The sequence below is a fragment of the Neisseria maigaei genome (assembly GCF_958267405.1).
GTDB lineage: Bacteria > Pseudomonadota > Gammaproteobacteria > Burkholderiales > Neisseriaceae > Neisseria > Neisseria bergeri.
The window spans coordinates 1-57,671 of record NZ_CATQFT010000055.1 but is presented as its reverse complement, the minus strand read 5'-3'; the positions used below and the strand labels follow the sequence as shown (position 1 = coordinate 57,671).

The 57,671-nt window shown below is 45.2% G+C and carries 37 protein-coding genes and 9 pseudogenes (1 of these 46 running past the window's edge); 16 read left to right on the top strand and 30 right to left on the bottom strand.

All coding sequences use genetic code 11. The features are described 5' to 3' along the window. From Q3O06_RS09990 to tnpA, 10 genes and pseudogenes are all read right to left on the bottom strand, one after another. A protein-coding gene (locus Q3O06_RS09990) for an EndoU domain-containing protein (protein WP_308446896.1) crosses the window boundary here: on the bottom strand, positions 1–2,160 show its 5' portion. 168 nt of this gene lie to the left of the window's left edge; only the first 2,160 of its 2,328 coding nucleotides appear in the window; the start codon lies at positions 2,158–2,160; its stop codon lies off the left edge, out of view. 69 nt (positions 2,161–2,229) lie between these two features. After that, positions 2,230–2,418 (bottom strand): annotated as a pseudogene (locus Q3O06_RS09985) (hemagglutinin repeat-containing protein); the annotation flags it as partial. 233 nt (positions 2,419–2,651) lie between these two features. Next, positions 2,652–2,960, bottom strand: a complete 309-nt coding sequence (locus Q3O06_RS09980) for a hypothetical protein (RefSeq protein WP_308446897.1) — start codon at positions 2,958–2,960, stop codon at positions 2,652–2,654. 151 nt (positions 2,961–3,111) lie between these two features. After that, positions 3,112–5,355 (bottom strand): annotated as a pseudogene (locus Q3O06_RS09975) (hemagglutinin repeat-containing protein); the annotation flags it as partial. An 89-nt stretch (positions 5,356–5,444) separates the two neighbouring features. Then, entirely contained in the window at positions 5,445–5,936 is a 492-nt protein-coding gene (locus Q3O06_RS09970) for a contact-dependent growth inhibition system immunity protein (RefSeq protein WP_301818702.1), read from the bottom strand. 49 nt (positions 5,937–5,985) lie between these two features. After that, entirely contained in the window at positions 5,986–6,162 is a 177-nt protein-coding gene (locus Q3O06_RS09965) for a hypothetical protein (protein ID WP_301818700.1), read from the bottom strand. Next, the gene (locus Q3O06_RS09960) at positions 6,156–6,542 is read right to left on the bottom strand and encodes a hypothetical protein (RefSeq protein WP_170316285.1); all 387 of its coding nucleotides are present in this window, start codon (positions 6,540–6,542) and stop codon (positions 6,156–6,158) included. The genes Q3O06_RS09965 and Q3O06_RS09960 overlap by 7 nt, the downstream gene beginning before the upstream one ends. A 23-nt stretch (positions 6,543–6,565) precedes the next feature. Next, positions 6,566–11,881, bottom strand: a complete 5,316-nt coding sequence (locus Q3O06_RS11225; protein ID WP_441338294.1) for a hemagglutinin repeat-containing protein — start codon at positions 11,879–11,881, stop codon at positions 6,566–6,568. Between the two features lie 453 nt (positions 11,882–12,334). Continuing rightward, positions 12,335–13,789, bottom strand: a pseudogene (locus tag Q3O06_RS11220) (two-partner secretion domain-containing protein); the annotation flags it as partial. Positions 13,790–13,925: 136 nt separating this feature from the next. After that, entirely contained in the window at positions 13,926–14,345 is a 420-nt protein-coding gene (gene tnpA, locus Q3O06_RS09950) for an IS200/IS605 family transposase (protein WP_301818698.1), read from the bottom strand. 13 nt (positions 14,346–14,358) lie between these two features. On the opposite strand from tnpA, the gene Q3O06_RS09945 reads away from it, so the two are divergent. From Q3O06_RS09945 to Q3O06_RS09935, 3 genes and pseudogenes are all read left to right on the top strand, one after another. After that, on the top strand, positions 14,359–15,348 hold the full coding sequence (locus Q3O06_RS09945) for an RNA-guided endonuclease InsQ/TnpB family protein (RefSeq protein WP_301818696.1): 990 nt from the start codon (positions 14,359–14,361) through the stop codon (positions 15,346–15,348). 12 nt (positions 15,349–15,360) lie between these two features. Beyond that, a pseudogene (locus Q3O06_RS09940) lies at positions 15,361–15,498 on the top strand (zinc ribbon domain-containing protein); the annotation flags it as partial. A 213-nt stretch (positions 15,499–15,711) separates the two neighbouring features. Further along, positions 15,712–15,810: pseudogene (locus tag Q3O06_RS09935) on the top strand (IS1595 family transposase); the annotation flags it as partial. 181 nt (positions 15,811–15,991) lie between these two features. Here Q3O06_RS09935 and repM read toward each other — a convergent pair. The 4 genes and pseudogenes from repM to Q3O06_RS09910 form a co-directional block, all read right to left on the bottom strand. After that, positions 15,992–17,101, bottom strand: a complete 1,110-nt coding sequence (gene repM / locus Q3O06_RS09925; RefSeq protein WP_301818694.1) for a replication initiation protein RepM — start codon at positions 17,099–17,101, stop codon at positions 15,992–15,994. Between the two features lie 1,483 nt (positions 17,102–18,584). Beyond that, a complete protein-coding gene (locus Q3O06_RS09920) occupies positions 18,585–18,845 on the bottom strand; it encodes a hypothetical protein (protein ID WP_025457413.1) in 261 nt (86 codons plus the stop codon). After that, a complete protein-coding gene (gene parA / locus Q3O06_RS09915; RefSeq protein WP_301818692.1) occupies positions 18,846–19,493 on the bottom strand; it encodes a ParA family partition ATPase in 648 nt (215 codons plus the stop codon). A gap of 198 nt (positions 19,494–19,691) precedes the next feature. After that, positions 19,692–20,620 (bottom strand): annotated as a pseudogene (locus tag Q3O06_RS09910) (IS5 family transposase). A 123-nt stretch (positions 20,621–20,743) separates the two neighbouring features. On the opposite strand from Q3O06_RS09910, the gene hrpB reads away from it, so the two are divergent. The 5 genes and pseudogenes from hrpB (at position 20,744) to Q3O06_RS09885 (ending at position 30,313) form a co-directional block, all read left to right on the top strand. Continuing rightward, positions 20,744–22,486 carry a two-partner secretion system transporter HrpB gene (gene hrpB, locus Q3O06_RS09905; RefSeq protein WP_301818691.1) on the top strand — a complete coding sequence of 581 codons (1,743 nt, stop codon included), beginning with the start codon at positions 20,744–20,746 and terminating at the stop codon, positions 22,484–22,486. A 107-nt stretch (positions 22,487–22,593) separates the two neighbouring features. After that, complete coding sequence (locus tag Q3O06_RS09900; RefSeq protein ID WP_301818689.1) at positions 22,594–28,557, top strand: two-partner secretion domain-containing protein; 5,964 nt, start codon at positions 22,594–22,596, stop codon at positions 28,555–28,557. Beyond that, on the top strand, positions 28,554–29,042 hold the full coding sequence (locus Q3O06_RS09895; protein WP_301818687.1) for a hypothetical protein: 489 nt from the start codon (positions 28,554–28,556) through the stop codon (positions 29,040–29,042). The genes Q3O06_RS09900 and Q3O06_RS09895 overlap by 4 nt, the downstream gene beginning before the upstream one ends. 186 nt (positions 29,043–29,228) lie before the next feature. Next, positions 29,229–29,414: pseudogene (locus Q3O06_RS09890) on the top strand (hypothetical protein); the annotation flags it as partial. 176 nt (positions 29,415–29,590) lie between these two features. Continuing rightward, positions 29,591–30,313, top strand: a complete 723-nt coding sequence (locus Q3O06_RS09885; RefSeq protein WP_301818685.1) for a Fic family protein — start codon at positions 29,591–29,593, stop codon at positions 30,311–30,313. Positions 30,314–30,398: 85 nt separating this feature from the next. Here Q3O06_RS09885 and Q3O06_RS09880 read toward each other — a convergent pair whose 3' ends face one another. Then, the gene (locus tag Q3O06_RS09880; protein ID WP_301818684.1) at positions 30,399–30,956 is read right to left on the bottom strand and encodes a hypothetical protein; all 558 of its coding nucleotides are present in this window, start codon (positions 30,954–30,956) and stop codon (positions 30,399–30,401) included. 847 nt (positions 30,957–31,803) lie between these two features. Between Q3O06_RS09880 and Q3O06_RS09875 the strand changes: the two genes are divergently transcribed. Further along, positions 31,804–31,965: a hypothetical protein gene (locus Q3O06_RS09875; protein ID WP_159068594.1), complete on the top strand. Its 162-nt coding sequence runs from the start codon at positions 31,804–31,806 to the stop codon at positions 31,963–31,965. 192 nt (positions 31,966–32,157) lie between these two features. On the opposite strand, the gene abiEi is transcribed toward Q3O06_RS09875, so the two are convergent. After that, positions 32,158–32,700 carry a type IV toxin-antitoxin system AbiEi family antitoxin gene (abiEi, locus tag Q3O06_RS09870; RefSeq protein WP_196429092.1) on the bottom strand — a complete coding sequence of 181 codons (543 nt, stop codon included), beginning with the start codon at positions 32,698–32,700 and terminating at the stop codon, positions 32,158–32,160. 221 nt (positions 32,701–32,921) lie between these two features. Between abiEi and Q3O06_RS09865 the strand changes: the two genes are divergently transcribed. Then, on the top strand, positions 32,922–33,725 hold the full coding sequence (locus Q3O06_RS09865) for a Fic family protein (protein WP_301818682.1): 804 nt from the start codon (positions 32,922–32,924) through the stop codon (positions 33,723–33,725). A gap of 498 nt (positions 33,726–34,223) precedes the next feature. Here the strand turns inward: Q3O06_RS09865 and Q3O06_RS09860 are convergent, their stop codons facing one another. Then, a complete protein-coding gene (locus Q3O06_RS09860) occupies positions 34,224–34,862 on the bottom strand; it encodes a hypothetical protein (protein ID WP_025458207.1) in 639 nt (212 codons plus the stop codon). Between Q3O06_RS09860 and Q3O06_RS11125 the strand changes: the two genes are divergently transcribed. Further along, positions 34,794–35,195 carry a type II toxin-antitoxin system YafQ family toxin gene (locus Q3O06_RS11125; protein ID WP_308446895.1) on the top strand — a complete coding sequence of 134 codons (402 nt, stop codon included), beginning with the start codon at positions 34,794–34,796 and terminating at the stop codon, positions 35,193–35,195. The genes Q3O06_RS09860 and Q3O06_RS11125 overlap by 69 nt on opposite strands. A 652-nt stretch (positions 35,196–35,847) precedes the next feature. Next, positions 35,848–36,387: a hypothetical protein gene (locus Q3O06_RS09850; RefSeq protein ID WP_301818680.1), complete on the top strand. Its 540-nt coding sequence runs from the start codon at positions 35,848–35,850 to the stop codon at positions 36,385–36,387. A gap of 652 nt (positions 36,388–37,039) precedes the next feature. On the opposite strand, the gene Q3O06_RS09845 is transcribed toward Q3O06_RS09850, so the two are convergent. The 12 genes and pseudogenes from Q3O06_RS09845 to Q3O06_RS09790 form a co-directional block, all read right to left on the bottom strand. Next, on the bottom strand, positions 37,040–38,290 hold the full coding sequence (locus Q3O06_RS09845) for a Y-family DNA polymerase (protein WP_301818677.1): 1,251 nt from the start codon (positions 38,288–38,290) through the stop codon (positions 37,040–37,042). A 1-nt stretch (position 38,291) separates the two neighbouring features. Then, positions 38,292–38,873: a LexA family protein gene (locus Q3O06_RS09840; RefSeq protein WP_301818675.1), complete on the bottom strand. Its 582-nt coding sequence runs from the start codon at positions 38,871–38,873 to the stop codon at positions 38,292–38,294. Between the two features lie 187 nt (positions 38,874–39,060). After that, positions 39,061–39,540: pseudogene (locus tag Q3O06_RS09835) on the bottom strand (restriction endonuclease subunit S); the annotation flags it as partial. A gap of 35 nt (positions 39,541–39,575) precedes the next feature. Further along, a complete protein-coding gene (locus tag Q3O06_RS09830; RefSeq protein WP_301818674.1) occupies positions 39,576–40,682 on the bottom strand; it encodes a restriction endonuclease subunit S in 1,107 nt (368 codons plus the stop codon). Further along, positions 40,675–42,588: an HsdM family class I SAM-dependent methyltransferase gene (locus Q3O06_RS09825; RefSeq protein WP_301818672.1), complete on the bottom strand. Its 1,914-nt coding sequence runs from the start codon at positions 42,586–42,588 to the stop codon at positions 40,675–40,677. Before Q3O06_RS09825 ends, Q3O06_RS09830 begins: the two co-directional genes overlap by 8 nt. 209 nt (positions 42,589–42,797) lie before the next feature. Beyond that, positions 42,798–43,424 (bottom strand): recombinase family protein, encoded by a 627-nt coding sequence (locus Q3O06_RS09820; protein ID WP_196429050.1) that lies wholly within the window; start codon positions 43,422–43,424, stop codon positions 42,798–42,800. An 8-nt stretch (positions 43,425–43,432) separates the two neighbouring features. Continuing rightward, complete coding sequence (locus Q3O06_RS09815; RefSeq protein ID WP_301818671.1) at positions 43,433–44,107, bottom strand: Fic family protein; 675 nt, start codon at positions 44,105–44,107, stop codon at positions 43,433–43,435. Between the two features lie 838 nt (positions 44,108–44,945). Then, positions 44,946–46,010, bottom strand: a complete 1,065-nt coding sequence (locus Q3O06_RS09810) for a relaxase/mobilization nuclease domain-containing protein (RefSeq protein WP_301818670.1) — start codon at positions 46,008–46,010, stop codon at positions 44,946–44,948. 10 nt (positions 46,011–46,020) lie between these two features. After that, entirely contained in the window at positions 46,021–46,566 is a 546-nt protein-coding gene (locus tag Q3O06_RS09805) for a plasmid mobilization protein (RefSeq protein ID WP_301818668.1), read from the bottom strand. A gap of 73 nt (positions 46,567–46,639) precedes the next feature. Then, a complete protein-coding gene (locus Q3O06_RS09800) occupies positions 46,640–47,500 on the bottom strand; it encodes an ArdC family protein (protein WP_301818666.1) in 861 nt (286 codons plus the stop codon). 866 nt (positions 47,501–48,366) lie between these two features. Beyond that, positions 48,367–48,804, bottom strand: coding sequence for a VapD (locus Q3O06_RS09795; protein ID WP_301818665.1), 438 nt, complete (start codon positions 48,802–48,804; stop codon positions 48,367–48,369). A gap of 1,457 nt (positions 48,805–50,261) precedes the next feature. Next, positions 50,262–50,465 (bottom strand): zinc ribbon domain-containing protein, encoded by a 204-nt coding sequence (locus Q3O06_RS09790; protein WP_228777366.1) that lies wholly within the window; start codon positions 50,463–50,465, stop codon positions 50,262–50,264. Positions 50,466–51,043: 578 nt separating this feature from the next. Between Q3O06_RS09790 and Q3O06_RS09785 the strand changes: the two genes are divergently transcribed. The 3 genes and pseudogenes from Q3O06_RS09785 to Q3O06_RS09775 form a co-directional block, all read left to right on the top strand. Continuing rightward, a complete protein-coding gene (locus Q3O06_RS09785; protein WP_118814228.1) occupies positions 51,044–52,408 on the top strand; it encodes a Fic family protein in 1,365 nt (454 codons plus the stop codon). Positions 52,409–52,809: 401 nt separating this feature from the next. Beyond that, entirely contained in the window at positions 52,810–53,274 is a 465-nt protein-coding gene (locus tag Q3O06_RS09780) for a hypothetical protein (protein WP_301818662.1), read from the top strand. 126 nt (positions 53,275–53,400) lie between these two features. Next, positions 53,401–53,889: pseudogene (locus Q3O06_RS09775) on the top strand (HipA N-terminal domain-containing protein); the annotation flags it as partial. A 30-nt stretch (positions 53,890–53,919) separates the two neighbouring features. Here the strand turns inward: Q3O06_RS09775 and Q3O06_RS09770 are convergent. Then, entirely contained in the window at positions 53,920–56,805 is a 2,886-nt protein-coding gene (locus tag Q3O06_RS09770; protein WP_301818661.1) for a Tn3 family transposase, read from the bottom strand. A 125-nt stretch (positions 56,806–56,930) separates the two neighbouring features. Here Q3O06_RS09770 and Q3O06_RS09765 point away from each other — a divergent pair, with 125 nt between their 5' ends. Continuing rightward, a complete protein-coding gene (locus Q3O06_RS09765; protein ID WP_000904906.1) occupies positions 56,931–57,545 on the top strand; it encodes a recombinase family protein in 615 nt (204 codons plus the stop codon). The last annotated feature ends 126 nt before the right edge of the window (positions 57,546–57,671 follow it).

Genomic DNA, 57,671 nt, shown 5'->3' with positions numbered 1-57,671 from the left:
GAACATAGAATGATTTGTCATAGGCTTTCCACTCCTTCCTTTTTTCATTTCCCAACTTCCATCAGGCTTTTTAATTTCCACTGTCGCTTGATAAACCCCATGTTTATCAGGTGCCGAGGTTTGTTGTATCACCCGTACATCACCACGGGTTAGACTATGCCCTCCTGTTACTGTGCCTTTCTTATTGATATCACCACCTATAAAATGATTAAAATCTAACCCTGTTTTATTTTCCCATTCTCGTTGCGCATGGGCTTTAAACTGACTACTCTGACTCCTTCTTCTCGTTTCCTGAATATTTCTATTCACAAGTTCACGAGTTGCCAACCTATTGCCGCCCCCGTATTCAATATTATTTGTTTGTTTCCTTGGCTTATTCCCCCCCGCCATCTCCCCGTCGAGGACGGACATCTCCCCGGTCTTTTGCCCGGCACTGGTTTTGCCGTTTTTATTCCATGCCCCCCTTCCTGATGAGACAGCACCGGCCTTAATACCGGTCAGTATACCCGCCGCTCTGTCAAATTTGTCAGTAGCCCAAGCACCTACCTCTTCTTCGACAGGGTTGTCGTATTCCATGATCAATGGGACATATGGTGCTTCCTTACCGACCGGTTTGCCGATAGTGCCGTTATATAGACCGATGAAGCCATTTATATAGGACGACGGCAGGTTGGCTATGCCTTTACCTATTCCTGCTGTAGCAGTATCAAAAGTTTTGTTCCGAATCTGCCGGCTTCTCTCCGTATAACTTGAAACCGCATTTCTTTTCAACTGCTCCCTCGTTTCCCTATAGCCCTGCTGTTCGGCAAATTTACCGCTGTCTCTGTAATACTTCATTGGGGCAAAATCCAGGAACGTTTCCCCGTCGGCTTTGAAACTTCCCGCTATGCTGCGCAGGAATTGTTCCGCCGCCGTGTCGGTGTCGGCATGTTTGGCATAATAAGCCGCATCGACCTGACGCATAGCTTGTGCCACCAGCCGCTCTTCTGCCTGCCGTTGGGAAATGCCGGGATGGAGTTTGGCAAATTTAGCGGCATTATCTTTAATTTTTCTGATCTCGCTGTCGTGCAGCTGCCTATTGTTCCAATCGACATTCGCCCCTACTGCTGCCGTACCGACATTCCCACCCGCCGCATAGCCGATGGCCGCCCCGCCCAGTACGTTGACCGCCGCTTTGCCCGCCGTACCGAGGTTTTCCGCCGCTTTGTCCAAATACGGTGCAGCAAGGGAAGTGCCGCCGCCGGCCAGTATGCCGCCGAGGCTGCCGGTCGTCAGTCCGCCTGCCGCCCCGTGCAGTATGCTCCTGCCTATGCCGCCTTCTTTCCAGGTGTCGTAGCGGCTTTGGTTTTCGGCAAGATAGGCGTTTACTTGGCCGAGGGATGCGCGGATGGCGGCTTTTTCGGCTTCGCTGTCCGTGTTTTGCAGTTCGGCCTCCAGCAGGGTTCGGGCTTCCTGATACCGTTCGTAACTTTGGGTATTGCCGAGTTTGTCGGCAACGGCCGCTACGGCTTGGGCGGCGTTTCTGCCGAACTCCTTCGTTACTTCCCTTTGCAGGTTGATCTCTTTGGCGACCGCGTCTTTGTCGAAGCTGTTTTTCAGACGGCCTGTGTGTTGATCCGCAGTTTCGGTGTCGATGCCGGTGTAGATACGCGCTTCGGTTTCTTTTGCAGTCCTGCCTGTTCGGGCAAGTTGTCCCGCTTCGTCGGTGATGTGTATGTTGCGGGTGTTGATGCCGCTTTTCGTGATGCTGCTTTGACTGTCGCTGTCGCTGCCATAACCCACTGATGAACTTGCGCCGTTTTTATCGGCCACGCTTGTCAGGTGTTTGTTTTGAGGTTTATTTTGTGCTCCCTGTCCCAGTGTTTTGCCGCTTATGGACGCACTTGCGCCCAATCCAAAACTTTCGCCTTTGTATTGGCTGTGGTTTTGAATGTCGCTGGTAGTAAGGGTGGCCGTCTGAAACCGGTTTTTACCCTTGTCTTCTGCGCTTTGGCTGCTGGTGATGATGCCGCCTTTGAGGTCTGTATGGTTTCCGATCTTGATTTGATAGCCGTCTTCTCCGGCATAAATACCGCTTTGCTCGGTTACTGAAGCATGGTCGGCTCGGATTTTGCTTTGACTGTAATCGCCACTGGCACTGAAGCCATAACCTACGGTCACTTGTGCACTGGCGTTTTGTTGTTTGCTTTGATAGGTTTCAGTATCTTGAACACTTTCTATATGCAGGTTGCGCGTATCTGCCTGTATGCCTTTGCCGATGAGCTGCGCACCTTTGAGGGTGGTATCCCCGCCGCTTCGAATGGTAGTTTTACCGGTTGTGCTGCCGACATGGGTGTGGCGGTGGGTTGCTTTTGTCTGATTGCTGTGGTGGCTTGTTGAAAGAAAGGCTGTCTGAAACGTATTTGTTGTTTCAGACAGCCTCCTGGCTCAAACCTTGAAAACTACATATGTGCGTTCCGCACATCCTACGTATTGAGTTTAGGTTTCACATGAGCTACGGCTTGCTATGCCGTCTTTTTTCCAGGTGTGGCCGCGGCTTTGGTTTTCGGCAAGGTAGGCGTTTACTTGGTCAGATGGCGGATTTTTTGTTCGTCGTAGATGATGGAGACGCTGATACCGGAGTAAGCGTAGATTGGGTCTTGACCTCAAACCTACACTTGTTTTACATAAAATTTCGTGTCTCTATTTGAAAAATCTAAATAACAACATTCTACTTTACCTATTGAATTGATTATAGTTGAAACAGGAATATTAAGAAGCCTAATACCCAAATCATCAATTTCAAAATCATTAATTCCACTCTTATAAAGATAGTTTATTATTTCATCATTAATTTTCCCAAGCCAATTAAAAGAAATATCTTCTAAAAAAAACTTATTTGGTTCAAATATCTCTATCGCTTCAAGCTGATTTTTATCATCATAAAAACAATGGATATTCAATTCGGGAAAAACATCCATAGGAACCCGAGAGTATGATGACTTATAAATTTCTTGTACATCAGAACTAAATATTGCACGAACTTGTTTTCGATTCAGATTTGATGAGATAATGTTTACACAATTTTCTATTTTTTTTGAACTAAAATAAAAAATTTTCATAATTTTTTGCCTATTTTTTAGTTTTAAAAGAATTTGGGTCTAGTTTTCCCGAATACTCAAGCATCTCCTCGATTGCCTTATCATATTTGGATCCGAACTTAGATCTGATATCCCTCACATCCATTTCAATAGCCTCTTTCAATTTACCTTGTTCCAGTAACTCTTTTTGCTTAGCCCTATATTGGATAGCATAAGGAGAGCGTCCATAACTTTCAGTAAGCCGATGATCCTTCGGATCCATCTTAATAGCAGGACCTTGTTCACTACTAATGGGGGCTCCTTTATAGCAATCTTTCGCAGGACAATGATGCGAATCCAAACCGTCATTGGTCGGTTTTTTGGTTTCCGAATGCGCCCCTCCTTTGTACTTATGTTCCGTCGTTGCCAATGCCGCACCCGGAATCCTGTCCCCCTTCGCAACATTGCCGTTTGCAGGGATACGGATATTCCCCGAACCCGCCAATAAGGGATCGCTGCCGGTAACGGTCGGCTTGATGTTTCCCAGATTACGGATGGCTGCAAGAATCGGGGCTTTTATCCTCGGATTGGGGTTGACAAGGCTCGTCAGTCCGTCGGCAACGTTCAGTGCAAACTCTTCGTTTTTCCGCTCTCCCTGCCTGATTTTGGTGTCTTTCGTCCCGCTGTGCAGCCAGGTCAGGTTGCGGTATTCGGGTTTGTCCTGTCGGCGGTATTCCTCAAACAGCTTCGGATCGTTGTAGGCTTGCGGATTTCTTGCGCCGTAGTTGCGGTAGTCCCAAGTATAACCCAAGGCTTTGTCTTCGCCTTTCATTCCGATAAGGGATATGACGCTTTGGTCGGTATAGCCGTCTTGAGAACCTTTGTCCACCCAACGCAGTATCTGCCTGCGGATTCTCATTGCCGCTTCTTGACTGCTGATTTTTCTGCCTTCACGTTTTTCGACTTCACGCTTGAGGGCTTCGGCATATTTGTCGGCCAACGCCATTTCTTTCGGATGCAGCTGCCTATTGTTCCAATCGACATTCGCCCCTACTGCCGCCGTACCGACATTCCCGCCCGCCGCATAGCCGATGGCCGCCCCGCCCAGTGCGTTGACCGCCGCTTTGCCCGCCGGGCCGAGGTTTTCCGCCGCTTTGTCCAAATACGGTGCAGCAAGGGAAGTACCGCCGCCGGCCAGTATGCCGCCGAGGCTGCCGGTCGTCAGTCCGCCTGCCGCCCCGTGCAGTATGCTCCTGCCTATGCCGCCTTCTTTCCAGGTGTCGTAGCGGCTTTGGTTTTCGGCAAGGTAGGCGTTTACTTGGCCGAGGGATGCGCGGATGGCGGCTTTTTCGGCTTCGCTGTCCATGTTTTGCAGTTCGGCCTCCAGCAGGGTTCGGGCTTCCTGATACCGTTCGTAACTTTGGGTATTGCCGAGTTTGTCGGCAACGGCCGCTACGGCTTGGGCGGCGTTTCTGCCGAACTCCTTCGTTACTTCCCTTTGCAGGTTGATCTCTTTGGCGACCGCGTCTTTGTCGAAGCTGTTTTTCAGACGGCCTGTGTGTTGATCCGCAGTTTCGGTGTCGATGCCGGTGTAGATACGCGCTTCGGTTTCTTTTGCAGTCCTGCCTGTTCGGGCAAGTTGTCCCGCTTCGTCGGTGATGTGTATGTTGCGGGTGTTGATGCCGCTTTTCGTGATGCTGCTTTGACTGTCGCTGTCGCTGCCATAACCCACTGATGAACTTGCGCCGTTTTTATCGGCCACGCTTGTCAGGTGTTTGTTTTGAGGTTTATTTTGTGCGCCCTGTCCCAGTGTTTTGCCGCTTATGGACGCACTTGCGCCCAATCCAAAACTTTCGCCTTTGTATTGGCTGTGGTTTTGAATGTCGCTGGCAGTAAGGGTGGCCGTCTGAAAAAGGTTTTTCCCTTTGTCTTCTGCGCTTTGGCTGCTGGTGATGATGCCGCCTTTGAGGTCTGTATGGTTTCCGACCTTGATTTGATAGCCGTCTTCTCCGGCATAAATACCGCTTTGCTCGGTTACCGAAGCATGGTCGGCTCGGATTTTGCTTTGGCTGTAATCGCCACTGTCACTGAAGCCATAACCTACGGTCACTTGTGCACTGGCGTTTTGTTGTTTACTTTGATAAGTTTCTCTATCTTGTACGCTTTGAATACTTAGGTTTTTGGCATTGACTTGTACGCCTTTGCCGCGTACTTGCGCGCCTTTGAGTGTGGTATCCCCGCCGCTTCGGATGGTGGTTTGTCCAGCCGTACTGCCGATATGGGTGTGGCGGTGGGTTGCTTTTGTCTGATTGCTGTGGTGGCTTGTTGAAAGAAAAGCCGTCTGAAAACGTATTTTTGTTGTTTCAGACGACCTTTTATCAAATATTATCGGCAGCGGCTCAATGCCAACCTTAAACCTGCTCCGATTTCTTCAGGACTGTTATCCAATGATAAAATTACGTCGTCTGCATCAATGGCATCCCACGCTTCCAGCTTGACATGGCGGCTCGGGCTGATTTTCAGGCTGCCGTTGTGCAGCCAAATATCCACACTCATCATGTTTTTAAATAGGGCGCGTCTGGTTTTATAGCCCAAGTTCCCGCATAGCTTGGCAACCCAATCCTCATAGCGTGGTTTAAAATTTTCCTGTTTTAAAAAATCAATACGTTCAGCTTCGTTGTCTAACGTCCTGCTGTTTGCCAACGCTTGCAAGACCGTCGTGCCTAAAGTTTCATTGTCGGTATCCAATGGCAGGATATGGGGGGGATATAGGTGGTCTATTGCCGTTAACCCCAAACCTGAACATGTTTGAACAATCAGAGCTTCTTTATTAGCATCAAAAACTGCCCAATAATTTTGATTCTGTTTAAAAATCATTATTTGATCTCCGTAATTTTGACTGTAATATTTTGACTTTTGCCATACTCTACCACACGTTGCAGATGAGTCCGCCTTTGAGGTCGGTGTGTCCTTTGATGTTGATTTGATAACCATCTTCACCCGCAAATATGCCGCTTTGCTCATTCACAGACGCATAATCCGCATTTACTTTGGGCTTGCTATAACTCGCACTGCCTGAAACGCCGTAACCCATTATTACCATTTTGTTGAATATCCTTTATTATTTTTCATGCATTCTCCAATCTTTCCGTAGCATGTCATGACATCATCTGCATTCTTATAGCCCTTTTTATAATCATCTTTATATTTTCTACGAATAATCTCCCTATAATCTCCATTTTCATCTGGTAGTTGATATTTTTGATAAACTTCTGGACATGCATAAGAAATACAATAGCGTAAATCCGCAATTCTTGTTTCTTTGCTCGTATTATTCTTAACATAATATTCATCGTCGCTATTTATAGGATAGTTTTTTCTAAAAGAATAATCACAAGAAGAAGTTGCAAAAAAGCAAGGATTACAAGAAGTTGTCATTACCATTATAAAAACAATAATGACAACTTTAATATAGCATTTCATAACAACCACCAATATATAGATAATCAATGACCAGTAATTTTCATAATCGCTTGGATAAAATCCTGATCGACTATATCAGCAATAGCAAACGGTGCGGCGACAGGAATGGCGACGGCGGCTGTTACTGATGAACCTATTGCGTCTTTTTTGTTAGTAGTTCTTCGGTCAAGAGTGGTATTACCCTGTTCATAGCCTGCGTCTTTTCCACGATAAAAGCCCCACATTTGACCGCCCATAAAATCGTGAGTGCCGCCAAAACCTTCAACAACAGTATCCCAAAAGAAAGAACCTTTGGGGTATGGGTTGCCAATCATTGTCCCCATTAAACCCTGAACGCCGCCAGTAGCACCATACATACCTTTAGCCGCAGGATTTTTTTCAGGTTTCATTGCGTCATTGAATGTTTTGATTTTTTCCCTATTTTGGTCTTCAACAAATGTATATGTACCATTAGGATTTTTAATGCAACGCTCCGAAGTATCTTCCCCACAAATCGCTTGCACATCAACTCGAACACCGCCCAACTTCACGCCGTCAAAGTAATCGCTATCGTAAGAAACATTGCTTAATAAGACTTTGCCGTTTTTATCGACAATGCCAGGAAATTTGCGTGAATTATCCAAAGTTTCTCGGCGTAATTTTGTAGCAACGCCTTGCAATAAGCCCTGCGTAATCGCCGTATCAGGGTCTAACGCCACAATACCAACAACGGTTTCCAAAATCCGTTTTTGATATTGCAGGTTATAAATTTTGTCATAAAGTTTATCTTGTTCCGCCTGATAAATTTCCCATTCTTTTGAATTAGGGTCAGAAAAGTCTTTTTTCTTCTCCAATTCTTTGATTTCTTCTCGCAATTTCGCTTGCTTGGGTTCATAAACTTGGGCAATCGTGGCTTTGGCGTTTTCGCTGAAATCTTTGGTAACTTCGACTTGAATGTTCAGTTCTTTCAAAACTTTTTCTTTGTCGAAGTTATTTTTCAGGCTGCCTATATGCTCTGCGTAGTTTTCCACAGTTACATCGGTTTTGATTGCACCGATTGTTTCATCGGCAGTTTTGCCTGTGAGTTCTTTTTGCTTATTCTCATCAGCAATCACAATATTGGCGGTGTTAATGCCTGAATGTGTTACTGAATGCTGGCTTTCACTGTCGTGTCCGATACCTGTTTGAGTTTTCAGTGAACCCATAGCAACGGTTTTGCTTTCGCCAGTCGGCGTGCCATCAGGTTCGGTTAGGTCAAAAGTTTTATTGCTACCCAAAGTCATCAGTTTTTGTCCGCCAATTTCTTTGGGCATACTCTCACCGCCGCCCATTGAGCCGCTTAAACCAACGCCAAACGAACTGCCCGAATATTCCGACTTATTCGCCAAGTCTTCAAAGGTGAGCGTACCCGTTGTAAAACGGTTTTTGCCATCGTCTTCCGATTTTTGGGTGGAAGTAATCAAACCGCCTTTCAAATCGGTGTGGTTCTGCACATTGATTTGATAGCCGTCTTCTCCGGCATAAATACCGCTTTGCTCGGTTACCGAAGCATGGTCGGCTCGGATTTTGCTTTGGCTGTAATCGCCACTGGCACTGAAGCCATAACCTACGGTCACTTGTGCACTGGCGTTTTGTTGTTTGCTTTGATAAGTTTCTCTATCTTGTACGCTTTGAATACTTAGGTTTTTGGCATTGACTTGTACGCCTTTGCCGCGTACTTGCGCGCCTTTGAGTGTGGTGCCGCCACCGCTTTGGATAAGGGTTTGGCTGCCTTTGTCGCCAATATGGCTATGGCGGTGGGTGATGCTGTCGCCATTGCCGTAGCCTTTGCCGACATTGCCGCCTGCGGTAACGCCTAATGACCAGCCTCCTTGTCCGAATGATACGGCAGCACCTGCGTTCCAACCTGCCGATTTGTTTTGGCTGCGTTCGGTATTGCTTTGCTCGGCTGATTGGAGTGTGATGTCGTTATCGGCAATCAGGATTGTGCCTGCTTTGCCGGCAACATCTGAGCCTGCGATGTTGATATTGGATTGTTCTGCTGCTCCTGTGGCGATTAATGTGGTTTTACCACCTGCTTGAATTTGACTCGCTTGGGCTTGATTGGCTTGAACTTGGGTGGTTTGTCGGTTTTGCTGTTCGCCGTAGGTTATGGAGATGCTGACTTGTTTGGCATTGGTTGTACCATTGGCTAAGTTTTGTGCACTCTTACCTGTTTGATAGGCTTGCCAGCCTGCATTGGCAGCCGCCATGGCATTAACGCGGTCGTTTTTGCTTTGTCCGACTTGTTTGCTGCTTTGTGCGACGGCAATAGCTTGTTGTGCCAAATCAGTAACGGGCGAACTGAATGCCACCGTTAAGCCTTTTTGTTCATAGGTTTGGGTGGTATTACTGTTTAATTTGTTGTGTGCCGCTTGAATGTCTATGCTTTGGGCATAGATGGTATTGTTGCCTTCCGGGCTGGAAACGGTACTGCCGATTTGTTCGTAGTGTTTGCCTGCAACAATGGTGGTATCGCCTTTCAAGCTGCCTACGGTACTGCCTGTATGTTCGTTGCTTTGGGATTGGTTTTCTTGTGTGTTTGTCTTGCTGCCAATAGTGAAGCCGATACCTGCACTCATCAATCCTGATTTCTGGGTTTGATGATAGGTTTCGCTTTGGCTTTGAGTTTGGGTTGTACCAATGCGAACATGATTGCCTGCTTGAATCCGGGTGCCATTATCGGAAATAACATTGCTGCCAAGGATGTTGGCATCGTTTCCTGCCTGCAATACAACTTGCTTGCCTTCAAAGGTGCTACTTTGGGCGGTTTCGTGATGACTTTGGGCTTTATCGGTAATGACTAATTTATTGCCACCACCGCTTCTGCCTGTGTGTTTGGACGCATCATCAACATGGGCCGTGTTGATGCCTGCGCTGATGTTGATGTCATTTTTGGCAGACACAGCGAGTGTACCGTTTGCGCTGCTGACTTCGGCAGCTTTGGCATTGAGGTTATTCCCTGACAATAGGGTAACATCGCCTTTTGTTTGAATGCTGCTGCCGACTTCGTCCGTTGAACCGCGAATAACATGGTTATCGGCATCAAAATGGGTTGCTTGATATTTGCTGGTTTGTACCGTATCTAGGTTAATGTCGCGCCCTGCTTGCAGCCGGGTTTGCCCTTGCTCTGATTGATTGCTGATTTGACCGGCAATGATGTTGATGTCTTTGCCTGCCTGCGCTGCTAAAACACCTTTTTCTTTGCCTGTGATATAAATACCTGCCATTCGGTCTAGGTAGGTGCTGCTGCCTTGTGTATTTTGACTGCTGGCGGCGGTGCTTTGGCTGTTGATGTTGTTGCCTGCGTTGAGCAATAATGTCTGTTCGGCAGAAAGCATGCCGCCAATATTATTGATGTCTTGTGTGGCCGTAACCGCTGATTTTTGCGCATGAATACGCCCACCGATATTGTCTAGCGTATCGGTATTGATAATAAGCGCATTGCGCCCTGCAATCGTGCCTGAGTTTTTCAGGCTGCCTGAAACATTGATTTGTGTATTGCTGCCTGACAACAATGCACCTTTACCGTCTATGTCGCCATTCTTAACGCGTACATAAACCTGTGGCACCAATACGGTTTGTGTGCCGCCATCAGGAAGTTTAACTTCTTTTTGTACCAACCAAACAATATCGCTGGTCAGTTGCGCTACTTGCTCGGCACTTAATGCAATGCCAACGCTGAGATTCATGGAGCGTGCCGCAGTCGCGCCATTATCCATTAAGGCTTTAAATTGTTCTTCGTCGTTTTGATAACCGTCTAAACGACGATGCCCTGTCAGCTCTGCGATCTGTTCATTGATTAAACGTTGCTCGTAATAACCATCACCCAAACGTTTATGTAAATTGTTTGGGTCTAGTTTGAGGCTGTCCAGCATATAGTCACTACCCAACCATTGACGGTAGTTGGCAAAGCGTGGATCGGTTTCAACAAGATAGCCTTTATTGACAGGATTGATAATGTATAAGCTGCTGCCGGGTAATGGGGTAAAAGAATTGGACGTATAGGGTAGCGAAATACCGTTGCTTTGCGGCAACTCAGTGCCTTGGCTGGGCGCATGATGGCTTAATGCTTTGCGATGCGATTCATAGGCAAATGAACCCAGTGAAATGTTGCGTGTGATTTCCTCCGGCAAAGTGTAATTTTGTTCGCTATGTCCCGTTGAGTCTCGTCCTTTATGTTTCTCACGCCAATAGCTGTGTAATTTGCCATTTTCACTGAATACTTTCTTTTCGCCAAAGGTTTGCTCGTTATGCAAACCGTCTTTTTCTGTTTGCACAAGCAAATCGCCGCCGGCGATGATTTGGCTATCGGTATTAAATACTTCTTTACCATCAATGGTTAAATCATTACCTGAAATGATTTTGGCTGGCGCAGTTTGGGTAACTTGGGTTTTTTGGGTGACTTTTTCATAATCGTATTTATGCCAATTTTCATGCGCCGCTCCATCAGGGGTGCGTAAGTGGTCTGATTCATCGTTATAGACAGACCAGCCTAATTCATGTTGTGTGCCTTCCCGCAATAATTCGTGTCGTCCAAATGCTTCGTAATCAACAATATGCTCGCGCCCTGTTTCTACCAACTGCGTTTTCAAATGCTCATTGGTATTGTGCAGCTTTTCTACACCTAAACGCATTTTGCCGGCGGCTTCAATGGTTGCGCTGGCATTGCGTATGCTTTGGGCTTTGCCTGTGGCTTGGCCATTGGTATCTAATGCGCCGCCAACCGCCATATCGTTACCGCTGTAAATCAGACTGTTTTCACGGTTATTTAATTGTCCAATGCCTAAATTCAGGTTTTCGCGTGCCGCAATGGCGGCACCTGTACCGTTTTCATCTTGATTGTCTAAGCGGGTAGCCGCAATAGCGATATTGTCACCATAAATCCGACCTGTACCGATATTATTCACTTGCCCGGCTTGGATTTTGGTTTGTTGTCCGTCAATCAAGCCTCTATTGGTTAAATTGTGCTGCGTGCCTATGTCTGTCGTACCGCCGGATTGAATGTTGCCTTGTGCTACATTATCAAGGTTATTTGCTTTAATCCGAATGCGTTTTCCTGCTTGCAAGGTATGTGAATTTCTCAGGTTGCCTCGTGTACTGAGCGACAATTCATTGCCCGCGACGATCTTGCGTCCCACATAAAAATCATCTTGTAACGCAATATCCAGTTTATTATCAGCGGCAAGTGTGCCGTTGTTGGATAACGATTTTGCCTGAATAGCAACATCATGACCTGATTGTATCGTGCCGTTCGTATTATCAATGACAGCGGTAGATTGCTGACCATCGTGAATAATCAGTTGTTGATTGGTCGCTATTTCGCCATTTTGATTGTTCAGGCTGCCTGAAACGGCTAAATTCGCTATTTCTGCTGATAATAACTTGCCATGAGCGTTATTCAGTTGACCGGTTTCAATCTCTAACTGTTGGCGTGTTGTGATGTTGCCGTTTTGATTATTCAGGCTGCCGGCTTGAATGTGAACCGCATCACTGATAATTGTTCCATTGTAATTGTCAAACGCCGAACCTTTTGCATTTAACTGATGAATGTCTATTTGTCCTGCATTATTTAAACCTTGTTGCGCACTAACATCTGTTTGACCATTGGCGATAATACTGCCTGAATTATCCAGTGCACCATGAGTGCGAATTGTCCCATCAGCAAAGGTAGGCGCAGTTATGTTTGATATAGAAACGGTTGCAGTACCCGTACCTGTTGCCGTTGTTGGTGTGGTAGTGGATGAATGGGAAGATGCGTTGTAACTATTGCCGATTTGATTGCTTGAACCATTTGGCGCGGTTGGTGTGGTATCTGGCAAACCCATGCGACCACGGTTATCCATTTTGCCTTGTGCATCAATATGGAGTTTTTGTGAACCTGTTTGAGAGAGTTTGCCTTGATTATTAAGTGTGTCGGTGTCAATAGCCAAACGAGCGGCTTCAATGGTGCCTGATGTTTCATTTTTCAGGCTGCCCGAATTGTGAATCAATATTTCGCCTGAGGACAATAATGTGCCAGTGTTTTGAATCGATTGACTGTGAATTTGAGTGCCTTGTTGCGATACCACCGTACCGCTGTTTTCAACGCCTTGACTGCGGATATTGACTTTGTGTTCCGCTGTATTATCCGTATCTTTTGCATTGGCGGCAGCCATCGTGCCACTATTGACTAAACGGCCATTTGCATCAATCGCCACATTACCGGAAGAAGCAAACAACTGCCCTTGATTACGAATGCCTGCTTGTTCGGCCGTACTGATCAAGGTGATTTTGTTGGCATACATACCTCCTAATTTGCCTGTATCAATCGCAAATAAAGGGATATGTGTGCCGTTGTTGGCTGTATTGTTTGACGTATTGGCAGCAGCATTATTGAGAATAGGAGAATGTGCATCACCTGTTGCGGCCACATCGTTTTGTCCCGCGACGACACGAACATCTTGTCCCCATACGGGTGCATCAATTTTGGAATGATAACTGAGAATACGTGTGTAATCGGTATCACGGGCATCCAAACCTTGTCCCGTGATCGCAACATGACCCGAACGAACCTGAAAGCCTGTTAATGCGCCTGTTTGATATTGTGGCTCACCTGTCGTCAAAGTGGCACGGGAAGCATTGATAAAACCACCACCATTGACTGCAATCCCTGCCGGATTGGCAATAACGACTTCTGCACGTCGTCCGCCCACTTCAATATAGCCATTCAGTTGTGAAGAATGGCTGCTGTTGATTTGGTTTACAACCACACGTGCTTCGCCCCTTGCCAACCAAGGATTGCCTTGAATCCAACCGCCTAGTTGTGTTTGGGTGTTGCTGCGACTGTTGTTCAAAATCGCCCCGCGATTACCTATATCAAACTGGGCATATTGATTAACAGAAACCCCTGCCGAAGTAGGGGTTTGAATATTGACTTGCGGTATGCCGTTACCTGTTTGCAGGATGGTAGGCTGTTGCTGTGCAGGTGCGGATTTGTCGGCAACGATACCTTGGGCATTAGCAGAAGAAGAAGTCAGGATAAGGGCAGAACCGAGCAGTAATGAAAGGGAGAATGAGATAACAGAGATAGAATGGATAAAACCCGTAAAGCCCGCAATATCATTTGGCAAAATACCTACAGCTTGGGTGTCGGCTGTGTTTTTGCCCTCGCGTTTGGCATTTTCAGCAACGGCTATCATGCAGTTTCGATGTTTGTTAAATACAACTTTGTACAGAGTGCGGTTCATAGTAAGGGCTTTCTTAATAATATTTTTATCCGAATGCGCCGTAAAACTTCGCCGTTCACGGCGGAGATATCAGGCACGGACTGCAAAGCAGTCCTAAAAACGTTGAATTTCAGTCAGGCGTATTTTGCTGCTCAATTTATTGTCGAATAATGGAAATAGATGCACCACCACAACTACCTGCAAAATAAGACGGCGACCACAACGCACCACCCGAAAGTTTCTCACGAATACCGGGATAATTTTTTTGCCTAATCATACGACTAGATACACCTTTCAAGCTGTTCACGAGTTTTGAAATAGATACTTTGGGTGGATAGTTTACAAGCAAATGAACATGGTCATTTTCACCGTCAAATTCCACTAGTTGTGCCTCAAAATCGGTGCAAACGCTTTCAAAAATTTGTCGCATATCGTCTAAAATTTCTTTTGTGAACACTTTTCGGCGGTATTTTGCGACAAAGACTAAATGAACATGTAAGTTAAAAACAACGTGTCTACCAAGTCTTAAATCAGTTTCTTTTCCATAGACCAAGTGTAGAATAATCAAAAATTCCATTATCTACGAAACCATGCAAATACTCAAAGCGTTCAAATTTGAATTGATGCCAAACGGCGCACAAATCCGCAGACTTAAGCAGTTTTGCGGTTGTTCCCATTTTGTATTCAATCGCGCTTTGGCGTATCGAAATGAACAGTACGAAGCAGATAAATCATTCAAATTCAGTTACAACAAAATCGCGAATTTGTTGCCTGAATGGAAACGTGAATTAACTTGGCTAAAAGATTGCCACAGTCAGGTTTTGCAGCAAGCTTTGAAAGATTTAGAAAGCTCATTCAAAAACTTCTTCGCCAAACGTTCGGACTTTCCAAAATTCAAACGCAAGGGCGAAAAAGACAGTTTCAGATTTCCGCAAGGCTGTAAACTGGAACAACAAAATAACCGCATCTATCTGCCCAAAATCGGTTGGGTACGTTATCGCAACAGCCGCGATGTCGTCGGCGAAATTAAAAACGTAACCGTCAGCCGAAAATGCGGTAAGTGGTATGTTTCCATTCAAACAGAATTTGAGGCGGAAATACCAAAACCCAAAGGCGGAGAAATCGGTATCGATATGGGTATCGTGCGCTTCGCTACGCTATCCAACGGCGAACATTTTGAGCCGATTAACGCATTCAAAAACCTTAAAGGCAAACTGGCAAAACTACAACGCCGACTTAAAAACAAGGTTAAATTTAGCCAAAACTGGCAGAAATTAAAGGCGAAAATCGCCAAATTGCACCACAAAACCGCTCACTGCCGTAAAGACTTCCTGCACCAAACTTCAAGCAAAATCAGCAAAAACCACGCGGTTGTGTACGTTGAAGATTTACAGGTGTCGAATATGTCCAAATCAGCCAGAGGCACAGCGGAAGAACACGGCAAGAATGTGAAACAGAAATCAGGTTTGAACCGGTCGATACTAGACCAATCTCGGTTCGAGTTCGGACGGCAGTTGGATTACAAATTGTTGTGGAATGGCGGACATCTGGTTGCTGTACCGCCGCAAAATACCAGTTGAACCTGTCCTTGTTGCGGACATACCGCGAAAGACAACCGCCAAACGCAGGCTGTATTTGAATGCGTAGAATGCGGCTATACGGAAAATGCGGATGTGGCTGGGGCGATAAATATATTACGACGCGGTCAGGAAATCTTGGCGGCGCAATAAGCAGTCAAATCAGGGCAGGACATGCCCGTAGCGCGTGTGAAGTGAACAATGCGGTAAAGTTGTCGGCAGCACGAACCCACCGAAGCGGTTTGGCAGAACACCGCCGACCGCAGTAGGAATCCCCGCCCTTTAGGCGGGGGAGGATGTCAAAATCGTAAATTAGATTAATTTTTAGGGGCTGACGTAGATTAGCAGTTATGCCAGGCTACGAAAATAAAGATAACCAATTGTAAATTAAACAATAGAGTTCAAAAGAAACTGCTTGAATTTTTCGTACTCCAAGCTACCACCCGTTCCGCTGCCGATATTTTGACTGCTCCGCCTCCATTGAGTGCGGCGGAAGTGATAATGAGCTGATTCCTCCGTCTTCAGACGGCATGGCTGTGTAATCGTTCATGGTACATCCGCCGAAATTGCAATCTTCTATTGTAGCGTAAAGCAGGTTCAATTGGTTTCCGTACCGCAAAACAGGTAGAATACGCGGGCTGACGGGTTAAATACCTTCCTCAACCATCACAGTTAACATAGGAAATAATCTGGCAATCTGAGAATCGGCAATCCACCTGTTTGTCTCTTCTGTCCTAAGCATACCTGAATCTTTAACCCAAATTGTTCCATCCTTATCCTTAAAACGTGTACCATTAGGAATCTTTTCCCATTCGTTTAAAACGACTTTTGCATTTTTGTTTTCAGGATTTTTGGCCCCATTATCTTTAGCCGCATCTACAAATCCCCAACGTTCCTCTACGGCTTTTTTCAGAATATTCAGCCTATGGGCTTTAGTCACGTTCTGACCTTTTGCAATGAGCGAAGCGATATATGCTTCCGCCCTGACCCGTATCGTTCCGGCTTCCAAATCAGTCATTCCGGTAAAAAGTTCCGATTGATTTTCAAGAGGGATGTCTTTCGACCCTATTTTATGTAGGATTGAGAATGTAAAACCTACAATTTTTCGTCCTTCTTTATGCTGCTCGTAGGTAATAGAAATATCCGTTTTATCATTGATCTGCTTGACGGCGAAATCCAAAACCTTACGTTTGAACAGCTCCATTTTTTGATACTCGTCAGGCATCACACCCAAACGTTCGCGCAACTCCATTGTACTGAACATCGGTGTCTTACCGGCTGCACGCCATGAAATAATAATTTCGTAGAGCCGCACCGCGTATTTACTGCTCAACGATGAGACCTGATCAAGCTCGTAGCTTGTGAAGTTTTTTTCTAGCATCGTAATCAAAGGGGCAACATTTGGTGCAAAAACTAACTCTACCGTTGCCTGTTGTTCAATATAGGCGACCTGAGATACCCACCTTGTCCGTACTACCTTTTCCCCTTTTGGTGTTTTCTCGATAAAACTGAATTGGCGTTCAAAAAGGTTGTTACAGGCATCTTTCAAAGCCTTATAAGCCGTATTGCGGTTGGTATGGAAATTATTCATGTAACTGCTGGCTGTAATGGTCAACCTGTCGTTTGCGGTAATCCCCTTTCCCGTAGTCCTAGCCTCAATAATGGACAACAGTATTAACCTCTGCTCCACCAGTTCAAGATTGTAGCTGGCATTGATTAACGCATTGTCTTTAACAACAAGGTTTTTAACAGCCATAACAGATGGTTCCGCTAAATAAAAACAATATGCTACCTTTGTATGATTAGGGTGTCAAATGATCGGTTGATTCTTGAACCTTATGCACGCCAAAAGGTGCGATATACCTGCAAAACGGTGTACTATTTCCCGACAAACGGTGCTGCATTGCACGGTAAACGGTGTCAAATAAAACGACAAAAGGTATGATATTGCCCGATAAACGGTGTGATATATCCTGACTTACAACAGCAATATCTTTGAAATTCAATATATTCTCTTGAAATATAAAGACTGAAAAGAGAAAGGTGTTAAAAGACTAAAATGAAAAACTCACTCTATTTTTTTGTTATTCAAGAGTTAAACCCAAGACTGTTGCACGCCAAACGGTGTTATATAAGTTTTTAAAGGGCAGCACATAAAGCATCATCCTGATTTAGAAAGGAACGAATGTCCAAGCGACGGGTTTCAACCGGTAAGGAATTTTGCACACCAAAAGGTGTTATATTTAGGGTGATTATACAGAATTTATTATAAAAATATATACATATCAATATATTAAAATAGCAGCATAAGTGAATTTTTTAAGCACGAAAAACGGTGTTATATCTTTGGCTGAAATCACATTTGCAAGACAATCAATCCGGAACCTTACATTAAAAGGCACACTGCTATGTGTGCTGCCCTTATTTTTGAGGACATTCATTAACGCCTTCTTACCAGTACTTGGACACTCGTCCTACGTGTTAACGGCCCACCACACCTACAGGTAGGGTTCCAGCTAACAAAAGTTTTTGATGAAATTTAGCACATCGTATGGTGTGATATTGAAGGCAGTATTGCCGATTATTTAGAATAAAATCTATATACATCAATTAATTAAATTAATAACTAGGGGGAATTTTTCAAGCACGATAAATGGTGTTATATCAACGTAAGATATGTTGTTCACAGCTTGTTTTACACGAAAACAGGTGTGATATGTCTATTTTCCCATCTGTTTAGTCTTGCACGCCAAAAGGTGCGATATACCTGCAAAACGGTGTGCTATTTCCTGATAGACGGTGCTGAATTGCACGACAAACGGTGTCAAATAAAACGACAAACGGTGTGATGTTGCCCGATAAACGGTGTGATATATACCATGATGGCAAGATAAATCTATTTAAATACAGAACACTAGACAAATAAAAAGACTGCTAAAAAAGAGAAAAGGTGTTAAAAGACTAAAATTAAAAAATAACCCCTATTCTTTATTTTTTAATATAGGCAAACGAAAAGGAATCATGTATTTCATGATTCCTTCTTAAATCCTGTATCAACCTAATATCAAAACACAGCCAAGGTTAATTTGAAAGATACGCAAAATTTTAAATTTGTCGATAATCCGTTATCGGATTTCCAACTATCGTCTGCAATAGGTTTTCTGGATGCTTACGATGTAATAGAGGGAATGTTGGAGGCTTGATTATTTTCATTAGCCTCCAATACTCGTACTCGGAATTCAGCTTCCGTTTCGTTCCAAATACTCTCTGACGGCTTGAGCAACCATATCGTTTTGGGTGATACCGTGTCTTGCACAATGAATTTTAACCCTGACGTGCATGGAAACTGGGATGGGGACGGTAAGGCGGGCCTGACGCTCTTCCATTGTATTAAAGTTCGGTTTTTCTTCTTGAGGTTGAGGGGATTGTTCCGCCGGTTTTTCATCTTCTGCCGTATTGCCGGACAGCCAAGCAGACATATCTTTTTCTTTAACAGCCATTTATTTGTCCTTTCTTAAAGCAAGAATTTCATTAACAAGGTTTTCTATTTCAGTTACGGCAGGAGAGCGTGGATCGACTTCTCGGACGGACAAACCCCTTGTTCCGGCATCTGCAAAAATAGCTCGGGAAGAGATAAGTGTGTCGAAGAAAGACCAATCTTTCTCTTTAATATCCTTAAAGATGCCCTTTGCAACCTTGGTGTTTTTGGCAAAAGCATTGAAACAGATTGCGGAGATAATAGATGGTTTGAAATTCCGTGCCTCATCTACAAGTTCCTCCATTTCCTTGGTTGCCCATTCGTCGTATCCTGATGCCCGCATAGGCATCACGATAACATCACTGGTGATGATGATGTTTTTAGTCAAGGAAGTCATGCGGGGCGGGCCGTCGATAATAACGAAATCGTAGCCGTTTTCTTCCTGCATTTTGGGAATCTGCTGGGAAATGCTGGTATTGGGCATACCGATAACATTGTAGAGTAGGGGTTTGTCTTCGGGACGTTCACTGGCTCCGCGCATCGCCGTGCCTTGCGGGTCTGCATCTACAAACAGTGTTTTAAAACCACGGTAGGCCAATTCTGCGGCAACATTGGTACTGACGGTCGTTTTACCTGTTCCGCCTTTCTGATTCAGAAAAGAAATAATCATCTTATAGACCTCTGTGTAGGGTGCAGGTAAGTGTACACCTCAAAATTAATTTAAATATATTATTTCATTAAAGCTAGTACATTGCAACTATAAATTTAGCAAAGTTATACGACTGTTAAACTGCACAACTGTTAAAATGTAAAACAGCTAAACTGTGGAGAATATAAAAAAGAGAAGCCTGAAGGATTCTCTTTTAAATTACCTCCACAATTGCCATAATTGCCGCGTCCGTTTTATGAGCGTATAACTAAGGCAAGACACACTTAGCCTGTTGGCGGCTTTCAACAGGTTCAAACACATCACCTTCAGATGGCTTTGTGCGCTCACTTTGAACAGACCAAAATAGGCTGCCCGGGCATAGCAGAATTTACGGTGCAGCGTACCGAAGCTTTGTTCAACCACATAACGGGTTTTCGACAAATATCGGTTACGTTTGGTTTGCGCTTCCGTCAGCGGACGGTTGCGGTGGGCTTTGCGCATAATGCCGTCCAGTAACTGATATTCTTTCAGATGTTGCCGGTTTTCCTTACTGTCGTAGCCTTTGTCGGCATAGACGGTCGTGCCTTCAGCAATGCCTTCCAACAAAGGGGACAGATGGTTGCACTCATGGACATTGGCGGGGGTGATGTGCAGTTTCTCGATATAGCCTTCCTCATCGGTACGGGTATGTTGTTTGTAACCGAGTTTGTAGAGGCCGTTTTTCTTTGTCCAGCGGGCATCGCTGTCTTTACTCGGTGTGGTTTGTCCGCTGACTTGTCCTTCTTCATCAACTTCTATGGCCTGACGCTATTTGCTGCCGGCGGTCTGAATAATGGTGGCATCAATGACGGCGGCGGATGCTTTCTCTACTTTTAGGTTTTTTTCGGCCAGTTGGCAGTTAATCAGTTTGAGTAATTCGGACAGGGTGTCGTCTTGCGCCAGCCAGTTGCGGTAGCGGCATAAGGTGCTGTAATCGGGGATGCTCAGTTCGTCAAAACGGCAAAACAGGTTGAAATCGATGCGGGTTCTTTGACGGTTCAGGTACTGTTCGACCGGCTGCCAATCATCTGATCCAACTTCAATAGTGGGAAACGGTCGATGTGTTTGGCAATCATGGCTTGTGCGGTTTGCCGGAAGAAGGTGCTCATGAGAAATCCCCTAAACGTCTTGGTGGGGATTTTGGGGAATTCTGCAAAGGTCTTATTCTATAACTGTAAATACTTTTAAATTTATGACATAATAGTAAATATTGCTAAAATAATATTCATGTCATGAAATTTTTTCCTGCTCCATGTTTGTTGGTTATCCTGGCTGTCATACCCCTTAAAACCTTAGCTGCCGATGAAAACGATGCAGAACTTATCCGTTCCATGCAGCGTCAGCAGCACATAGATGCTGAATTGTTAACTGATGCAAATGTCCGTTTCGAGCAACCATTGGAGAAGAACAATTATGTCCTGAGTGAAGATGAAACACCGTGTACTCGGGTAAATTACATTAGTTTAGATGATAAGACGGAGCGCACATTTTCTTTTCTTCCTTCTGTGCTCATGAAAGAAACAGCTTTTAAAACTGGGATGTGTTTAGGTTCCAATAATTTGAGCAGGCTACAAAAAGCCGCGCAACAGATACTGATCGTGCGTGGCTACCTCACTTCCCAAGCTATTATCCAACCACAGAATATGGGGTCGGGAATTCTGAAATTACGGGTATCAGCAGGCAAAATAGGGGATATCCGTTATGAAGAAAAACGGGATGGGAAGTCTGCCGAAGGCAGTATTAGTGCATTCAATAACAAATTTCCCTTATATAGGAACAAAATTCTCAATCTGCGCGATGTAGAGCAGGGCTTGGAAAACCTGCGTCGTTTGTCGAGTGTTAAAACAGATATTCAGATTATACCGTCCGAAGAAGAAGGCAAAAGCGATTTACAGATTAAATGGCAGCAGAATAAACCCATACGGTTCAGTATCAGTATAGATGATGCGGGCGGCAAAACGACCGGCAAATATCAAGGGAATGTCGCTTTATCGTTCGATAACCCTTTGGGTTTAAGCGATTTGTTTTATGTTTCATATGGACGCGGTTTGGCGCACAAAACGGACTTGACTGATGCCAGCGGTACGGAAACTGAAAGCGGATCCAGAAGTTACAGCGTGCATTATTCGGTGCCCGTAAAAAAATGGCTGTTTTCTTTTAATCACAATGGACATCGTTACCACGAAGCAACTGAAGGCTATTCCGTCAATTACGATTACAACGGCAAACAATATCAGAGCAGCCTGGCCGCCGAGCGCATGCTTTGGCGTAACAGACTTCATAAAACTTCAGTCGGAATGAAATTATGGACACGCCAAACCTATAAATACATCGACGATGCCGAAATCGAAGTGCAACGCCGCCGCTCTGCAGGCTGGGAAGCCGAATTGCGCCACCGTGCTTACCTCAACAGTTGGCAGCTTGACGGCAAGTTGTCTTACAAACGCGGGACCGGCATGCGCCAAAGTATGCCTGCACCGGAAGAAAACGGCGGCGATATTCTTCCAGGTACATCTCGTATGAAAATCATTACTGCCGGTTTGGACGCGGCCGCCCCATTTATTTTAGGCAAACAGCAGTTTTTCTACACAACCGCCATTCAAGCTCAATGGAACAAAACTCCGTTGGTTGCCCAAGATAAATTGTCAATCGGCAGCCGCTACACCGTTCGCGGATTTGATGGGGAGCAGAGTCTTTCCGGAGAGCGCGGTTTCTACTGGCAGAATACTTTAACTTGGTATTTTCATCCGAACCATCAGTTCTATCTCGGTGCGGACTATGGCCGCGTATCTGGCGAAAGTGCACAATATGTATCGGGCAAGCAGCTGATGGGTGCAGTGGTCGGCTTCAGAGGAGGGCATAAAGTAGGCGGTATGTTTGCTTATGATCTGTTTGCCGGCAAGCCGCTTCATAAACCCAAAGGCTTTCAGACGACCAACACCGTTTACGGCTTCAACTTGAATTACAGTTTCTAACCTGTGTTTTTTTACTGATATTTAGACGGTCTTTCCTTATCCTCAGACCGTCAAACTTTACCTATGTACTTGGCGCGCAGTACGTTCATCTTCAAAAGGGAATAGACATGAATAAAGGTTTACATCGCATTATCTTTAGTAAAAAGCACAGCACCATGGTTGCAGTAGCCGAAACTGCCAACAGTCAGGGCAAAGGTAAACAGGCAGGCAGTTCGGTTTCTGTTTCACCGAAAACTTCAGGCGACCTTTGCGTCAAACTCAAAACCACCCTTAAAACATTGGTCTGCTCTTTGGTTTCCCTGAGTATGGTATTGCCTGCCCATGCCCAAATCACCACCGACAAATCAGCACCTAAAAACCAGCAGGTCGTTATCCTTAAAACCAACACTGGTGCCCCCTTGGTGAATATCCAAACTCCGAATGCACGCGGGTTGAGCCACAACCGCTATACGCAGTTTGATGTTGACAACAAAGGGGCAGTGTTAAACAACGACCGTAACAATAATCCGTTTCTGGTCAAAGGCAGTGCGCAATTGATTTTGAACGAGGTACGCGGTACGGCTAGCAAACTCAACGGCATCGTTACCGTAGGCGGCCAAAAGGCCGACGTGATTATTGCCAACCCCAACGGCATTACCGTTAATGGCGGCGGCTTTAAAAATGTCGGTCGGGGCATCTTAACTACCGGTGCGCCCCAAATCGGCAAAGACGGTGCACTGACAGGATTTGATGTGCGTCAAGGCACATTGACCGTAGGAGCAGCAGGTTGGAATGATAAAGGCGGAGCCGACTACACCGAGGTACTTGCTCGTGCAGTTGCTTTGCAGGGGAAATTACAGGGTAAAAACCTGGCGGTTTCTACCGGTCCCCAGAAAGTAGATTACGCCAGCGGCGAAATCAGTGCAGGTACGGGAGTGGGTACGAAACCGACTATTGCCCTTGATACTGCCGCACTGGGCGGTATGTACGCCGACAGCATCACACTGATTGCCAATGAAAAAGGCGTAGGCGTCAAAAATGCCGGCACACTCGAAGCGGCCAAGCAATTGATTGTGACTTCGTCAGGCCGCATTGAAAACAGCGGCCGCATCGCCACCACTGCCGACGGCACCGAAGCTTCACCGACTTATCTCTCCATCGAAACCACCGAAAAAGGAGCGGCAGGCACATTTATCTCCAATGGTGGTCGGATCGAGAGCAAAGGCTTATTGGTTATTGAGACGGGAGAAGATATCGATTTGCGTAACGGAGCCGTGGTGCAGAATAACGGCAGTCGCCCAGCTACCACGGTATTAAATGCTGGTCATAATTTGGTGATTGAGAGTAAAACTAATGTGAACAATGCCAAAGGCTCGGCTAATCTGTCGGCCGGCGGTCGTACTACGATCAATGATGCTACTATTCAAGCGGGCAGTTCCGTGTACAGCTCCACCAAAGGCGATACTGAATTGGGTGAAAATACCCGTATTATTGCTGAAAACGTAACCGTATTGTCCAACGGCAGTATTGGCAGTGCTGCTGTAATTGAGGCTAAAGACACTGCACACATTGAAGCGGGCAAACCGCTTTCTTTAGAGACTTCAAACGTTGCTTCTAACATCCGTTTGAACAACGGTAGCATTAAAGGCGGAAAGCAGGTGGTATTGATGGCTGATGACGACATTCAGGCAAAAGCCTCCCACCTGAATGCGTCCGGCAATCTGTATATTCATACAGGTAAGGATCTGAATCTGAATGCCGATAAAGACTTATCAGCACAAAGCATCAGCCTGAGGGCAGGCAACACCGCACTCATCAGCAGCAACGGTAACACATTGACTGCAGAAAAGAATCTAGATATTCAGGCAGGTAGCTTGAGTGTGCGTCAAAGTAATCTGCATTCCAGTGGCGGTAATGTGCAGATGAGCGCGACTAAAGGTGACATCAGCTTGAATCAGAGTTGGATAAATGCCAGTCAGAATATTGATACGGCAGCACTTCAAGGCAATATTATTTCAGACGGTCTGACTGCTATTGCCGAAGTTGGACGCGTATCTCTTCTTGCCAACGGCAATGTTGATTTCAACGGTCTAAATGACTTGATTGCGGAAGGAGACATTAATGCTGGTTCAGTCGGTAAAGGCCGTCTGAAAATGGACAATACCGATATTTATGCTTCTGCAGGCGATGTGAAACTGGTTGCAGGAGGTCAATTAGATTTAGGCAATGGCACCGTTAACGGCGGTCATATCAGCTTAGACAGCAATAAAGGCAGCATGGTGGTGCAGAATGTACGCCTGAATGCCCGCGCATCATTGAAAGTGGATGCGGATCAAACTTTAACGATTAATAACAGCAAGCTCAATTCCGGTCACAATACCCAGATTAATACAAATCATGGTCATATGACGCTTAATCAGCTTGATGCTCATTCACGTCGTCATATGAGTATCAGTGCACAGGGTAAAGGCAAAGGAAAAGACAGCGGTCAAATTTTACAAAACGACCAGCAAAACAGTAAAAGTACCTTGGCGGCAGATGGTGTATTGTCATTGAACAGCAGCGCATTACAGGTTTTGGACAATACTACCCTGCGCGGTGGCGCGATAAACATCAAAGCTGGCGGAGGCATCATCAAACGGGGCCATATCGATTGGGAAACCCAAGATACGGCTACTATGCGTTCAGAGGAACTGAAACCACTGTCCGGTATGATGTCGATAGAATCGGGAGGTGATAACCCTTTAACCGTTGAACCCGGTAACCGTATCGTTTCTGCGGGTGATTTGGCCGTGAAGCACAACGGCAAATTCAAAATCAGTGCAGTAGCAGGGAATAATGGCAACCCGAGCGCGCAAACCGCCTCTATTTCCGCCCAAGGCAATATCGGCATCGTAGCGGGCGAAGTAGATATTGAAGCCGCAGACATTTCGGCAGTCAAAGATTTGGCTTTGGTTGCGGACAAAGGGAATGTGGAGGTTGAGAGCGTTCGGAATACGTTTAGCGGTTATGTTTCCCAGAAGGCAGAAGAAGAAATACGTGCAGACTTAAACAAAGTATCTTCAGAATTGACCTCTTATCGGGAGAAGAGAGCGGCTTGGGAAAGAAGTGCAGAGTACAGGAATTTTGAATCTACGCTTTGGGATAACTTAGAGTGGATGGGAGAAGACCCGGGGTATATGCACCCTCTTGATACAGCCGAGATAATTAGGGCTGTTGAAAAATATGGTTTGGCACCGGATGATTGGGGCGCAATTAAAGAAAAAATGCTGACCTACGAAAAGCAGATTGACGCATTGACTGCCAAAAAAGCCGCACTCGAAAAAAGCCTTTCCGTGCTGCAAAATCCCGCGTATGGCCACGAACACAAAACCGCCACCCTCAGAGCTCAAAACATCAAACTCCTCGCCTCAGGCGGAGTCCGTATCCGAGGAGCCAAAATTGCCGCATCCGGACAAACTGACATCCAAGCCGCAGGGCTGTTGCCCGCACCATCCGCCGAAGAGCGACAGGAGGGCAGCAAGCAGGCAGCCATCGACATCAGCGGCGTCTTCGACACCTACGAATATGGGCAGCAGAATAGCGACCGATACGGCTACGCCATCATCAGCAGGCCGTCTGAAATCACAGGCAGCCGCGGCGTTACCCTGTCCGCCCCGAACCCGAACGACAACAGCCGCATCATTTTGAGTGCCGCCGATATAGCCGCAGAAAACGGCAAAATCAAACTGCAATCCTACGGCGACCAATCCTATTACGCCGGACAGGGCGAACTCTATACCTTAGAACGCCGCAGCTACAAAACCGGCAAATGGTACAACCGCAAACACATTACTGAAGTCAAAGAACACAAAAACGCCAAGCCCGACGCAGTAACCCTCAGCGCATCCCAAGGTATCGACATCAAATCTGGTGGCAGCATCGACGCCTACGCCACCGCATTCGATGCCCCCAAAGGCAGCATTAACATCGAAGCCGGGCGGAAATTGACACTCTATGCCGTAGAAGAGCTCAACTACGACAAACTTGACAGCCAAAAAAGGCGCAAGTTTATCGGCATTACCTACGACAAGGTGCATGATACTACGACCCATACCATGAAAACCGCGCTGCCCTCAAGGGTAGTTGCAGAATCTGCCAATCTGCAATCAGGCTGGGACGCCAAACTGCAAGGCACCCAGTTTGAAACCACGCTGGGCGGCGCGGTCATCCGTGCAGGCGTAGGCGACCAGGCACGAGCCGATGCCAAGATTATCCTCGAAGGGATCAAAAGCAGCATCCACACAGAAACCGTGAGCAGCAGCAAATCCGCCCTCTGGCAAAAACAGGCAGGGCGCGGCAGCTATACCGAAACCCTACAGCTTCCAAGTTTCAAAGGACAGACAGCCCCCGTTCTGACCGCCCCCGGCGGCTATATCGCCGACATCCCCCAAGGCAATCTGAAAACCCAAATCGAAACCCTCACCAAACAGCCCGAATATGCCTACCTGAAACAACTTCAGACGGCATCGAACACTGATTGGAACCAAATCAGCCTAGCTTACGACAGATGGAACTACAAACAGGAAGGCATGACACCCGCAGCAGCAGCTGTCGTCGTTATCGTCGTAACCTTATTGACCTACGGCGCACTGTCCGCCCCGGCAGCCGCCGGAACGGCGGGCGCGGCAGGAGCAGGAGCGGGAGGAGCCGCAGCAGGAACGGCAGCCGGAACTGGAGTAGCAGCAGGAACGGCAGCCACAACCGGAGTAGCAGCAGGCACATCAGCCGCAGCCATCACCACAGCCGCAGGCAAAGCCGCACTGGCCAGTCTCGCCAGCCAAGCCGCAGTTTCCCTCATCAACAACAAAGGAGACATAAACCAAACCCTGAAAGAACTGGGCAAAAGCAGCACCGTCAGACAGGCCGCCACCGCCGCCGTAACCGCAGGCGTACTGCAGGGCATAAGCGGGCTGAACACCCAAGCAGCCGAAGCCGTCAGCAAACATTTTCACAGTCCCGCAGCAGGCAAACTGACCGCTAACCTGATCAACAGCACCGCTGCCGCAAGTGTCCATACCGCCATCAACGGCGGCAGCCTCAAAGACAACTTGGGCGATGCCGCACTGGGTGCGATAGTCAGTACCGTACACGGAGAAGTAGCGAGCAAAATCAAATTTAATCTCAGCGAAGACTACATTGCCCACAAGATAGCCCATGCCGTAGCAGGCTGTGCATCGGCGGTAGCAAATAAAGGCAAATGTCGGGACGGCGCAATCGGCGCGGCAGTCGGCGAGATGGTGGGAGAAACCCTGTTGGACGGACGCGATGTAGGCAAACTGTCACTCCAAGAACGCCAAAAAGTCATAGCCTACTCGCAGATTATCGCAGGCAGCGCAGTGGCATTGGTTAAAGGGGATGTGAATACGGCGGCGAATGCGGCTACTGTGGCAGTGGAGAATAATAGTCTTTTAGCTCGCAGGAGGGTAAATATACGTTGGACTCCGCGACAAGAATTGGAACATGAATATGCCATTCTTGAAATCCAGGCCATTACCAATCAAATCCGAAGGCTGGATCCGAAATTTAATGGGATTGCTATTCTGAGGACTCCTGGAGAGCCGTGGACAAGACATGATGTACAAACATACAGGCAATATTATAATCAATTAAGGGAATCCAGAGGCTTTGCTGTTGAACCAATTTATAGAATCAGGATAAACAACGGCAATGAATTTAACCGTATCATGTCATCAAAATACCCTTATAATGAGCTTTATGTAGCCAATCCTAAATCGGCGACGGGGTATTTTAGGGTAGATTCGTATGATCCTGTGACAAGGGAAATTATTTCAAGAAAATTTACCCAATTTTCTCAAATCCAAGAAAGTACGGGGATTGGTTATATCAAGGAGGCTGTTAGAAAATATAGCCCTGGTGCTGTCATTTCCAATGTTCCAAGTACACCTACTACGCTAAGAGGAAGAAAACTTACAGGAAAACTTATTTTAGAAGTTCCTGCTCAGGTCAATCCAATTCCACAATCTGTATTAAGGGCGGCACAAGAAGAAAATGTTATCATTAGAGATACAACAGGAAGGATTTACAAATGAAGAAAGATATTTTTTATTGTGAGCAGTGGTCTTATGGTTATAAGAGACTTCATAAGCCTTTTTCTGAGAAACAAGCTGAGGAAAAACATCTTAAAGGGGAGTTATATACTGCCGTAATAGGTTCGGCGACACAACCTGAATATGTAATTACCTTGCGAGAGGAAGTAGGTTTTTTTTCGGTAGATTTTTTCGATAAATTTGGAAGGGATTATTTAACCCATCAATTTCAAAAATATTCTAATTCGAATTATTATTTTCTTTCTATGGCTGTATGGAGAGATTATATAACTTTGGAATCTCATGACTTAGCAGAAGGATATACTTATTTCTTCAATGAAAATACGGATGATTGCTATGTTTTGAAACAAGATTTTATTAATAATGAGCGATATGAAAAAACAGAATTATATTCCCAAAAAGATAAGGTAATTCTATTTCCAAAGTTTGGCGAATATGATTTGGTGTTAAATCCGGACATTATTTAATTAAGTTTTAAGGCCGTCTGAAAAAATTTCAGACGGCTTTTATTATTGGGTTTGGAATCTGAGGATAAAGCTGATAAAAACCAGGAAATTATCAGATTGCTATATACGTATTGTTGTACAGACTAAAGGCAGCAATCAAATCACTACTGCTTACCCACAAAAATAAATCGATTATATGGAGTAATCATGAATAAGAGAATGAAAATGTGTCCCGCTTGTCAACAAGGCTATCTCTACCATTCAAAACCTAAATATCTTCATGATGAAATTATTCTGTGTGATGAATGCGATGCAGTATGGCTCAAAGGAGTGAATATATTTTATGGAGAATATAAAAAAGATTTTTATTCTTATGTTCCTTTCAGGAAATCTTGGTGGCGCAATAAGCAGTCAAATCAGGGCAGGACATGTCCGCAGCGCGTGTGAAGTGAACAATGCGGTAGGTTGTCAGCAGCACGAACCCGCCGAAGCGGGTTGGCAGAACACCGCCGACCGCAGTAAGAATCCCCGCCCTTTAGGGCAGGGAGGATGTCAATAAAGGAACTCTCGTGGTTACGGACAAATACAAGTTGAGTTTGGAAGAAAATATTTTTCTGGCAAAGAAAGTTTTGGTTGCCCAAATTCACAACCTCAGCCGTTTTGAGAATTGTCAGACGACCTTATTTCAGACCGAGCAAATTATCCATGGCAAAAATGTAGCCTCCGTGTCACTTGAAGACATCCAAACCATCTTGAACCTGAAACGTGCCTATGAATATGTGATTTCGCATATTTCAAATGGCGAACCGGTCAATATTTCACTCCTTAAAAAAATCAACAACATTGTTGCCAAGGACGATTCTTTGGCATCAGGTGATTTCCGTACCGGTTCGGTCGGCGTAACGCTATTGGACGGTTCCCGTCATGCCCCAAATCCGGTGAAGGAAATTGAAGTGGCTCGCGTGTTACAAAATATCGGACTGCAAAGCGGTTCGACGACGGAGGCAGCTGTTCGTTTCATGCTATATTGCATGCGGCAGCAGGTTTTTTGGGACGGCAACAAACGAACGGCAACCTTATTTGCCAACGGCCTGATGATGGCGGGGGGTCGTGGCATCTTGGAAATCTCCGAAATGCAGATGCCGAAATTCAATGAAAAACTGTCCGCATTCTATCGCTCCGGCGACGATACCGATATTTGCAAGTTTGTGTATCAAAATTGTATATCAGGCATAGACTATTTCGGCGCGGACGAAGATATAGATTTCCCCGACTCACCGAACATAGGCTAAAAACCAAGGTGTTTTTCAATACTTAAAAAGTAACCTAAATTATTCAGGAGATGTAATAAAGGTTTGCGGTTTCGTATAAGGAAAATCAGAATTTCACGCCGACACGAACACCGTATTCGTTGATTTTGGTAGGATCGACTCGGATGTTCTCGCCGTCTAAAACGAAGCTGCCGGATGCTTTGAAGTGACGGTGTTTGTAGAACGGGCCGGCTTCGATGCCGACGGTATCGGTAATTTGTTTGCCGATATTCGCACCTACGTCTACGCCCCATCCGCGTGTTTTCGCGTTGATGTTACTTGAAGCACCGGATACGGTTGCGTTGTGTTTCAATTTGGCGTTCAGGTCAACCTTAACCTCTGCCCAAGGATTCAGATACCAGCCGCTGCCCAAATCGGAAGTCAGATCGGCGTGCGCTTTAGTATAGAAGGCTTCGCGCTCGGTGCTGACTGTTCCTTTCTCATTAGCTACCGCATCTTTGTATTTTTCATAGCCCAAACCTAAACCGGTACGCAGTTTGTTGGCCTCACTGAGCTGTTGTGTGTAAGTATAACCGGCATACACATCGGTACGTTTTTCTTTAATGCCTTTGCCGAATGGTTTGTAATGTTTATATGGAGTTGCATTCAGACAAAATGGAGTCATAGTCTATTTTCTGAGGTAGGGCAGAATACAGAAAGTCTCGAATCTCAAGTAGCCTGTTACAATCGGCATTGTGATTTAGATATTCACGGTTATCCAGTGTGCGGCTGATCAGTGCCAGTCTGGAAACTACTATTTCAGTCAATACATCTTTTTCCATTAATGTTGCCATAATGACTGCTCCTTAATTAATATCTGTAAAGAACAAATTAGTATCAACTCTGATTTATAGTATGTCCTACAAGGCGTGGATATTTGGCGCAGTAGAATCAAGAACAGACAGATTTCTGAAAATATAGGAATTTAAAAATGCTGAGTTATTTTGGAAAAAGTGGTGTACAAAAATCTCAAATTCTGGATATATATAAATATATTATATTTATACCTATTTAATAAAGAATAATATTTAATATTTATATAGAAAATGCGTTGCTTTCAAACACACTCAGCCAAAACCGGAACAGTAGGATTCAGTTTCAGTTGTTGATGACTGAAACACACTCAGCCAAAACCGGAACAGTTGGTTTCAGTTTGTTGATGACCGAAACACACTCAGCCAAAACCGGAACAGTTGGTTTCAGTTGTCGATGACTGAAACACACTCAGCCAAAACCGGAACAGTTGGTTTCAGTTTGTTGATGACCGAAACACACTCAGCCAAAACCGGAACAGTTGGTTTCAGTTTGTCGATGACCTAAACACACTCAGCCAAAATAGAAACCGTTGACATCAATTCGTCGATGACTTCCACACACTTCAGCCAAAAACCAAAGTCCCATTTTTATCTCTAAATTTTTCGGAAAGAAAAAAACACTATAATGTTGGGTATTGATATGTGAAGGAATCCACCATGAACCTAAAAGCTTTCGATTTGATGATTAACTTCGCTCTAAAAGGAAACTTTGTTGTGGTTCTGGAAAATACATTGAATACGTTTTGCAAAAAACTTGAAGAGTCCGATGTTGCGGTTAGAGAAGCAGCTGCTACTTTGATAGATGAAACTTTATTTTGAGCCGAAGTTCTGGGTTAAAAACGGACTGATTGTCCGGAAAGACAGCTTGTTCGAAGGTGATTACATTATACCCATTCGCGTTTAAGAACTTTAGAATTTCGTAATGAAGAAGCTCCTTTTCTACGACAGGGGCGAGGTTTCTCGGATACGCGACAACTGCGGCAGCGACTTTTTTCTGGTACGGTATTCCAATCATGACAAGACCTCTTTCAAGCTTTCAATATCAACCAGATGCAAGTTTCGGTTAAGTCGTTTCAATTCCCTGTACGCCAACTCAGCATCCGCGTAAACCAAGCCGTCTTGGGCTTCTTCTAGATGGGGTGACAGATGTTCGACGTCCTTTTTCGTATGGACAAACTCGACAGAGCCCACCTCCGTATCGTACCTGCCGGATGCCCCTGTCGAGGTTATTGTAATAACAAACGGAATTTGCGAAATAATACCGTGTGCAGACAGTACGCTTTCCAGACTGACATAATTGACCGCGCGAGGTCGAAGGGCCTTGACGAGATGGGGAAACATAGCATGGACGGGCGTATCGGTGTTGGCTACACGGTAGATTCCACGATGGATTCGGAGTAACAAGCGTTGTCGGACAGCCTTCTTGACGAAGTATTGAATCCGCCTTCTGCTGCCGTCTTCAAACCATCGGCAAATTTCATCCATCCGGTAGAGGCCGTGTTTGTGTTTACGCTCCTGTTGTTGTAGCGTTTTATAAAAATGATGAAAATCCATAATTAAGGAATATCCTATGTGGGGTCAATCTGCCATGAGTTGCTTAAACAAGATTAGTCCGGCTTCACCCGCGCCACCAAATTGGAAATCGCTTCCTTTAGCCACAGGGCTCTCTAAAAGAGCTGTTCGTCATCTAATATGGCAGATGTAATGGCACGGTGTGCCCTGTCATGTAGGTGGTATTCCCATGTGGTGTAGCTATTCAAACGAAGGAATTTAAAATGTCGACATACAGACCGAATTTTACAAATCAACGGCAGATTTTTTCGTTAACGGAGCAGGAATATTTGTTTGATCTGTCCAGTCGATTACCTCTATCCCTGCTGACTGATTCGTCACGCAATATTGAAGAAATTGGCATCGATTTCATATACAGTTCAGCACAACTGGAAGGTAACACCTACGACCGGCATGATACTCAGGCTTTATTGAAAATCGGTCAAACCGCCGCAGGTAAACCGTATTCGGATGCCGTAATGCTGGTTAATCTGAGGGATAGTTACGGCTTTCTGATGTCTTGCATCGATACGCCGGAACCGTTTGACTGGAAAGTTTTTATTAAAACCACACATTCGTTGATTGCCGACAAATGGCTTAAAAAGGAATCTGTCGGCGTTGTACGTCGTGAAGATGTGAGAATAGGCGGAACCGAATATACGCCTTTATCCAATCCGGAGAATTTAACTGCCGAATTAGACTGGATCATGCAGGTCGCCCGGAAAGTCGAAAATCCTTTCGATCGGGCAGTTTACCTGCATAACAATTTGGCCTACCTGCAATTTTTCAAAGACTGCAACAAACGCACTGCCAGAAACTGTATGGCACTCTCCTTAATGAGGGAGAAAATTTTTCCGTGCGTACTGGATTCGGACAGTTATCTGGATTATTCATCCGCCGTTATTTCCTACTATGAGACAGGTGAATATACGCTGTTTAAAGAATATTTCATTCATGCCTACGAAAATACGGTGAAAAAATACGAACCCAAATCCGATCCGGAAATCATACGGGATTTTTCCATTTGAATCCGCCGGAGGCATGAATGAAACGAACATAGGGTGACATGGGCACAAGCCTGCAGAGATATTGTTATTACAGCCATGAACAGGGGTATACCAACACAACAAGCTATTTGCTTTAAGGGACGAATTACGAACAATTGATTTCTATACTTTGAGCAAAACGGATAAGGTGGCATTCGAGTGTATTGAAAAATCGTTAACGAATTGTATTCAGAATCTTCCCTATATGAATATCTACAACTTCGCTCGTTACAAACAGGAGTATGAGAAAATGAAAAATTGCGGGAAGTTGTCGATTGCAAGATAAATTCGATTTCCCAATGTTCGGTAGATGAGTTAAAAGATATTTTTAATCAATCCGGTAAAATTTCCTATGATGCTATTCTGATTAACTCCGGGCTGCTATTCTTGTATTTGATACCTTTGGCTTTAATCGCAGTCCTTGGTGAGTTTGGTATCAAGTTGGTCAGAGACATGATAGTGACTCCGCCGACTCTAGTTTCATTGGAATATAGCTATTCTCCTACCTGTTAAAAACGACTGCCAATACAAATTGGCGGCCGGTTTTTTATATCTCCCGCCTGCAATTTGACGGCGGGTGGTTTTCATCGGTGTTTTATCCAAGGGAAGGGGGTGAGTCTGATACTTCGACCGTCTCGGAGGAAGCTGTTCGAAATGGTTTGCATCTTCTCCTAGGGTCTTCGTCACCGAGGCAGTCGCTTCTTCCATATCCTCACGGCTGTTTTCATATTGCCCGAATGCACGGCGGTAGTCTCTGTTATCGGTATCGCCATAGCCGAAATCTTCCGTCAGAGACGAATAGCTGTCTTTCCAATCGTTCAGGGCATGATCCATTTTTTCTTTGGCTGTTTTGGCCGCAGGCGAGTTTTCATAGGCTTCGTTGAAAACCTGTGAGATTTCGGACAGATTCATGTCGGTATCTTTGTTGATGCCGGCGATGACATCCTGTTCGGACATCCCGTTTTTCTCGGCGTACTCGCGGATTTTGTCGCGTACCCGGCTCATTTTTTCTTCCCGCCGAAAATGCTCCAGTCCGGCTAGGTAATCCTCTTGGGCAATACGCAGGTTTTCCAGTCGGTACAGCATACTGTCGGGCAGGCTGCTTTCCTCTCGGACCATTTGTATGTCGGCAAGCTCGGTTTTAAATCTGGTTTTTCCTGCTGCACTGCAATTCCAGTTTCGGCAGCTCTGTGCATTGCATTCAGGAGTTTGAAGAATGAGCTTGTTCCAGCCAACCAGTTCAAAAGAGATACAAAAAAGCAGTGGCAAATTTTGCTAGGCAACGACTGGATAACCGTTGCAGGCTGCCTGATAAACGGCGAGCCGATACCTGAGAAGTACAAAGACCATAGCCTTACCGGCAACTATTACGGCTATCGGGAATGCCATATAAGACCTGATATGCTATTGCATACAGACAGGATGGCGATGAAATCTGCCTGCTTAGGCTAGGCATTTCGGATAAGGTATAAAAAGCCCACTGTTGATGCGGTGGGTGGAGGGGAATTGAGAGAATGTTTTGGCGTTACTGGAGTGTACCGTTCAACCGGATTTGCTCGGGTATTACAGGCTTCAGCAAAATATAAATTTAACATAATGTTTATTATGCGAATTAGTGATAATATGCAAGCTACACAGAAAACGCCGTCAGGATTCTTGCTGAAAACCCTAACAAGCTTCATCACCTTGCAATACATTGTTATGCGGGTTCTGAAGGATTCGAAGGCAAGTTGAGATATGAAAGATTGGTTTTAACGCCCTATTCGTCGTTTATGACTTTTTACTTGGAGTTTTTCAATGATTGGACAGGCACTCTCTACGAGATGGATTTGACAGGACAATTCAATGAATTTATTGGAGACACGTTTCCTGTTACTGAACCTTTGTCAAAACTGAAAAAACTGCTCGATTAAGATGATTGATTTAAAACCTACGGCTGCTTAGGCAGCCGTTTTTTTTATCTCTTGCATAGTATAAACTATGTTAAACGGCAATTCTTGAGTTTATCAAGGATATAAACCTTTTGAAACACTTACTAATATTGTAGATTTTGAGCTGTGTTTGGCTTGGGTATGGATGGAAAACGACTAAATAAGGAAAAATAATGCTTTTGCTTCGGCGTGAATATATTGATCGGTTGTTTGATATGTTGATAACAAATCACAGGTTTGAAACCCCATTCCAAATAACAGAATACGATGGTGGGATGAATTTTTTGGGGACCCTTGGTGAAGTTCCGGTGCATGAACTCAAAAACCGATCGGCAACATTGTGCTTTGAATGGATGGGAGAAATCTCTGAACCACGGGATACCTATGATATTGCTGGAATGAAACCAAACATTCTTTATGATTTCAACGGTTCAGGACAGCACTTTGACAACCCCGATCCGCGTTACCTACTCCCGGTAGGTTCTACCGGCTTGATTCTCAAACATGTCGTTATTGATAATGAGGATGAACTACTGCGAATTTGGTGCCTCAGACGTAATATTTACCATAGCAAATACAGACTGTTGAAAAACATTCCTATACTCAAGGATGTTTTGTTACACAGGGCATGGCAGGAAATTTACCAGATTAATGAAGAATGTCGCAAAAACACATTTGCAATTTCGATCTGCCACTGCCCGTGTGAAATATAAACATATAGTAAAGCAGATTATTATTTTTAAATACTCGATTCTTGAAAAAAAATCCTGTCATACCAATATACATGCCGTATCTACAATCTTTACTCAGGGAGCCTAAATATGCCGTTAAGACCTGGACCAAAACCGATTGCAAAATCAACAGGCAAACCCGATCAGCGACGCCGTGATAATAAAAGCACGCCTGGAAATACTCCGTCTTTAAAACCAAGCAAGTCATCCGGCAAACGTTGAGCCTGAACCTCCCACGCCCTCAGCTTATACAGAGGGCGTATTCCGCTATAAATAGAAAAGCCCGGCCACCGCACCAAACAAGTGCGGCGGCCGGGCTTTCCTTCATTGTTCTTTTCTTCTTATTTCTTCCATTTCAACCAAAATGTAATTTAGATAGTATCGACCAAATACCTAAACTTAAAGTTAATCCGAGTAATGATAAAAGCCACCCTATTGTATGGTTGGTATACCAAAAGCCTAATACAAAATAAGCCAAAGAAATGATATTAAAGAGGATGGCCAAGGCAGAAGCATGCAACAACAGATCCAGGCTGTATTAAAGAGTTAAAAAAGGTCGTCTGAAGTTCAGACGACCTTTTTCCTATGGAATATTATCCACATATTTTGTGGATGTTTTGGGGAAATCATATCCTTAGACTACGAGCAAATCCGCGAACCGTGTGGTATAGCACTGACTCAACCTATCTCTGTTCATTTTCCAGTCATCCGCAAGCAGTTCGGAGGCAAGTTTTAGACGGCCTCTACCGTACCGGCGATTGATTTTGTCCCATGCCTCCATAACTGGATTGACGGCTTCCGGCTGCCATAGGTTCGTTTGTACATGTCCGGCTGGTTTCAGCCCATGCAATTCGATCCCGCATTTTTTATAGAAGTAGTCGCCTCGGTAAACGTTCGCCAACAGATTTTGCGCCTCCCGGTTCAGGATGATGGTATCGGCTGACGGCACGGCCAAATTACGGCTCAGGCTCTTATGGTATTGAGGGGCTTCTTCCCGGAAAAAATCCGTGTGTAGGAAAACGGTAACGGCAGAAGCCGCCAGTCCGTCACGACGCAAGGCTTCCGCCCCCGAGCTGATGTGATGTGTAATCGCCGCTTGCAACGCCTCCGGTGTTTCGATACACGTTCCAAAACTGCGGCTGCGGACAAGATTCTGCCTTGTTTGCGGTTCGGGGTGCAAACCATCACAGGCAATACCCTGCATTTCGCGCTGCGTCCGTTCGACTGTCACGCCGTATCGCCGGCGTAGGGTAACAGTATCTGCACGAACGAAGTCTAATGCGGTATAAATTCCTTGTGCTGCCAGTTTGGTCGCCGTTCGTCCTCCGATTCCCCAAATCTCATCAATACCCTGGCTACGTAAGGCACGGAGGCGGACAGACTCATTCCAATCTGACCAAACCACCACTCCTCCAAAGTGATCGGGGTAACGTTTGGCAAGATGGTTGCAAAACTTGGCCAGGGTCTTCGTCGGTGCGATGCCGACGCAGGTCGGTATGCCTACCCACTGCAATACGCGCTGTCTGATTTGACCGCCAAGTTCGGCGAGGTTTTCGATACCGGTCATACTGGCGAAACATTCGTCTATCGAATAGACTTCAACCGCCGGTACACAACCGGCGATAGTTTCCATCATCCTGCGGGACAGGTCGGCATAGAGTTCGTAGTTACTGGAAAAGGCTTTCAGACGGCCTTGTGTTACTAAATGCCTTACTTTGAAATACGGTTCGCCCATCTTGATGCCGAGTGCCTTTGCTTCGGCAGAGCGGGCGACCACGCAACCGTCGTTGTTTGACAGGACGACGACAGGGACGTTCTTCAAGTCTGGCCGGAATACCCGCTCACAGGAACAGTAAAAGCTGTTCCCATCAATAAGGGCAAACATCTTAGCTTCCCTGACGAACATCTTTGATAACAAAGGTAACAACACCAACGACTGTCCAGGTATCACTGTCATTAGGTATAAAGTCAGGGTACTCGCCGGAAGAGTTTTCTGAATGAAGTTCAGGTTTGCGTCCTGGTATTTTATTTAGCCTTTTAATTGTGAACTCGTTACCAACATCCGCCATCACAATATCGCCATGTTTCGGCGTTTTGGATCGGTCAATAATCATAATATCGTCTTTGCTAATCCCAGCGTCTAGCATGGAGTAGCCGCCGGAACGGGCTGCAAAGGTAGCAGATGGGTTGGCAATGAGATATTCGTTGAAATCAAGATAATCGGCAATATACGGCTCCGCCGGAGATGGGAATCCGGCGGGGATTTTCTCGAGAGTATAAGGGACTTTTAGTGTTGTCCGATTGATGGGTATAAGGCTGCCTTGAGGCATGGCTGTAGAAGCAATCATTGCATCAACGGTAGGTATCAGAGATATTGGAATACGCTTTACTGCCGTTGCTTCGCCGGACTTGCTTTTGCGTCCTGCACCGTCTCTACGGCCACCGCGTTTCTTTGGTATTTCGCTCATAGTTCTTATAATTTGATTTTGTAACAAAATCATTTTACCAAAGAATTCTAGTCATTTGGATTTAAATTTCCCATATCCAAACATCCTTTTTTTAGAATACAAAAACACCCCAAAGGGTGTTTTTATCTTTAAAAGAAAAAAGCCGTCTGAAATCAAATATTTAGACGGCTTTTGAATAAATCAATAATTAAGGCTGACTCTTACTTTTTAAGTAACATATTATTTTTTCTAATTCCATCTGTTGCATGAAACGTTCAATATTTATCCAGTCAGGTTGATTACTGGCATTAACAGGAAGCAGAATTTTCTGTTTCGCCATGCGAGTTGCGTTGAATTTATAGCCATATCGATATTTTGATTTCTGCTTCAAAATCATGGTTTTTAAAAACAGATAGGCATATTTCCCAGCATGTTTTGATTTGATTTTCAAGCGTTTTACATCGTCTGAAAACAAGCACTCGTAAGGGTGATAAAAATTCTCTACTACGCTGCCGTTGTAGTTTACGCCTAAAACATCCTTATCCAAGCTGGCATTTTTATTCGCAATAAATGCGGTAATACCGTTATTTGAGTCACTTGACCCAATAAACGGCATTTTCCCTTCCTGCATATCCTGTTTGGTCAGACGCACTCCCGAATGAATCTCGCAAATATCCTGTATTGCAAACGCCGCCCAGCGGTTTTCAGATGGCGTCCAACGTTCTACCCCCCCCGCAAGCTATTGTTATTTAATGAATTATTATAATAACTTAGCACGGCGGCAATTTTGTTTTGTTCGATTTGCTTCATAAAATCTTCCATAAACTGCCAGTCGGGTGAGCCATCTGAGTTGACGGGGAGCAGGATTTTTTGTGCACGTAAGCGGTCATTATTTAACGAATAACCATGACTGAACTTACCCCTTTGATGGGTAATGCTCCTTGCAACAAATAGCAGAGTATGCCTAGATAATTCTATCTTTGGTAATAATGCGGTAACGTGAGTATCTAATGCACTAGCCACAGGTTGGTAATAGGCAATACCTACGCCACCATCTCCATCATTATTCAAAGTTAGGATATGTTTTGGAAAAAGTGATTTATTATTTGGTGCAATAAAATCTTTATAGCCATTATCTACTTTTTTAGCAGAAATTAAGGGGATATAGCCAGCCTTACATTTCGCCATATTATTTTGATTTCCTCGTATAAATTCAAAATAATCACGGATATAAAACTCACGCCACTGTGTATTTTTCAGACTACCCGTTGAAATCATTAACTCTACTGCTTTATCAGAATAGTAATCTTTTAAATCCGCAATCTGTTTCTGTTCTTTTTGTTTGATAAAGTCTTCCATAAACCGCCAGTCGGGCAAGCCGTCTGAATTGACGGGGAGCATTATGCGAGTACGGCTTAATCTACCCAAGGTTGCTCCTGTACTTCCCCATGCAAATTTTTTCATCTGGATTTTTAACAACGGGATAACAAACACCGCAACCCAATAATTCAAATAATCATTGCTTAATACTTGAATATTTTGTCCAGTCCAAAAACTGTTTTTTTGATAAAAAACGGTTTGCGTATCTAAACCGATAGTAATCACATTACCGCCATCTTTTTTATATTTAGGCATTTGTTCATCGGATACAAATAAATTGATGCCGTTATCCATATCGCTACGGGTGATATAGGGCGTTTTGCCGTTTTCAGAAACTTTCAGCTTATTTTTATCAATTCCGCTTTTGGTTGCTTTAATTTGAAAAATGCCTTCTATTCCGCCAATAAAGAAACCTTGCCATTCCCTATCCGTTAATTTCAAATCACTCATCGCAGCTCTCCAATCCAAACAAATACCCTCTACCGTGCGTAATCATATTGACTTCAAAGGTCAGATAATCGGCAATCACTTTCTCAAAATCGGCTTCGGCGGGGATTTCGTCATTGAAGTAGTAAAACGAATGCAGCCATTCGTCATCGGCTTCTACGGTGGTTTCCACGCAGAATTTGCTTTCTGCCTGAATACGTCCGAACCATACGTCCAGCAGATGTTGTTTTTTGTCTTTTGCGCTGATGGTTTCCACTAGGCCGATGTGTTTCTGCACTTCAAAGCCATCATTTTCAAAGTTGATGAATTTGACGGTTTTGTCTTTGTCGTGCGGGATGCCTGTGGAAAAGACGGCAATGCAGGGGTTGGTTCCGACACCGTAAAAGGTGTTTTTGTTCAGGGTAATTACGCCTTCAAGCGTGTGTTTTTTGAGAATATTTTCTTTAATCGCCTGTTCTTCTTTGGTTTTCCCTGTCATGGAAGACTGCGGCACAATCACAATGGCCTTACCATCTTCTGTTAAGGAATCTAGAAGATGTTCGGTAAAGGCGATTTCGTAAAGATTTGGGTTAGCTTTCGAGCCTTGCGAATAGGGCGGATTCATCATGCCGATGTTGCAACCTTTGAGCTGGAGCTGGGCAGGGTTTTGTTTTAAAAAATCTTCCTGCTCCAAGTTACTTTTGCCGTCGCCGCGCAAAATCATATTGGTGGTGGCGATGGTAAACATATAGGGCTGCAGTTCGATACCGTGCAGTTGGTTTTTGCGGATATTGCGTTTTTCAGCTTCTTTATCGGTTTTTTGCAGCATATGGTGCATGGCGGCAATCAGAAAGCCTGCCGTGCCGCAGCAGGGGTCGAATACCGAATCGGTCGGTTTGATGTCAATCAGTTCGCAAAACAGTTCAACAATATGGCGCGGGGTCAGTACGATACCCAGCGTCTGTCCGTCGCCGCCCGAATAGGACATAAATTCGCCGTAAAAGCGTCCCAAATAGTCTTCAGCGGAATGAATGTATTTGATGTTTTTGTAAATGTGGTCGTAGATAAATTGAGTGTAGTGTTTGAGCGGGGTTTTGCCCAATATGGAATTGGTTTCATTGATGGCTTTGGTATCACGAATAACCAAAAACTGGCTGAGCAGTTTGTCTTTTTTCACTTGTGGCTTGACTTGGGCACGCTCTAGGTTTGCCTGAATGGCTTCGTATATCTTTTGCCCGTCGGTTTTCACATCATCGCCATTCAAATTATCAATATTGAAATTTTTATGTTCGATTTCACGCAGGGCAAGCAGAATGCCGGATACAATTAAAGGCTTGTCTTTATCCTGAATGCTGCCGTAGTTGCGTAAATCTTCGTGCAGTTCTTTGGCGTCTTTTAAGATTTCGGCGGAGGTTTTCTCTTCGTCGGTCTGTTCTTTTAAGATGTTTTTGGTGTAATACTCACCAATGTTCTTTTCGTTGAACAGGGTGAATGTTTCCACATCTTCCAGTTCTTTATAGCCGCCACGTTCGTCAATAAAGAGCGGAGAGATTTTGTGGCGTTTTTCATTGCCTGATACGCCGATGGCGATGATTTTCTTATAGCTGGTATTTTTTGCTAAATGGATACCATAATGCAACGCACCGTTTACGGCAAAATCTTTGACGCTTGCGGCGGCCTGGCAAATTAAGTCGTTTTCGTCACGTTTAATGTGGTCGGCCGTATCAGCTTTATCTTCAATGACAATAACAAAATCTTCTACAACACCACAGTATTCAGGATAGCCAGCCTTGCCGGTTTGAGCTTTAGAAGCAGTTTTTAATGCTTTTTCCAGTTCGTTAATATCGCTACCTTGTGGGCATAAATCAAGTTCTGCTTCTTTAAGTAGATCATAAACCCAAAGGTCAGTTTTAATTTCTTTTTTAGCCATATTTATAAGATTCCTAATGCTTCTCGTATTTTAAATAGTTTTTGATTTTGGTATTTCAACAAACCCGTACTAACTCCATCATCCCCTCAAATGAATATAAATGCCGACTTCCTTCCGCTGGCTTCTTCGGTGTTCATCAAAATATCCACTGATATAATAATGTGGCGAACTAATGGCTTTTGCCTGCTAGAGCATTAAAGTAGCCATTTTTATTCCTTTTCTGAAATTAGGGATTGTTTATGTTGTCGCATTACCAGTTTCACCAGGGATACGCTACACCCGGCCAACTTGGCTGTTTCTTGAAGGGTATGATGTGAGCGCAGGCTGATAATCAATTTATGTTTTTGAGTATCTGCCTGACGACCTTTGAATCGTCCTTGTTTTTTTGCTTCAGCAATTCCGGCTGCTTGGCGTTTCTTACGTTGTTCGTAGTCATCTCTAGCCATTTGTAGGGCAATTTTAAGCAGCATGGTTTGTATGCTGTCTAAGACGATTTTGGCAATATCGGAGTCGGTCTGTATTTGACTCAGGTCGATAATGCCGGGAATGGCGAGAAATGCCCCTTTTTCACGGATACGGTTTACCAGCTTTTCTGCTTTAACCAGTGGCAGACGAGTGATACGGTCAATATGCTCGGCGATGATCACGTCGCCTTCTTGCAAATCGGCAATCAATTTGTTCAATACAGGTCTGTCGGCACGAACGCCCGAAGCCTTTTCATTATAAACCCCCGCAATGTAGTAACCTTCTGCCTTAGCTTTCTCAATTAAGGCGTTTTGCCGCTCAAGATTTTGTTCTTCAGTGCTGACACGTTGGTAGATTCTTGCTGCTTTCATGTTCAGCCTCAATAGTCGATACCAAAAATACAATTTTGGTACAAATAAGTAGCAACGTCAGTATCATCTCCGGAACGGTAGAAATCCGAAAGTTTTGTGTTGAACTCGGGCATTTGCAGTTCAGAAATTTCCAAAATACCACAGCCTTTTTCGATCAACATTGCATTGGCAAACAGCGTGGCCGTTCGTTTGTTACCGTCCCAAAAGATTTGTTGCCGCATAAAGGCCAACATGGAGCGGATAGTAGTTTCAGTGGTTGAATTACTTCTGTTTTCAATTTGTCCCAACAGGTTATGTACGTCAACTTCCGACATTGCGGGCGGTGTGTGGCGAGACCCGTCAACCAGGGTAACGCCGACTGTACCAGTACGTAAATCTCCGGGAGCCAATGAGTCTTCCTGGGCAACAATACTGTTGATTTTTTTTAGTAGTGGTATATCAACGGGAAGGCCGTCTGAAATATGGCTCATTACATATTGGTAAGCACGTTTCAAATTTAAGATGGTCTGAATATCACCCAATGATGCCGAGGCAACATTTTGACCATTGATAATCTGTTCAGTCTGCAACAAAGTTGTCTGACAGTTTTCAAACCGGCTTAGATTGTGGATTTGGGCAACCAATACCTTTTTGGCTAAAAAGATATTTTCTTTCAGGCTGAGATTATATTTATCTGGAAACACTGTTGCTCCTTATACGGACAAAGGTGGTTAATTTGGGTATGCTCTAATTACCCATTTTCGAGATATTACAAAGAATCGGACAATTTAAAATATTGTGGACTTAAATTATCCACATTAAAATTATCCACTCTATTTGCCCATTGTGCAATAAAAAAACCATCCCGAAGGATGGTTTGACTAAACAAATTAATGTTTTTTAATTTTTACAGGGAAGATCCAGTAATCTCTTCCGTAATCATGAGCGTCAAGGTAACGGTCGCTGTTCTTGACTCTCCGGAACCGGCATTTAACCCAGCCGTTTTCGAAGATAACTTCTTGAAGTTTCATAAGTTGTACCTCAAAAAAAGCGTGAATACTTTACAACCTTTTATTCTTTTGATCTCCTACTTTGACAGACTTAATTTATAAAAATGTTCATTTAAAACATCAGTTTTACATTAAATATGTTTCAAAATACTTGACCTTTGATTAAAAGCCCAAGTAGAATACGTTACTTATCAAACACAATTAATTAATAACGTACTAGCAACTTAGGAAGTATTCACACCAACCTAGATGCTTTCTACTAATTAACAAGCTAACTCACCTGTTATAGATCAAGTTAATGTTCCAGCATTGAACTTGAATCCATAACGGGTATTTGACTTGTAACCTATATTAGTATGGAGCATGTTGACATAAATGTCAACAGGGTAGTAATTATATTTAGTGTGAATTTATATAAGTTGTTAATTCCAAAAGATATTTATTTTGGAATAATTTTTCTGCCTATTTTAGGTACAAAAAGCCCTGCGGCCATACAGACATCTGTATGGCCGCAGGGCTTTTACTTTATCGGTTAACGAGAGAGGTCGTTGTCTTGTTCAACATTTGATTGCTTGAAAGAGCTGGTTTCGTGTTGCATTTGAGGTCTGACCTTTTGATCGTATTCCCGTTGTGCTTTAGTGCTTAGAGGTTGCCCAATCATATCCTTAGCCAATCTACTGATAAGCCTGGCTTCATTTTTGTGTCCCATCTTATACAGTTCTTTGGCTATAAGACCATATTCAGCCAATATGTAACCGCGTGTCAGCATGACCTTCTGAATGTAGGGATGTGTCGGACGTTCCAAGTTTTTTATTGCTTGGTTTAATTCTTCCAGCCGTTGCTTTTCGATACGAGGGGTTGCACCACGTTCTTTCATGGCTCGCACTATGCCATTTTCAGCTTTGAGGATTTTTCCCCGGTGTTGCCGTTTAGTAGCCGCACACTCTACACCTTCCTCCCGGAGTTTTTCAGCAAAACGGACGCGCCATTCAAAAAGATCATTTTTACGCGGATTAAGCCGTTGCCCGTAGGTATCTCTCATCAATACACACAAATGTACATGGGGATGCTCGGGTTCTCCTTCTTTTTCGGATTCGTGGTGCAGGGCAAAGACGTATTGATGGTCGGCAAACTGTTCGGCGGCGAAATTGCGGGCGGCATTCAAGACGGCCTGCGGCGGTGTTCCGGCAGGCATGGATAGGACGATATTGAGGGCTTCCCGGTGTTTGCCTCTTTCGGGGATATTGAGTTTCTGCCAATCTTCTAGTTGCGATTTGACGGCTTTTTTACCGTTTAATTTTTCACCGGAGTGATTTTCGACAGTAATTTTACCGTTGCGTGAAATGTAGTCCAAATGGTTGCGTATGCCCTGCATACCATTGGAGTTTCGACTTAGCCTTTTAGGGATTTTAACCATGACTTCGGGGTGTTTTTTAGCCGCCGCCGTCAGGTTGGCCAATCCGCTACCTGATTTGAGGGGTACTCTGGATTTTGCCCGGTGATTGGATTTTGAGATGGGGATGCTGGAATCTTTTGCACGGACGGAGCGGGTTTTGAAACCCAAAAACCAATCGTCTATTTTACGGTACAGGGACATAGCTTTACTCCTATTCGGACAGGCGTTTGCGGTTGGTTCGTAATACGTCACTTACCCTTTGGGTATGTTGCCTGATGAATTGTGATAGGGCATTTATCTGTTCTGATGTAAGCGAAATACCTTCGCCCATATTGAGCTGTCGGGCAATTTGGTTTAGATTGCGGCCGATACTGACAAGCTGGTAATTAGATTGATGCAAGATTTCGACTTCGGTCGTAGAGAGCATGGGATGTTTACGAACATGTGATTGAACTATATCGCGCACAATATCGTTGACACTGCATTTATGCTGTTCTGCGTCTGCTTCAAGGTAAGCCCGGTCTTTTTCCGGCAGGCGGACGGTAATACGTTTACTGCCTTTCGGTGGAGGAAGACTGACCAGGGCAGGTTCTTCCGGTACCTCCAACCTGGCTTTCAAAAGTTTTTTGGCCAACAAGGAAACACTTGCTTTACCGTATTCTTTTTCAGCCAACTTACGCAATGCTTCCAGTTCGGATTCGTCTAATCCAAAGACACGGAGTACTTGACGTTTGTCATTGTCGGTAGTTTTATTCACTCATCCATCCTTTATAAAAAGAAAAACCCGACAGGTACAAACCTGTCGGGTTTTTCAAATGTTCTTTATGCAGCTATCTCCCATAAAACATTTCCTGTTGTGCGGGGGATTGTTCAAGTTCGTTTTTGACGCTCATATGCTCATACTGACTTTGGTAAAAATTAAAACGTACTTGCGCCTGTGTATGCTCCGGTAAGCCTTTAATTAACTTTTCCATGCCTTCTTCTAAGTGGCGATATTTTTTCTGATCATTGGCACTAATTTCCGAAAATCTGTCTTCGTAACGTTCTTTTGCCGTCTGTACGCGTTCTTCCAAAGTCTGATTGCCTGGTTCTACAAATTTCTCATTTTCAGACGGCCTTGTTGTATTTGTAGCCTGGTCAATGGATTGATTCTGCTCCCGATCTATTTCTATCTGCTTTTCAAAAGAAAAAATAAATTCTTTGATTTTTGCCGCGTCTTGAGAGGCTTTCAGAATTTCCATAGGTTCTTCCGTCAATACCTTTACCCAATCGCCAACATATCCGGCGTGTCTGTCAGGATTATGCGGTAATCCCAGCTCACGACTCATCATCATCGAAGAAATTTCGGCACGAAGTTCTTCCCGGGCATAAGATGAATCACCGAAGCGACCGCCCATATCTCGATTAAGCCGGTCGGCATGCCCTGTCCAATGCCCAAGTTCATGCAGAGCAACAGCGTAATATTCTCCCTGCCCAAAAAAACGTTCTTTAGGGGGCAGTACTATAAAATCCCGGGTTCGGTTGTAATACGCATCATTGCCTCGATGATGGATAACCGCGCCCGAAGCCTTGAGAAGTTTTTCTGCACGGTCGTGGTCAATCCATACAGGCGGTGCCTTTTCCCATGCCGGTAAACCATCTATCTGTTCGGCATTAAAAACGGTAAAACTTTTGAAATAAGGGTTCTCCAACTGGATTCTTTCTTTAACGGGTTCTCCATTTTCGTCTCGAATAATTTTTCCTTATATTTTCGGCTGCCCAATCGCAATAGGTCTGCACCTTCACATACCTGCTTTGATAACAAGGTTCGGTTTGGAAATATTTGACAATCAGATTTTCAAACGAAGTTCCCTTATCCCGTTGCGTTTGGGAAAATTCTTGGAACTGATTGAGCAGGCGGCTTAGGGCTGACATGATTTTCTACCTTACTTAAGGACTTCTGAAATTTTACCGTACTTCGTTGCAGCAAACCAATCAATTCAGAGCCTACTAAATATATTCCCTATCAGCACCTTAGTTATTTTGGTTGCAAAGAAATCCGTGCGGAATTCCCCTTGGATAGGTTTCCGTCTAACCGAATAATAGTCTTTTACCTTGCAAATATTTAAAATCAAGGGATTGACCTTGACGAAAAAAATGATGATATTACGGATACCAAAACTAAGGTCGTATCTACCCCCCTACTCTCCCTAAGCAAAGAGATGAAACTGCGTATCGGTCCCCTACCGGTTGAATTTTCCGAAAAAACGCAACGTAACCAGCAACACATATATAAGAACAGCACAAATAGCATAAATACATCAGGCAACGAAAAAAGTCAGAATAATGCACTTTATGGAGTTTGGATATCTGTTGTTTTGTTCTGTTAGTATTGCCTCTTTCTGTGTTTACAGTTTAGCAGTTGTACAGTTTTACAGTAAGGTTTAAAGAATGACCGATTTATTTTTAAATGTAGATATTGTAGAGGATAAAAATGACCAAAGTCCTTTCAGTAACATTTTTGAATTTTTAGCGAGCCATTTCATTTCCCAGGCGAGATCGGCAATGGCAAAGGAGATTAATTTAATTTCAGGTTGGGACTTTCCAATTCAAATTTCTGTTTTTCCAGAACCTGATTGATTTGCTCATCAGACAATCCAGCTTCTGTTAGGGATATACGAAGTTGTTCAACACGTTGAAGGAAAGCCTGTTTGGCTTGATACACACCATCAGCGATAAATTGTGCGTTCAAATCGCTTTCAAGGCGGTAAAACTTAATGTTTGAAATACAGGAGTAAAACCAATCAAACCGAGCGGTCAGTTCCTGAATGGCTATTGTTCCATGTGCTTCACTGATGCCTTCACGGCCTAGATAAACACTGCCCTGAATGTTTTCAAATCCATGTCTAGCCAAGATGGTTTTAATATCGGAGTAGGCTTTGTTATAGCTATTCCCGTGGTAATTGTCTTTCAGGCAGTTGGTATCCATGTCAAAAGTAATCAGGTAACGGGTCATTATTTTTTTCCTGTTGCGTTTCAGACGGCATCGGTTTGCCGCGATAGTACCAAGTGCGGCGGCTGATACCGAGCTTTTCCCACGGTTTATCGCGACTGATAGTGTTTTCGGCGAGGTAGTCGGCACGTGTTTAAGACCACCAGCGAGTGATTGTGCTTTCAGCTACAATAATTTTGCTGCTTGCCCTATGTTTAAAAATCTATCCATATTGGATAGTTTAGATTAGACTTAAGTAGATTTCAAGTGAGCTGTTTAACCTTAGCTAGCCAGGGTTTTGGTGGTGTAAGGTTATTGAACTTAAGCATATCGGCGGCCAAAGTAGCGCTGCTATTTCCGATCTCGCCTGGGAAATGAAATGGCTCGCTAAAAATTCAAAAATGTTACTGAAAGGACTTTGGTCATTTTTATCCTCTACAATATCTACATTTAAAAATAAATCGGTCATTCTTTAAACCTTACTGTAAAACTGTACAACTGCTAAACTGTAAACACAGAAAGAGGCAATACTAACAGAACAAAACAACAGATATCCAAACTCCATAAAGTGCATTATTCTGACTTTTTTCGTTGCCTGATGTATTTATGCTATTTGTGCTGTTCTTATATATGTGTTGCTGGTTACGTTGCGTTTTTTCGGAAAATTCAACCGGTAGGGGACCGATACGCAGTTTCATCTCTTTGCTTAGGGAGAGTAGGGGGGTAGATTACGACCTTAGTTTTGGTATCCGTAATATCATCATTTTTTCGTCTAGGGAGTATATCGACTTCAGAAAACAGGTATTAGATACTGCCTTTTCTTACGAGAGTGATGGCAAGATAGTTCTCTTCAAGTCAATCAAACAGGAAAGTATTTCTTTTCTGTCTGAAGATTTGAAAAAGGACTGGATGTTTCACAAGGTTAAAACTGGGGAAAAAGATGGATATGGTTCAGATGAAATGCTGAGCGCACCCCGTATCTATTTGGAAATGATGTCGCGGAAAACGGAAGTCCCCTACTCCAGTATTCTTTAAATTCTAAGCAGAAAACTTCTTCGTCGGTCTTTTTTTTGTTGTTTGGTTTGCATGGAGTAAAACTGTGCAACTGCTGAAGTAGAAAACCAGCAAGAAGGTAAAAAGAAAGAAGCAGTTTTTTGGATTTTAGATGTTACCGCAATTGGTTTCCTTTCCTAAAATTTGTTTAAATTATTTGCAATATTAATATAAACTGGATATTAATGATGAGGATTCAAAAAGGCATACTGAATATAATTTGTACAAAATATTTGCAGTATTTAAAAATGTTGGTTCGTATATGAAAAGTTAAAAATGCCAAAATGTACAGTTGCTAAACTGTAAAACTGCTAAAGCAACAAAACATAAAAAGGAATGCAGGGATGCGATCACTACATCTTTTTATTCCGTAAGCATTTATGACTTTACGGTCAACTGCTACTCTATGTTTCCAGCTTTTCAGCTCCCTATTTTCGAATATTGGACGAGGCATTTTCATCAGTGTCGTAATGCCGACCGAAACCCTCACAAACCATATTGGTTCTTGTGGCAGCAACACCTATCCGTTTGTTCAAGCGGCCACAAGAGTAACATGATTGGCTGGTGGCATTGGCTTTAATCTCTTCGATATGAACTCCATTTTTAGCTGCACCTTCTTTCAGCGTATGCAACAGTGGGGATGGGGCAACTATCTTCTGGTGGAGTTTGTTGACTTCAATCTGTATGCACTGTAGGTTGAGCAGATTCAGTTTTTTGATACAGATTATCCGGCTTTGTTCGGCAATTCTGTTGGCGAACGTATAGTAGAGCAGTCGTCTTGCCGCTTTCAATTTGCGGTAGGTATTTTACCATTCCATGCGTAGCCGCTCGGTACGTTTGAGCCAAATGGTATCTTCGCCATTTGTACCAATTGGTTTTTACATTAGGCTGTGTTTTAGTAATTTATTAATTTCAATTATTTGCAAGGGAAAAGACAATTGTTTCCGGTTAGGAATAAAGCTATCCTATTGAATATATTGAAGCCAAGTACGTCTATCAAAACTATATTAAAACACAGCCTTTTTTAATATAGTAGACACAATCTTTCCCTATTTATGAAGGTGATCGCTTCTTTCAAATTCGTATTTTAATACTTTCTATTTCTAGAAAATTTGACTAAAATAACTCAATTATAAAAAATTGCGCGATTTTGGTATTTATCATGAAAATTTCCAGACCTCCGGAATTTACCCTGTTGCAACAGGAATATATGCAGCATCTCACTGAAAGAATGACGCAAATTGCCAAGCTGCTGAATTCTTCCCCAAACAATCCTGATATAGACATTCCGGATTTTCTTACTGAAATCAAAGATTATTCAGAATTTTCCGTGACAGATGAAAATGGAACCTACCTGCATTGGGACAAATTCCGCCGGATTCACACGGAAGATACGCGGATGAAATGGCGCGCCGTCAAGGAGAGCCGCAGAAAAATCCGAAAACCAATTGATTTCTCGTTTGAACATCAGTTTTGGTTCTGCATTCCCGACTCTTTGCAGGCACGGCTTCATTTGATTGACAAAAGCTGCGGCAGTACTATCGGCACGTCTAGCTTGGGTGGCTTCGGCAGAAGCGAGCAAAACAGATTCTTGCTCAAGTCTCTGATTATGGAAGAAGCGATTACATCCGCCCAACTGGAAGGTGCGGCTACCACGCGCAAAGTGGCCAAGGATATGCTCAAATCGCAGCGTAAACCCAAAACAAAAGACGAAATCATGATAGTGAACAACTATCACTTGATGAAAAAAGCGGTAGAATTGAAAAATACGCCATTAAGTGTTGAAATGATTTTGGATTTGCACCGCATTGCTACCAGCAACGCTATTGAAAACAAGGCCGAGCCAGGACAATTCAGGCAGGATGACGAAATCTTTATCGCCGATATCAATGGTAACAGCCTGTATCAACCACCGCCGCACGGACAGGTTCATACGCTGATGGAAGAGGTGTGTGCGTTTGCCAATAATACCTATGACGGCGTGGAAAATCCGTTTATCCATCCGGTTGTCCAAGCTATTATCTTGCATTTCCTCATCGGCTACATCCACCCATTTGGTGATGGCAACGGGCGGACAGCGCGGGCTTTGTTCTATTGGTTTATGCTCAAAAACGGCTACTGGCTATTTGAATACATATCCATCAGCCGTCTTCTGAAAAACGCTCCTGCCCAATACGCCAAATCCTATTTGTATGCGGAAACTGACGATTTAGATTTAACCTATTTCATCTATTACCAATGCGATATTATCAAGCGGGCGGTTGCCGATTTGGAGCACTACATTTCCGACAAACAAAAACACCAACAGGAATTCAAAGCAGCGATTGCCCAATATACTGAAAAGATAGGAAAGTTGAACCAACGGCAAATTGGTATCCTGCAAAAAGCAGTGGAAGAAAGCGGAAAAATCTTTACTGCACAAGAAATTGCCAACCAATACGGCATCTCCCTGAATACTGCCCGTAGCGATTTGAGTAAACTGGGAGAATATAGATTCCTAGTGCCGTTCAAATCAGGAAATGCTTTAGAGTATGTTGCTCCTCAGGATTTATTGGAAAGGTTAGAAAAAAAATAGTTTGCTAGCCCAGAATGCAGCTTTAACCGAGTCAAAATCAATACAGTCCGCACCTTCAAAAAGAAGCTGCGGACTGCTTGCTTTTTGCTCTACAAATGATCTTTGTAGCTGATTTAACCAAGATTGTAGCAATTTTGCTTTCCAAGCAAGCAGGGTTAGAAAATTCGATACTTTTAATTATTGGCTGTGTTTTAATATGATGTTGATAGGCGTGTTTGGCTTTAAGGTATTCAACAGGATAGGTTTATTCCTAACCGGAAAATAATTGTCTTTTCCCTTGCAAGTAATTGAAATCAAAAGATTACTAAAACACAGCCTTACATTATTGGGGTGACTATCCTGTAAAATATGTCCTAAAACATGGAAACCACTTTTGCTCTGCTAAATTTTAAGGAATCTTTATGTTACATATACCCCCAACGGAACCTGATCGATATGTTAGCAGTATTGTAGCCTTAAACGTGCATAGTCCTAACGGTACAGGCGACTGGCATAGTGCAAAGGCATTGAGTGATCGGGCTTACCCTGAAAAATTTTATATTTACGGTGAAAATCAAGAGCGAAATACCAATCATCTATTTGGTGATAATGGCATTATTGATGGGACGGATCGACTGAACAAAATGGGTTATTTCCCTGAAAACATTCCAGTTTGGCTCGCAGATCACCCCCGTGCTTGCGTGGATTATCTTTACACAGCAGTGTTACAAACTGGCTCAATCGGTCGTGTGATTTTAGATGATTGGTTTCCAAGCGATGAAGACAAGCAATCAGTTTATGACTTACTTAACCAAATCGAACCGCACTTGAATACTCAAGAATGGGAGAATTTACAGCTATGGAAACGCAAAAACCCAATAATGTAATGCTAACCGAACGAGATAAAAGGCACGAGAAGCGGTATTACTGAATTTCATCCGCAATACGCCATGTACAATTAAATCAGCAGATGTGTCTTAACGTCCCGCTGTTCCCGTTTGAAAGAATTTTTCATGATGAAGCCTATCCTCACCGTATCTGGAAATCGTATGCGTAAACCCAGAATCACCCATTTGGATGTTTGGGCAAACGATGAAAGAATCGGTACTTTGGAAAAGGGGGCCATGTATCGGTTCACATACGACAATCCCAATTCTTCGTTGCTAGGCCTGCATTATCAAGACAGAAGCAAGGTATATATCAGCAACAACATGCCGCATATCTTTGCACAGTATTTTCCGGAAGGCTTTTTGGCTGCACACATCACAAGCAAATATGCTTTTCATGATGCGCCTTTTGAAGACAATGAGATGCTGCGCTTGGCAATTCTGGGCAGAGAGGCTTTGGGTCGGATACATGTGCGCTGTAATGACCCGCTTTTTAATGAATGGATTGACGGGTTGGAGATGAAAAATCCAAGAATATTGACTGAACGGGATTTGCTGGGCATGAATGCCCGACAGGTTTTTCAGCAATACATGGAAGAAATCTTCCATCACGGGGTCGTTTGCGGGAGGGGGCGGAATCCTACGCTAAGGCTTTGGCCAGCGATATTCTCCGGTGAGATTGATGTGTTCCCATCCGAGCGGCGAAACATGGGCCAAGAGATCGGGCGATAGCAGCTTTCCATCGCGTTTCTGGTTTGCAACGACCTCGCCGAGCTTCATGGTGTTCCAGAAGATGATGATGGCGGCGAGCAGATTCATGCCGGCGATGCGGTAATGCTGGCCTTCGGCGGAACGGTCGCGGATTTCACCGCGGCGGTGGAAGCTGATTGCCCGCTTCAGCGCATGATGAGCTTCGCCTTTGTTGAGCCCGATCTGGGCACGCCGTTGGAGTTCGGCATCCAGAATCCAGTCGATCATGAACAGGGTGCGCTCGACGCGACCGACTTCCCGCAGGGCTGTCGCGAGCTCGTTCTGCCGCGGATAGGAGGCGAGTTTCCGCAGAATCTGGCTTGGCGCGACGGTCCCGGCAGCAATGGTGGCGGCGATGCGCAGGATGTCGGGCCAATTGCGCTCGATCATGGCTTGGTTGACCTTTCCGCCGATCAACGCTCGCAGGTGCGCCGGGGCGGCCGACGGATTGAACGCGTAGAGCCGTTTGGATGGCAGGTCGCGGATGCGCGGAGCGAACCGGTAGCCGAGAATGGCACATGCGGCAAAGACGTGATCGGTGAAGCCGCCCGTGTCGGTGAACTGCTCGCGGATATGGCGTCCAGCATCGTTCATCAGCAGGCCATCGAGGATGTAAGGCGCTTCGCTTGCCGTTGCAGGAATCACCTGGGTTGCGAACGGCGCATATTGGTCGGAGACGTGGCTATAGGCTTTCAGGCCCGGGGTATTGCCATATTTCGCGTTGACCAGGTTCATGGCCTCACCTTGCTCTGTAGCGACGAAGAACTGTCCGTCGCTCGAAGCCGACGTGCCCATGCCCCAGAACCGGGCCATGGGTAACGCTGCCTGTGCCTCGACCACCATGGCCAGCGCCCGGTCATAGGCTTCGCCCTCGACATGCCACCGTCCAATGCGGATCAATTCCCAGAAGGTGTGGGTGTTTGTCGCATCCGCCATTTTGCGCAAGCCGAGGTTGATCCCTTCCGCCAAGATAACGTTCATTAGCCCGATCCGGTCAGCGCAGGGTGCTCCTGTGCGCAGATGGGTGAACGCTTCGGTGAAGCCGGTCGCCGCATCCACCTCCAGCAGGAGATCGGTGATGCGCGTGGGCGGGATCTGCTTGTAGAGATCGAGCACCAGATCTTCGGCGCCTGTCGGCGCGGCGGCTTCGAGTTTCTCGATATGCAGAACGCCGTTTTCAATCGACCCGCCCGGGATCGTGCCTGCGCGAGCGGCACGGCCAAGCTCGCGCAACCGCATGTCGAGGCGAGCTTGCCGGTCTGCCAGCCATTCCTCCGGCCGCAATGGCACAGCGAGACGACCGCCTTCCGCGATGGATTGTGCCGGAACGAGTGCGTGTTTCAGATCGCCATAGCGCCGGGACCTAGTAAGCCAGACATCTCCGGAGCGGAACGCATCGCGCAGATGGAACAGCACCGCGATCTCCCATAGGCGAGCGTCGCCAGCCCTCTGGGCCCGAAGGTGGCGATGCCATTTCGAGCTGGGCCGCAAGAAGCTGGTCATCGCGGCATCGTTCAAACCGGTACGAAGGGCCGTCACCGCTTCCAGAAGCGGCAGTGCAACGGGCGCAGCTCGCAGATCGAGCAGGCGCAACATGCGTGGAGCGTATCGGCGGAAGCGGTGATAACCGTCGAGCACATGATTGAGCGGATCGTCGGCCATGGTGGCGGTCAGCCTGGTTGCCATTGCAACAAGGGTTTTTAAGCCGTCCCACCCTGACCCACTCGCGATGACATCGCCCAGCGGCTGGCCATCATCCTGTGCATCGACCAGGGCGCCCCCGATCTCGGCGAAGGATTTCAGGGTGTCACGCACCACCCCCGCTTCGTCTGCGACCTTTGCATGGCAAATACGCTCCGAAGCACGGTAGAGACGGCCGACGATCCGGTCGTGGGTTTCGACCACTGCGTCGGCCAACATCGCCTGCCATTCCGAGACGCAAACAGCCAAGATCGCAAGCCGCCTGTCCTCCGGGAGATCGCGCATGCCGTCGGCATAATACCGTTCACCCTGCCTGCGCAGACGAGTCACCCGATGGGCAGGAACGCCGGCAAGCAGATCCTCGGGGAGATCGATGCGTTGCAGATATTCGAGCCGGTCGAGCAGCCGGTTGGCCGACGAAGAGTTCGAGCCAGGCTCGAACTGGCGCAGCCACACAAAACGGGTCACCCGATCATCAGCCGTCTCCTCGAGCAATGCCAGCAACTGTTCTCGGATCGACATAGGCAGCCGACTGGCGATCCTCGTCTCGATGCGTCGCTCGGCATCGACGAGAGCCGCGGCACAAAGCCGCTCGATCGTGGATGTCGCGGGAAGGACAGTGCGGGTGCGTCGGCACTCGGCTACGAAGCGACGGGCGATATCCTCGTTCGACACCGCCATCTCGGCTTCTCGGAACAACCATTCCTTCAGCTCGCTCGCACCACGTCCGGAGAAGGTGCGGAAGCCGTAGAGCCCCCGTAACTCGGCAAGATGCTCGTGCCGTGTTTCCTCGCGGGCAGCATAGTCTACGAGATCGTCGGCACCCAGGCCAAGCTGCGCTCCGATAAATTCGATGACCTCTGCAGGGATCAGTTCGCCTGGAGCCAGCACCCGGCCGGGATAGCGCAGGACACACAATTGCAGGGCGAAGCCGAACCTGTTGTGAGCGCGCCGACGCAGCCTGATATGCCCAAGGTCTTCATCACTCAGCGTATAGTGCTTGAGCAAATCCGTCTGTGAAGTCGGCAAGCGCAACAGCGCGTCTTTCTGCCGATCGGTTAGAGTGACGTGACGCGGCATACATGTTCCTTTTTCAAAATCTGATAGCGTTCAAGACGCTTTGTTTATGAAGCTGGTTGAGATACATTTCCAGAGGTCAATGCAATCGTGGCCGAAGCGCCGCCTCAAACCAACGTTTGTGATACATGCTGATCGGATATGCCCGCGTCTCCAAAGCCGATGGCTCGCAGTCTCTCGACCTGCAGCACGACGCCTTGCGCGCCGCAGGTGTCGAACGGGACAATATCTATGATGATCTTGCTTCCGGCGGTCGTGATGATCGCCCTGGCTTGACTGCCTGCCTCAAGTCATTGCGTGACGGCGATGTGCTGGTGGTCTGGAAGCTCGATCGCCTCGGACGATCGCTTGCCCATCTGGTCAACACGGTGAAGGAGCTGTCAGACCGCAAGATCGGCCTGCGGGTTCTGACTGGAAAGGGCGCTCAGATCGACACCACGACTGCGTCCGGTCGCATGGTGTTCGGAATCTTCGCCACCTTGGCCGAGTTCGAGCGGGATCTGATCCGAGAGCGCACCATGGCGGGTCTCGCCTCCGCGAGAGCGCGCGGTCGCAAGGGCGGACGAAAATTCGCGCTCACCAAAGCTCAGGTGCGTCTCGCGCAAGCCGCCATGGCCCAGCGCGATACTTCAGTTTCCGATCTCTGCAAGGAACTCGGCATCGAGCGCGTCACTCTCTACCGATATGTCGGTCCCAAAGGCGAGCTCAGAGACCATGGAAAGCATGTTCTCGGACTTACGTAGCAACTCGTTTCTTTTCGCAGGTTGAGCCCTGATGAATCCCCTAATGATTTTTATCAAAATCATTAAGTTAAGGTAGATACACATCTTGTCATATGATCAAATGGTTTCGCCAAAAATCAATAATCA

Coding starts and splice junctions, on each gene's coding strand:
- Q3O06_RS09780 (WP_301818662.1), top strand. CDS start 52,810: ATGTTACATATACCCCCAACGGAACCTGATCGATATGTTAGCAGTATT.
- Q3O06_RS09880 (WP_301818684.1), bottom strand. CDS start 30,956: ATGACTCCATTTTGTCTGAATGCAACTCCATATAAACATTACAAACCA.
- Q3O06_RS09845 (WP_301818677.1), bottom strand. CDS start 38,290: ATGTTTGCCCTTATTGATGGGAACAGCTTTTACTGTTCCTGTGAGCGG.
- Q3O06_RS09875 (WP_159068594.1), top strand. CDS start 31,804: ATGAACCTAAAAGCTTTCGATTTGATGATTAACTTCGCTCTAAAAGGA.
- parA (WP_301818692.1), bottom strand. CDS start 19,493: ATGATTATTTCTTTTCTGAATCAGAAAGGCGGAACAGGTAAAACGACC.
- Q3O06_RS09795 (WP_301818665.1), bottom strand. CDS start 48,804: ATGACCCGTTACCTGATTACTTTTGACATGGATACCAACTGCCTGAAA.
- hrpB (WP_301818691.1), top strand. CDS start 20,744: ATGAAATTTTTTCCTGCTCCATGTTTGTTGGTTATCCTGGCTGTCATA.
- Q3O06_RS09970 (WP_301818702.1), bottom strand. CDS start 5,936: ATGATTTTTAAACAGAATCAAAATTATTGGGCAGTTTTTGATGCTAAT.
- Q3O06_RS09865 (WP_301818682.1), top strand. CDS start 32,922: ATGTCGACATACAGACCGAATTTTACAAATCAACGGCAGATTTTTTCG.
- Q3O06_RS09945 (WP_301818696.1), top strand. CDS start 14,359: ATGCAAATACTCAAAGCGTTCAAATTTGAATTGATGCCAAACGGCGCA.
- Q3O06_RS09860 (WP_025458207.1), bottom strand. CDS start 34,862: ATGGTCCGAGAGGAAAGCAGCCTGCCCGACAGTATGCTGTACCGACTG.
- abiEi (WP_196429092.1), bottom strand. CDS start 32,700: ATGGATTTTCATCATTTTTATAAAACGCTACAACAACAGGAGCGTAAA.
- Q3O06_RS09965 (WP_301818700.1), bottom strand. CDS start 6,162: ATGGTAATAATGGGTTACGGCGTTTCAGGCAGTGCGAGTTATAGCAAG.
- Q3O06_RS09900 (WP_301818689.1), top strand. CDS start 22,594: ATGAATAAAGGTTTACATCGCATTATCTTTAGTAAAAAGCACAGCACC.
- Q3O06_RS09825 (WP_301818672.1), bottom strand. CDS start 42,588: ATGGCTAAAAAAGAAATTAAAACTGACCTTTGGGTTTATGATCTACTT.
- Q3O06_RS09810 (WP_301818670.1), bottom strand. CDS start 46,010: ATGTCCCTGTACCGTAAAATAGACGATTGGTTTTTGGGTTTCAAAACC.
- Q3O06_RS09920 (WP_025457413.1), bottom strand. CDS start 18,845: ATGGCTGTTAAAGAAAAAGATATGTCTGCTTGGCTGTCCGGCAATACG.
- tnpA (WP_301818698.1), bottom strand. CDS start 14,345: ATGGAATTTTTGATTATTCTACACTTGGTCTATGGAAAAGAAACTGAT.
- Q3O06_RS09895 (WP_301818687.1), top strand. CDS start 28,554: ATGAAGAAAGATATTTTTTATTGTGAGCAGTGGTCTTATGGTTATAAG.
- Q3O06_RS09980 (WP_308446897.1), bottom strand. CDS start 2,960: ATGGATGTTTTTCCCGAATTGAATATCCATTGTTTTTATGATGATAAA.
- repM (WP_301818694.1), bottom strand. CDS start 17,101: ATGGCTGTTAAAAACCTTGTTGTTAAAGACAATGCGTTAATCAATGCC.
- Q3O06_RS09850 (WP_301818680.1), top strand. CDS start 35,848: ATGCTTTTGCTTCGGCGTGAATATATTGATCGGTTGTTTGATATGTTG.
- Q3O06_RS09770 (WP_301818661.1), bottom strand. CDS start 56,805: ATGCCGCGTCACGTCACTCTAACCGATCGGCAGAAAGACGCGCTGTTG.
- Q3O06_RS09840 (WP_301818675.1), bottom strand. CDS start 38,873: ATGAGCGAAATACCAAAGAAACGCGGTGGCCGTAGAGACGGTGCAGGA.
- Q3O06_RS09820 (WP_196429050.1), bottom strand. CDS start 43,424: ATGAAAGCAGCAAGAATCTACCAACGTGTCAGCACTGAAGAACAAAAT.
- Q3O06_RS09765 (WP_000904906.1), top strand. CDS start 56,931: ATGCTGATCGGATATGCCCGCGTCTCCAAAGCCGATGGCTCGCAGTCT.
- Q3O06_RS09785 (WP_118814228.1), top strand. CDS start 51,044: ATGCAGCATCTCACTGAAAGAATGACGCAAATTGCCAAGCTGCTGAAT.
- Q3O06_RS09830 (WP_301818674.1), bottom strand. CDS start 40,682: ATGAGTGATTTGAAATTAACGGATAGGGAATGGCAAGGTTTCTTTATT.
- Q3O06_RS09960 (WP_170316285.1), bottom strand. CDS start 6,542: ATGAAATGCTATATTAAAGTTGTCATTATTGTTTTTATAATGGTAATG.